Below are 54,722 nucleotides of genomic sequence, written 5' to 3'. Positions count from 1 at the left end.
GCATCGGTCGAGACCTTGATCCCGTCCAGTTCGACCACGCGCCGGTTTAATAGCCTGCGCCAGTGGAGCTTCACGTTGCGGAACGGGTTTCCCAATGCGCTGACCATCTGTGTGCGGGCGGTTCCGCCCGGCCGTTGAAGCTTGCCTGCGAACGCCTTTTCTGCTCAAGGGGTCCGCGATGCGCTCGCGCGGGAGCGCGGACGAGGCCGGCGTCATATAACAGACACGGTAAGCCCCACAAGGCGCGGGTCGACCGCCGAAGCTGACGATGCCAGACAGACTCCCCCTCTCCGCATTCATCATCTGCCAGAACGAGGAGGCTTATCTCGGGCGTTGCATCGAAAGCCTGGACCTGTGCGCGGAGATCGTGATTGTCGATTCGGGCTCCACGGACGGGACGCTGGCGCTGATCGAGACGTTCGTGGAAAGAGGTTCTCCGATCCGGCTCTTCCGCGAATCCTGGCGCGGCTATGCGGGCCAGAAGCAGTTCGCTCTGGAACAGTGCCGCGAGCCGTGGTGCCTCAACATCGATGCCGACGAGCGTCTCGACGACGCCCTGCGAGCCGTCCTCCCGTCTCTGCTCGACGCCTCGGAAACGGTCGTCGGCTGGAAGGTCGCGCGTCGGCCCTACCTGATCGGCTACGGCTTCACGCCCGAAAGGGTGCGCGAGCGCAAGAACCTGAGGCTGATCCGCAACGGCCGGGGGCGCTACGATCTTGCGCAGCGCGTGCACGAGGGAATCGTGCCCGACGGAGAGGTCAGGCCGTCCGAGAAAGGCAGCCTGCTGCACTTCCGGCCCCTGCCGATGGACGAGCAGATCCTCAAGGAAAACAAGTACTCGTCGCTGAAGGCGGATCAGATCGTCGAAGCCGGCGGCGGGCCGCGCCGCCTGAAGATGGTCTTCAACCCGCCGCTCTATTTCCTGCGGCTCTACCTGCGCAACGGCCTGTGGCGCTGCGGGTTTCCCGGCTTCATCGAGGCGATGACCGGCGCGGTCTACTCCTTCCTGACGGAATCGAAGATCTACCAGCGCAACGCGCTGAAGGTCGCGCCGGCCAGCGAGCCTGTCGAAAGCGCGGCGGACACGCGGAGCGACGCACAATGAAAGTGATGCATTTCCACTTCGGCAAGGACGGCGGCGCCGAGCGCTTCTTCGTGCATCTCCTGAACGGCCTCGCCGAACGCGGTGTGGAGCAGCGCATCGTGATAAGGCCCGGGAGGAACTGGAAGCAGAAGATCGACCCATCGGTGGAAGTCATCGAGAGCCATTTCCGCACCGCGTCGCTGGACCGCATCCTGCTGCCGCTCCGGATGGCCGCCATGGCGCGATCGTGGAAACCCGACGCCATTCTCGGCTGGATGCCGAAAGGGGCGAAGCTGGTGCCCAACGTCGAGGGCCCATTGCGGCTGACGCGGCTGGGCGACTATCCGACGACGCTGAAGAAGTTCCGCAACGTCGACGTCGTCGTGTGCAACACACCCGGAATCGCGAAGCACGTGCGGGACATGGGTTGGCAGCGAGACGTGCGGGTCATCTCGAACTTCACCGAGTCCGTGCCGGCGGCCCCCATCGCGCGCGCCGAACTCGACACGCCGGAAGATGCCTTCGTGGTCTCGGCCGCGGGCCGGTTCGTGCCGCGAAAGGGCTTCGACGTGGTGCTGCGCGCGGTGGCGAAAGTTCCCGACGCCTATCTCTGGCTGGTCGGCAATGGCGAGGAAGAAGGCAACCTGCGCGGGCTGGCCGACGAACTCGGCATGGCTCAGCGGGTGCGATTCGCCGGCTGGCAGTCGAACCCCGGCGCGTATGTCGCGGCATCCGACTGCTTTGCCGTCGCCTCCCGCCACGAACCGCTGGGCAACGTCGTCCTGGAAGCCTGGGCGCAGGACGTGCCGGTGGTCTCGACCCGTTCCGAAGGTCCGACCTGGTTCATGCGCGACGGCGAGAACGGGCTGCTGGTCGATCTCGATGACCATGACGCCATGGCCGACGGCATTGCGCGCCTCCGCAACGACGCCGAACTGGCGACGACGGTCGTGGCAGGAGGACGGCGGACCTTGCAAGAGCGCTTCTCGAAGGAAGCCGTAACGCAGGCCTATATCGACCTGTTCGCCCGCCGCGAGGCCGGGGCCTCCGATCCCGCGCCGCTGGCGACGCGGGCGTAGATCCGGGCTAGCATTTCGGCTTCCTTCTCCAGAGGAAAATCTTCGCGCGCGCGGCGCAGGGCTTCCTGTCCAGCCGTCTGCCTCTTCTCGTCGTCCGACATGTAGGCACCGGCGGCGGCGGCCATTGCTTCAGCTTCGCCGGGTGGGATGATCGCCCCGGTGACGCCGTCAACGACCAGTTCGGAGAAGGCGCCGACGTCGGTCGCGACCACCGGCACGCCGCAGGCCATTGCCTCCAGCGGCGTCAGGCCGAAACCTTCCCAGCGCTGCGGCGCGACGAAGAGGTCGAGCGCCTTGTACCATTCGTGGATAGCGGTGTGCTCGCCGACGAAGAGGATGCGATCCTCCAGTCCCGCGGCCGACACCCGCCCCCGCAACTCCTGTTCGAAACCGGCGTGCGAACTCGTCGTCCGGCCGGCGATGACGGCCGACCAGTCGGGATGGCGCGGCAAGGCGGCGATCATCGCATCGACGAAGACGTCGGTCCCCTTCTGGCGCCGGATGCGGCCGAAGCAGCCTACATAGCGGCGCGCGGGATGCAGTCCGACTGCCGCGCGCGCTTCAGCGCGATCCGCCGGCGGGCTGAACCGGTCCGTGTCGATCCCGTGCATGACGACGGTGTTCTCGACCTCGAGATAGTCAGCGGTGCGCCGGCTCGTCGCGATCACGGCGTCCATCCGGCGGATGAGGAATTTGGTCCAGCGCGTGTGCCGGCGCTGCGAGGCGGAGGTGAAGACCAGACGCAGCGGCATGCGCAGCACGTCGCGCAGGATCACGCCCGGCAGCATCTCGACGTTGCGCCGTGCGTGCCACACTCGCACGGCGGCATTGCCCGGCGCGCGCCACAGGCGCGGCAGGTCCCGCATCCGCAGCGTCGGCAGGCTGTCCGGCAGACCCGGCCCGACGACCGCGACGCGGGTACCCATTGCCCGCTGCTTCGGCACGAGCTGGATGATCGTGGAGGTCACGCCGGAGAGCCGCCGCTTGAAGTTCGGCGCGATCACGTCGACGTCTCTCACGTCCACCGGTTCGTCCGGCCGAGTGCGGCCCGCCGTCACGGACGCAGGCTCAGGCCCACTTCACCTTGAGGATCTCGTATCCGCGCGCGCCGCCCGGTGCGTTGACCTCGATCGTGTCGCCGACGCCCTTGCCGATCAGCGCGCGCGCGATCGGCGAGGACACGGAGATGCGTCCGCCCTTCACGTCGGCTTCCTGATCGCCGACGATCTGGTAGGTCTTCTCTTCCTCGGTGTCCTCGTCGACGATCACCACGGTGGCGCCGAACTTGATCTTGTCGCCCGACAGCTTCGTGAGGTCGATGACCTCCGCGCGCGCGATCAGATCTTCGAGTTCGCCGACCCGGCCCTCGTTGAGGCTCTGCGCTTCCTTCGCCGCGTGATACTCCGCGTTTTCGGAGAGATCGCCGTGCGCCCGCGCCTCGGAAATCGCTTCGATGATGCGCGGCCGCTCTTCCTGCTGGCGCCAGCGCAGCTCTTCCTTGAGGTTCTGGAAACCGCCTGCGGTCATCGGGACCTTGTTCATTCGTGCGACCTTTCCTTCGCCGGGATTCCGCCCGCCGTCATGATTGTCTCCCAGGGGGCGGGCAAAAAAAAGAAAACGGTCCGCGAGCGTGGGCAGGCGGAACCGCAACCTGTTAGTCCTACGAGATATAGCAGCGGATCGAACGAGATTCACGCAAAAAAAGAACCGTCGTCTCGTCAGCCGGCGCCCGCGGCGGCCTGTGCGGTGTTTTTGGGCGGAGTTCCGGCGTCCAGCTGACGCTCGGCGACCTCCTCCATGCGGCGGCCGATGACTGCGATCGCCTGAGACGGTCGTGCAAGGTCGGCCACGCAGATGGTGCGCCCCGTCGACAGTTCGAAGACCAGAGAGCCGCTTCCCGTCAGCCGCCCGATCGGTCCGCGGCTCAAGGTCAGCCGTCGGACCAGTGCGTAGGGGATTTCGTAGGGTTCGCTGCGGGGAAACCCCGTGTGGACGAAGACGGCATGGGCCATTACGTCGACCCGGGCCGTGAAGCGGCGCAGCACGGCATGCGCGATGAGGAACGGTCCGACCAGCGCCAGCACGATCAGGCACAGCCTGGCCAGGGCACCGTCGCCGCGGCCGGCCAATGCGAGCCAGGCATAGGTCAATCCGTAGCCGCCGAGGATAACGGCCGCGGGCAGCATGACGGAAACGGTCGACGGGAGGAAGGCTCCCTCCGCACCCACGTCAAGATTGTCGTTCTCACCCCGCATGCGCCCGAATCGCATTTTCCCACCGGACTGAAGAATACACCTCTTTTTGCCACAGTCACCGAACAGAGTTCCGCCGGGTGATGCGGCAGGGCACGCGTCCGGTTTGGACCGGATGCCGACATGCGCGGAGTTGGCCAATGAAGAAACCGACGCTGATTGCCGCCCTCTTCGGGATCGGACTTTCCGCCACCATGCTGATCGGCGAGGGCGTGAATGCGACCCAGCAGCCGCTGATCGCGCCCACGTCCCTCCTCGCCTTCAGCCAGGCGTCGCCCGGAACACACCCCAGCGGTGGCCGGTCTTTCGGCGGGTGGATGCCAGAAGGATCGTCGCCAGCACGACCATGAGCAGTTCCGAGGTCGGACCGGCGAGCCAGATGCCGGTCTCTCCCAGGACGGCCGGGAGGCAGAAGGTCAGCGGGATCGCGAACAGGTAGGTGCGGGTGAGACTCAGCAGCGCCGATCGCCCGGCATCGCCTATCGCCTGGAAGTATCCCGACAGGACGAGGATCGGTCCCGCCACGAAGTACATCATCGTGGCGATCGGCAGGATGCGCCTTATCTCGGCGATGGTGGCAGGATCATCGACGAAGATGGCCCCGAGGCTTCCCCGCAGCGAGAAGAACAGCAGCTGCATGCCGGCGCAGTAGAGCAGCGCCAGCGCCGCTCCTAGCCGTAAAGCCGCGTCGGAGCGGTGCCACAGCGAAGCGCCGAAATTATTGCCGGCGATCGTCTGCATGGACATCGAGAGACCCATCAGCGGCAGGAAGGAGAAGGTGAGGATGCGGGTGATCACCCCATAGGCCGCGACCGTCGCCGCGTAGTGCTCCGCTGCCCAGACCTGCAGGGCATAGATGATCGCCGCCGATCCGAGAGAGATGCCGACGAAGCTCAGGCTCTGCGGCGCGCCGAGCGCCAGGAACCTGTTCCAGCCGCGGTTCCAGCCGGAGAGCGACAGGTCCCGCAGCCGCAGGACGGTCCGCCCCCGGAGGCGAAAGACGACGACGGCGGCGAGCGCGGTGGTCTGCGCGAGGACCGTGCCTACGGCGGAGCCGGCGACACCATGGTCGAACACGACGATCAGCAGGTAGTTGAAGGCGATGTTGGCGAGCGAGGTGGAAAGGCTCACCGCCGCCATCAGGCCCATGCGCCCTTCGCAGCGCAGTGCGTCCGCATTGAGCGAAAGCGCGAAGGCCACCGGCGAGCAGAAGATGAGGATGGAGATGTAGGTGTACCCCATCGAGGCAAGCGGCGCCGAACCGTTTGCCACCCATGCCGTCATGGCGGGGCCGGCGAGATAGAACACCGACACCAGCAGCGCGCAGACCAGCAGCGCGAGGGCATGCGCGCTGACGAAGACCCGCCGTGCGCCGGCATGGTCGCCGGCGCCCAGAAGCCGCGCCAGCACGCTCGCCATGCCGCCGGCGACGATGGTCGAGAGAGCGGCCAGCAGCATGTAGACGGGGAACATGAGGGTGACGGCCGTCAGCGCTTCCGCGCCTACGAACTCGCCAAGGAAATAGGCATCGATGACGGTCAGGAGGCCGTTCATGCCCATGATGAAGATGATGGGCGAAGCGGTCCTGAGAAACAGTTTGGGCAAAGAATGCGTCAGGAACGCATTCTCGCCCGCGTTTGCGAACGCGGTCATTGCGGGTCTCTCCCGTTTTGCATCGGACGGGATGTGGATGGGTGCCCGCATTGCCATTCTTCCGATGCGTCGGTTGAGACGGTCATCGCGGGAGGACTTCACCAGAGCACAGAGCTCGCGGGCGGCCGGCGCCTCCAGCCGCGAGTGCGATTATCCGCAAGCGGCGGGAAAGTCAAAGCGCAAGGCGTGAGGCATTCGCAAAAAAGATGCGCGCCGGAGGGCCGGCGCGCATGGGTAGCAAAAGAATTGGCGGCGGAACGTCAGCCGTTGGCGGCCTCGTAGGCGGCGATCTGCCTGGAGAGTTCGGCGAATTCCGCGCTGTCGCGGCCCGCGCGCTTCTCGATCTCGCCGAGTTCCTGCTTCGCAGAGGCCACGTCGCCCATCTGCAGATGCGCCTCGCCGAGATATTCGCGTGTCAGCACGTGGTCGGGATCGATGCGCAGCGCTTCCTCGTAGTAACCGAGCGCGACCAGCAGCTTGCCCTGCTTGCGGTTGGAGTAGCCGAGCATGTTGAAGATGCGCGGGTCGCCGCGGTCCTCTGCGAGCTTCAGCACCGAGATCGCCTCGTCGTAGCGGCCGGCATAGGCGAGAGCGCGGCCATTCTCGAACAGGGTGTCGGTGTCGAGCGAGCTCGACTTCGGCACGCACTTGTTCTTGGCATCGTCGTACACCTGCCCCGTCGGGCAACCGGCCGTGCCGCCATCGCCGCCACCACCGGAACCTCCGCTTCCACCTCCCCCGGCGGCCAGCGCGGGCGCGGCGAGCACCGAAAGGGCCAGCAGGATCGTCGAAGAACCGCTCAGCAGCAATTTGAACATTGCATTCCTCCGTCAAGGCTTCGTGGAAACGACGAGCGCCATCTGGCGTTCGCGCGCCGGGATCGAAGGAACATTACGCCGAATCGCGCCGAAACGCACTCACATTGACGTTACGGCAAATGCCGACAGCCTGGCGGCCCCGGGGGCGGGATCAAGCCCGGAAGATGACGGCCGCGCCGGCGGCGATCAGGGCAAATCCGATGAGATGGTTCACCGTGAACGCCTCGCGCAGGTAGAGCACCGAGAAGACGGCGAAGACGGAAAGCGTCACCACCTCCTGGATCGTCTTCAGTTCAGCCGCCGAATAGACCGCGTGGCCGTAGCGGTTGGCGGGCACCGCCAGCCAGTATTCGAAGAAGGCGATGCCCCAGCTGGCGACCACCGCCACGTAGAGCGGCGCGGCCTTGAACTTCAGGTGCCCGTACCAGGCAAAGGTCATGAAGACGTTCGAGGCCACGAGCATGAGGATCGGGAGCACCTTGGGAGACAGCAGCGCGGCCATGGGGACCATTCCGGAAGGGTGGAGGGAACGGCATTTCAGCCGGGAAGCGACAGGTGTCAATGGCCCCGCCCCTGGGGCCAGTGCGCGGCCGATTGCAACGCCGGACCGTTGAATCCATTATGCACGAGGTCCGCGGAACGGAAGGAGTGCCCGGGTGCAGAAGCCGGTCGAGAGGGAGTGGGAACTGACGATCGACCCGGACACCGTCCGGTTGTTCATCCTGAAGGCAAAGGCAATCAGCGCCGCCGTGAGCGACGACTACCAGGACGGCAGCGAGCACGAGATCGAACTCGACGACCAGACCCATGACGGCCACCACCATGACGGTCTGGCCGAAGAGGAATCCGAGGACCTGACGAGCGAGGAACTGCGCGAACTGATCGACGACCTCAACGTCGACGAGGCCGCCGAGCTCGTGGCGCTCGTGTGGGTGGGGCGCGGCGACTACGACGCCGCGGAATGGCAGGAAGCGGTGGCCGACGCCCGCCAGCGGTCGAACAAGCGCACCGCGACCTATCTCCTGGGCATGCCGACGCTGGCCGACTGGCTGGAGGAAGGCCTGGAAGCGATCGGCGCCTGAACCCGAGTGCCTCACCTCCAAAGTTGAATCATTGTCTCAGGCAGATGAATCCCAACTGCCGAAGCCGTTGCTACGGCGTTGTTCTCCAACATCTTTCGATGCCGGCCCGAATCCGGCCACAGGCATGAACGTACCCGCTGAGCTTTCCTTTACCCTTCCCTGATAGATTGTGGAGGACTTCGGACGGGAACCAGGGTTCATGCGTATGTCGTTCCTCCGCCGGATGCGCAGCCGTGACAAGGCTCCGCGTTCCACACCAGTTGCTGCGCTTCTCCTTTCCGGGCTGGCCGTGCTCTCCGCCTGCTCGGTATCGGACGTGATGCGCCCCAACGTCGACGTGGGGCAGACCACAGCCGCCGTGCCCGCACGCGGGCTGCAGGCGCTGGTCCCGTCGAACCCCTTCCTCGCGGGATATCCGCGCCTGAACGCGCCGATGTCGCAGCCGAACGTGATGCCGGCCGGGGAGCGCGACTGCCGCCGGCAGTTGAAGCGTCTCGGCGTGAGGTTCCGCGACGTTGCGCCGATCCGCGACAGCGCGTCCTGCGGCATAGACTGGCCGGTGGAAGTGTCCGGCTTCTCCGGAAACGTCGGACTGAAGCCAGCAGCGACGCTCTCCTGCCAGATGGCCCTGGCGTTTGCGAGCTGGACCAAGGAGGAACTCGCGCCGGCCGCGCGCTGGCGCTATTTCTCGGGCGTGAAGACGATCCACCAGGGATCGAGCTATTCATGCCGGTCGATCGCCGGAAGCCGCACGGTTTCCGAGCACGCCAAGGGCAACGCGCTGGACGTAATGCGCATCGAACTGAAGAACGGCAACGACATCGACGTGCGCAAGCCGGGCTGGTTCGCCTTCCGCCAGCGCGGCCTCCTCAACAACGTCCGCTCCGATGCGTGCGGCTATTTTTCCACGGTGCTCGGCCCCGGCTACAACGCCGACCACAAGGACCACTTCCACTTCGACATCAAGGAACGGCGCAACGGCCACCGCGCCTGCAAGTAGCGGAAGTCCCATCCGCCGCACAGGTCGAGGAGACGACGCGCTCGCGTCGTCTCTCGTCTGCCACAGGGCTTCTCAGGCGGCCTTCGCCTGGCCGGCATCCTGCTCGCGGGCGTTCTTCAGCGCCTTTGCCCACCAGGCGAACTGGTCGAGCATGCCCTTGGCATTGTCTTCGAGATGCGGGATGCCGCCGAGCTTCGCCTCGCCCTTCATGAGAGCCACGAAGTCGGGCATCAGGATGTGAACGCCGGCGCGGATCGGCGCCATCTGCAACTCGACGGCATGGAGACGAAGCTGCTCGACCGCCCTCGCCCCGCCGACGCCGCCATAGCCCACGAAGGCCGCCGGCTTGTTGTTCCACTCGTTGTAGGCGTAGTCGAGCGCATTCTTCAGGACGGCCGTCGGCCCGCGATTGTATTCGGCGACGGTGAAGATGTAGCCGTCGAGTGACGCAACCTTCTTCTGCCACAGCTGCGCGGTCTCGTTCTTCGACGGCCCCCAGGCCGGCGACATCTGCTCCTCGAAGAACGGCAGCGGGTAGTCGCGCAGGTCGACGAGTTCGACCTCGAAATCGCCGCGCGCCTTGGCGAGGTCGAAGATCCACTGCGCCGGCTTGTCGCCGAAGCGGTTCTCGCGGGTCGAGCCGATGACGACTCCGATTTTGGGTTTTGACATGGTAGTCTCCTTCGGAAACGAACGATGGTATCGAATTGTTACCGACGCTATATAGGTGACTGTTTTTGCGGCGCACAAGGAGGCACTTTCTTGAAACCGAGGCACATGCACTTGACCAATGACTGCCGGGCGGTGAGCGATGTCCTGCAGCGGGTCGGCGACAAATGGACGGTGCTGGTGGTGAGCAAGCTCGGCGGCGGCCCGCTGCGGTTCAACGAGTTGCGCAACACGATCGGCGGCATTTCGCAGAAGATGCTGACGACGACGCTGCGCGGGCTGGAGCGCGACGGCTTCGTCACCCGCACGGTTTTTCCCACGATCCCGCCGCGGGTCGATTACGAGTTGACCGATCTCGGCCGCGAACTGCTGGTTCCCGTCCAGGCACTGGGCGACTGGGCGCTGAAGAACATCGACCGCGTCGACGCGGCGCGGGCGAGGTTCGATGCCGGGCGAGGCCCATAGGGTCGCATCGCGCTGGCACTTCATATCGCGGACGAGGACTGCTGGACAGCACAACCACGTCGGGAATCAGACTTGCCAGTGAACACACGCATGGACGCTCCGCATCCGCCCACATGCCTTCGGCCTGCCACGCCGTGCGACTTCGACGCCATCGCCGGGATCTGGCACGCCGGCGCCAGCCTGCCGGACGTCGGGCCGCCGGTCATGCCGAGCAGGGAAGAGTTGCGACAGAGGGTCGACGTGGAGATCGCCGCCGGCTGGGACGTGACGGTGGCGGAAGCCGGCGGCGAGTTGATCGGCTTCCTGGCGATCCGGCCGCGCGAAGCGACGCTGAACGAACTTTTCGTCAAACCGGGGTCTCTCGGCGGCGGCGTCGGCAAGTCGCTGTTGGATCATGCCAAGGCATCGATGCCGGGCGGCTTCACGCTCTACACGCGCTCGTCGAACACGCGGGCGCGGCGCTTCTACGAAAAGGCGGGCATGGTGCCCCTCAGGGAGGACGTGCATCCCCGCTCAGGCGATCCCGTCATCCACTACGGCTGGAAGCCGCGCTGACCGCCTATGCCTGCGGGATAGGCTTCGGCTTTCCGGCGGCGTCGAGCGCGACCATGACGAAGTCGGCGTCCGTGACCTTCTCCATCAGGTCCGACAGGTAGCGTTGCGCCCAGGCTTCGACCTTCAGGGTCATCGAGGTGCGGCCGACGCGGGTGACGTGGGTATAGATGCAGAGCGTGTCGCCGATCTTCATCGCCTTGGCGAAGGACATCTCCTTCACGGCGGCGGTGACGACGCGGCCCTTGGCGCGCTCGGCGGCGCGGATGCCGCAGGCGAGATCCATCTGCGCCATGACCCAGCCGCCAAAAATGTCGCCGGCGGCGTTGGCGTCGGCCGGCATGGCGAGCGTGCGCAGAGTGAGTTCGCCGGTGGGTTGGGTTTCCGTCATGGTGGCTATCTCCCGTCTGCCCGCATCGCTACAATCTACCGCGTGCCAAATCCAGTTGCCGCAAGAGGAAGTTATGGCTACGCCAGTGCAGATTTCGCCAATCGTGGAATGGCCTCCCCTACCGGAAGAAAGATTTCGGAGTCTAATCGCCGACACCCCGGAACGGCTTGCCCTAGCAAATTCGATCCTTGAGCGTCGCGCGCGCGGCGAAGCGCTGGACCTGCCATCCGAGTTCTTCGACGCCGGCCTAGACTGGCCCCGCACGATCAAAGCCATTCGCGCGATCCACGCGAACTCGATTGCCGAAGCTCAGGCGATGATCCTCGTCCATCCCGGTTGGCCACGTTGGTGCAAGCTGCGCATAAGATCCGATCGGAGCTGTTGGAAACAGGCCTATCGCGCCGCCCAGAAGAACTCGCATCCGGATAGGTTGAAATTGGTAGACGGACAGCCGGTATTCCTATCCTAGTCCGTCGCTTTTTCCACACAGTGCGGCGCGCCAGCGGCAAGACGGGCACCCCGGCGGAAGGCTAGTCTCCACCCCATACGGGAGGCGGGCGCGCCGGCAATAGATCCATGCAGACATACGACTTCATCATCGTCGGCGCCGGCTCGGCCGGCTCGGTGCTGGCCGAGCGGCTCTCGGCGAGCGGGCGGTATTCCGTGCTGGTGCTGGAGGCCGGCGGGCACGACCGGCGCTTCTTCGTCCACATGCCGCTCGGCTACGGCAAGACCTTCTTCGATCCCGCCGTGAACTGGAACTTCAAGGCCGAGCCCGATCCCGGCCTCGGGGGCAATGCCGACCACTGGCCGCGCGGAAAGCTGCTCGGCGGCTCGAGTTCGATCAACGCGATGGTCTGGGTGCGCGGCGCGCGCGAGGACTATGACGAATGGCGCGACGCCGGCAATCCCGGCTGGGGATATGACGACCTGCTGCCGGTGTTCCGGAAGATCGAGCACAACGAGGCCGGCGAATGCGAGTGGCGCGGGCATGGCGGTCCGCTCCACGTCTCCGACATGCGCCGCAAGGTAGACCCGCTGACGCACCTCTTCCTCAAGGCGGCCGGTGAAGCCGGCCTGCCCGCGAACGATGATTTCAACGGCGCTGTCCAAGAAGGGGCTGGAATCTATCAGATCACCACGCGGAACGGACGGCGCATGTCCGCCGCGCGCGCCTTCCTGCGGCCAGCGATGAAGCGCAGAAACGTCCGGGTCGTGACCGATTCCCATGTCGGCCGCATCCTCTTCGAGGGGACGAGGGCGGTCGGGGTGGAATACGAGAAAAATGGGGTTACAGCGCAGGCCCGCGCGGGCCGCGAAGTGATCGTCTCCTGCGGCTCGGTCTGTTCACCGAAGCTGCTGGAACTCTCCGGCATCGGCGATCCCTCCCTGCTGTCCGGGCTCGGCATTCCCGTGGTGCAGGCAAACCGCAACGTCGGCGAGAATTTGCAGGACCATCTCGGCATCAACTACACCTGGAAGGCGAAGCGCAGGACGCTGAACCAGTTGCTGCGGCCGTGGTGGGGAAAGGCCTGGGTGGGGATGCAGTATCTGCTTCTGCGTTCCGGCCCGCTGTCGATGTCGATGAACCAGGGCGGCGGCTTCTTCCGCACCGACCCGTCGCGCAAGCGGCCGAACATGCAGCTCTATTTCCAGATCTTTTCGACCGTCATCCCGAGAGCGGGCGAGCGGCCGATCCTGACGCCGGACCCGTGGCCGGGTTTTTCCATCGGTCTCTCCAACTGCCGCCCGACCAGTCGCGGTTCCATCCATGTCCGATCGGCCGATCCCGCCGCGCCGCCGAAGATCGTGCCCAACGCGTTTTCGACGGAGGCGGACGTGGCCGAGATGCTCGACGCGGTGAAATATCTCCGCCGCCTCGCCTCGATGCCGTCGCTCGCCGGCATCATCGCCGAGGAGATGCTGCCGGGCGCTTCGGTGCAGTCGGACGAGGACCTGGTGAAGGATTTCCGCAAGCGCTCCGGCACCGTCTACCATCCCGTCTCGACCTGCCGCATGGGACCCGATCCTGCCTCGTCCGTGGTGGATTCCCGTCTGCGGGTTCACGGGATCGACGGCCTGCGCGTCATTGACGCCTCGATCTTCCCCAACAACATCACCGGCAACACCAACGCCGCCGCCATCATGACCGGCTGGAAGGGCGCGGAGATGGTGCTGGAGGACCAGGGGTGAACGGGTGCGATGGCGCCATTCGACCGATCCCTTCGCGCGAGGCAAAGCCCCCTTTTAACTCTCATAGCGCCACATCTGCTCACCGTCTCGCCACGCGAGCCACTGCATCGTGCGTGGTTCGACAGGCTCACCATGAGGGACATCTGTGGAGCCCGCTCCACGAGCGGCATAGCGCCCCGAAAGTTCCTCATTGTGCGCGGTCCATAGATCTCCTTCATGGTGAGCGGTCCACAGATGTCCCTCATGGTGAGCCTGTCGAACCACGCACGATGCACGAAGCGTGACGGTGAGGGGATGCTTCGTTCCACGCATATGCCTAAGACACCAGCGGCCCACCCAGGAGGAGACAAATGAAGATTACCGACGTGAAGACATGGGTGGTGGGCAACCCGCCGCCGGGGATCGGGGGAAAGTATTTCATCTTCGTGCGGCTGACGACCGACGGCAACGTGGTCGGCTATGGCGAGGCCTACAACGCCACTTTCGGGCCGCACGTGACCGCCCGAATGATCGAGGACGTGGCGGAGCGCTACCTTGTCGGCCGCGATCCGCATGACGTCGAGGCCTTCTTCCGGCGCTGCTATTCCTCCGGCTTCACCCAGCGTCCCGACGTCTCGATGATGGGCTGCGTGTCGGCGCTGGAGATCGCCTGCTGGGACATCATCGGCAAGGAAGCGGGCAAGCCGGTCTACAAGCTCATCGGCGGGCAGGTGCACGAGACGCTGCGTACCTACACCTATCTCTATCCGCACAGCGGCAGCGTCCATACCGAGGACGTTCACGGCAGGAACGTCTACAACGATCCCGATCTGGCGGCGGCATGCGCCGCCGAATACGTCGCGCAGGGCTTCAACGCGGTGAAGCTCGATCCGGCCGGACCCTACACCGCCTATGACGGCCACCAGCCGCGGCTGGTCGACATCGACCTGTCGGCGCGGATGGTGAAGGCGATCCGCGAGGCGGTGGGGACGAAATGCGACATCCTCTTCGGCACGCACGGCCAGTTCACCGCCTCCGGCGCGCTGCGCATTGCACGGGCCATCGAGCCCTACGATCCGCTCTGGTTCGAGGAGCCGGTGCCGCCGGACATGCCCGAAGTGATGGCGCAGGTGGCGCGGCAGACGTCGATACCGATCGCGACCGGCGAGCGCCTGACGACCAAGGCCGAGTTCGCACGCGTCATCGAACACCGCGCCGCAAGCATCCTGCAGCCGGACCTGGGGCGCTCCGGCGGGATCCTGGAAACGAAGAAGATCGCGGCGATGGCCGAAGCCTACCACATCCAGGTGGCGCCGCACTGCTATTGCGGCCCGATCGTCGGCGCGGCCAACATCCAGCTCGCCGTCACGCTTCCGAACTTCCTCATCCTGGAATCGCTCAAGACCTGGGACGGCTTCCACGCCAAGCTCCTGAAGAAGAAGATCGAATGGCAGGACGGCGACGTCGTCCCCCCGAAGGAGCCGGGCATCGGCGTCGAGCTCGACGAGGCGGTCTGCGAGGCGCATCCCTATAGCGGCAAGGACCTGCACCTGCAGATGATGCAGACGCCGCTAATGCCCTAGAAGGAGGACGCGGCGGGTTCGGCACGCGGCGGAGCGGCGGCGCAAGTTCGGCGTTTCCAGGGATCGGGAATCGGCTATCATCCGCCCGCCAACAGACCGGGGAATCGCTGCAATGTCGCTCATTCAGAAACTCGGCATCGCCTACGCGGCGATGTTCTTCCTGGTGGTGGCGATCGGCTACGTGCCCGCCTTCAACGACGAGAACGGCTATCTGTTCGGCCTGTTCTCGCTGCAGTGGTACGACGACCTGCTACACGGCTTCTCGGGCGTCTGGGCACTCGCCGCCGCGATGGTCTCGCACCGCGCTTCGGTCATCTATTTCAAGCTCTTCGGCTCGGTCTACTTCTTCGACGGCGTGCTCGGGCTCGTCACCGGGTCCGGCTGCCTCGACGGAGGCATCTTCATCGACGGCTTCCGCTCTCTGAACGACATCGAACTGCCGGTGCGGTTCTTCGCCAACCTGCCGCATCTGGCGATCGGCGGCACGGCGATCCTGATCGGCTTCTGGCTGGCGAGGCGCGCCGGACGGCCGCTCGCCATGGCCTGAGGTTCTTCCTTGCTGCGTATCCTGTGGCGGATCGTCCGCGCGATCCTCATCGTCGTCGCGGTCGTCGTGGCGATCCCGGTGCTGGGTTTCGCCTACGGCTGGTTCACGACGTCGCCGCCTCCGCCGATCGCCGACACCGGCACCCCGGTTGAAGCGCCCCCGGAAACGTCGGCGGAAATCCGACGCAAAATCCCCGGCTACCAGCGGCCCGAGGAATCGACCTTCCTGACCTATCCCGAATGGTCGATCGTCTATGCCGCCCGGGAATATGCCGACTTTGTCTCGGAACGCAGCGAGAGCGATTTTCCCTACTGGAGCACCATCGGGCGCTTCTGGCAGGACTATGCCATGGTCGTGCGGGCGACCGAGGACTATCCGTTCAATTCGCAGAACCACGTGATGCTGGTCGTGATCGGCACCAGCCACACGGTCGAACACGCCATCCAGTCGGTTTGGGAGAACACCGTGGGGCGGCTGACCGAATGGGCGGCCGGCTGGGAAAAGACGCCGCAGGACGTTTACCAAGCCGAGGTGGCCGGGGAATATGCCGCCTTCCTCGACCAGACGCCGTGGTACCGCTTTCCCTATGCCGAGAAGCGCGCAGGCCTCTGGCGCCTCCCAAACGCCGACGGCATCGCGACGCTGCGCTCGCGTGAGCGCAAGCTCGCCTTCGGCCTCGCCTACACGATCAAGCAGGCCTATGCCGACCTGATCACCGCCGGACTAGCGGCCACGACCGATCCGGCATTCCTCGACATTCATGTGTGGGCGCAAGGGCCCGTGGCGGAGGCGATTGGCGGGGAACCCGATACCAAACTGGAAATGGACCTGGGCGACGCAGGCGCCGTCTTCGTGACCAGGCGGTATCAGGTGTTCACCGACATGATCCCCCGCCTGATCGAAAAGGGCATCCGGTTCGTCGAGATCGGCGGCAACGATCTCGTCTTCATCACGGTTCTTTCCAACGACGCAATCGGCATGCCGGAGGGGACGTCCGAACTCTTCGCCTATCAGGTGCCGGCCGATCCGACGCTGCGCCGCACGGGCATCGTCGCCTCGGTTCCGCGCCTGCACAAGGTGCTGCCGGCGATCATGCGCGATGGCGTCCGGCTGGAGCACGTTTACGACTACTGAAGGTTGATCGCGTAGAGGTGGTCTCATGTCGACCCTGTTGCGCAATCTCGTCCTGTTCGTGGTCGTGGCCGCGGTGATCGCCGCGGTCTCCTTCCGCACGCTAGCCGGAATGCGCGAACGGTACGATCCGGCCACGGCGGCCGGCGCGAACGCAACTTTTGCCGAGGTGCGGGGCCTGCGGATCCACTACCGCGAATGGGGGCCGAGGAAAGGCACGCCCATCCTGCTCATTCACGGCACGATGGCATGGTCGGAGACCTGGCGCGACATCGCCGCGCCGCTGGGCGAAGCCGGCTACAGGGTCATTGCCCCCGACCTTCCGCCGTTCGGCCTGTCGGACCGGCCGTCCGCCAGGAACTATTCGCGCGAAGCGCAGGCGTCGATCATCAGCGGCTTCGCCGATGCGCTCGGCCTGAAAGACTTCGTGCTCGCCGGCCACTCCTTCGGCGGAGGCGCCACACTGGAAGCAGCCTTCTCCATGCCCGAGCGCGTGCGGCAACTGGTCCTGCTCGACGTGGCGCTCGGTCTCGGGCGGGAGCCCGCCGCGCCGCCTCTCGCGGCGATGCTTCGCGCGCGCTGGCTTCGCAACCTCGCTGTCGCGAGCACATTCACCAATCCCCTGGCGATAGGACACGGACTGCGCAGCTTCGTTCGCGACAGCGCGATCGTCACCAAGGAGCGGACCACGATCTACGAATGGCCGCTCACGCTCGTCAACACGACGGACGCGGTCGGCGACTGGATGATGACCGGGCTCTACGGAGACGAGCGTGCATCGCGCGCGGCCGACCGGGCGAATTACGGCAACTTCCCGCGCCGCGTGCTCCTCGTCTGGGGGCGCGAGGACACCGTGACGCCACTTTCAGAGGGCCAGGAAATCGCCAGCCTATTCAAGGACGCCCGGCTGGAGGTCCTCGAAGACGTCAACCACCTCCCCCAGATCGAGAAACCGGACGAGGTCGTACGGCTCGTCACCGACTTCCTGGGAGGCGCCCAGCGTCCGAAGCCGGCCAAGACGCAGCCGATCGCCTCGTCGCTGCCGTTGCGCGGGTCCGTCGCAGGTTCGCAATAGGTCAGGCAGTCTGGAAGGCACCTTCCTCCGTCACGATGGCCTGCATCGGGATGTCGTGGCCGAGCGGGTAGATGGTCGGTAGTTTCGAGAAGGCATAGCCGACACCGATCGCGAGCGGCTTCGGACGCAGGCTGGCGAGCGTGCGATCGAAATAGCCGCCGCCGTAGCCCAGACGGTAGAGGCTCGGGTCCCAGCCGACCAGCGGCGCGATTGCGATGTCCGGCACCACCGGTGCTCCGTCCTCCGGATAGGGAATGTTCCAGACGCCCCGCGCCAGCCGATCACCCGGCCGCCACACGCGGAAATCCAGGGGATGCGCCTTCTCGACGACCACCGGCAGTGCGATCCTGCCGCCGCGCTCGATGAACCGTCCGGCCCAGGCGCGAAGATCGGGTTCGCCGCGGAAGGGCCAGTAGAAACTGGCGATCCGGCCTTCCGGTTCGCCGATCACCGCGTCGAGATGCGCCGCGATCCTTTCCGCCATCTCCGCCCGGTCCTCCGCCGGAACTTCCAGCCGCGACGCAATCAGGCGCTGCCTCTCCGCCTTGCGCCATCGCATCACGTCGGCACGAACCTGCAAGTCGCCGCCCGCCGGGCGGAAACCGGGCTGCAATTCGTGCATGAAGCAGGGCGGGGAGGCGTATTGCCCGCTCCCGGCCTCGTCGTCCGATCCGGTCATGCGACCTTCTCCCGCATTCGTGGCCACTCAGGCTAACCGCCCGTCCGATCGCCCGGTTCCCCGGAAGCGACGTTCCGCATCGCATGTCCGCCCTGGAGCGGCCGGCATAGATCGGCGACCGTCGAACGGAGCCTGTCGTTGCCGCCGGGTCGCCAGCCAAGCGCCGTCAGCCGCTCCGTCGCCATCACGTTGAGAGACGTGGCATCCGCCCGCTCGGGCAGCGAAGACGCCACGCCCGTGACGTCGCGGACCATGGAGAGCAGGTCGTGCCGGTCGAGCACGAGGTCCGAGACGTTGAAGAGTTTTCCGCAGACATCTTCCGGTGGCGCCGCCAGGACGAGCCGCACCGCGCCGGCGACGTCCTCGCCATGCACCTCGGTGGCAACGCGTGGCGGTATGGGCGTTCCCGCGGAGAAGTCGCGGAAGAGCGCCGACCATTTGTGCTCGCGACCCGGTCCCGCCGGGCCGTAGACCCCCGTGACGCGCAGGCTCGTGCCGCAGAAGCGATCGGGGTCGGACAGTTCGCGCAGCGCCAGTTCACCCCCAAGCTTCACCTCGCCGTAGAGCGTGTCGGGATGCGGTTCCATGTCTTCGGCCAGAAGGGCACCCGGCGACTGGCGGCCGTAGACGGCGCGGCTCGACAGGAAGACGCAGCGTCGGACACCGGCCTCCCTGGCGGCGGAAAACAGCGCCAACGTGCCGTCGAGATTGCAGCGGCGGAAGCCTTCCGGGTCGTCGCCCTCCCCGCCCCGGAACCGCGCGGCGATGTGGTGGAAGCCGGCATGGACGAAGCCATCCACACCTTCGAAGATGGCGGGGTCCGGCGTCGGGCGGTCGAGCGAGCCCTCGACGAATTCCACCGCGCCGCTGAAGAACCCTGCCGGCGGCGGCGTCCGGCCCATGACGCGCACGCCATGACCCGCGGCCAGCAACGCCTCGACGATGAAACGTCCGACGAAGCCGGTTCCGCCGGAAACGAGTGTGCATGGCGGCATGCCACTCACGCGGGGCTGCCGTCCGGCTTCGCCAGGTTCGACAGCGCAGGGATCGCTTCGCCCCGATAGAAGGCCTGCCACAGTTCGATCAGGGGACGCAGCCTTGCGGCCTTGGCGTTTTCCGCCTCCCAGGGCTTTTCGTACTGGTAGTGGATCACCCGCACCGAACCCCAGTCCCAAAGTTCCGGCAGGTTGAACCACACGTACTGGAGCATGTTGTCGAAGACCGGCAGGCCGTGCCAGTCGGGGAAGTAGTCTTGGAGAAACGTCTGGTCCGTGCGCCGCCAGAAGGCGTCCGGCACATCCAGCCGCGCCAGCATGTCCGCAAAGGTCGCGCGCGAGGGCCTCGCGACGAAGACGCCGGAGTTCAGCCTGTGGAAATCCGACAGGCTCTCGTAGACGTTCGGTGCCGCCGAGAATTCGGGATAGGCGAAGAGACGATCGATGTTGCGCAGCACGATCGCGTCGGCGTCGATGAACACGACCTTCTCGTATTCCTCCATCTCCCACAGCCGCAGCTTGACGAAATTGTCGAGCGGCGTGTGGAAATCCGGCTTATTTCCTCTGGTGAACGGCGCGTCGGCATGCAGCCGCGCACGCTGGTGCCGGTGGTTGAAGGCGTCTGAGGTGGGAAGGAGGTCGGCGGGAACGAGCCGCGCGCCGAGGCCTGCCAGCGGCGCCAGCGATTCGGGGACCACGCCGCCCGTGTGCATGACGATGATGTCGGCCGGCGTTCCGCTCAACCTCAGCGACCGCACGAGCGCGAGCGCGCCCATGGCGTAGTTGGCATTGGTGACGAGCGTCGCGAAGGCATGGCGGCTGTCGGGCATTCCGAATTCTCCAAGAACCTCAATGTTAGCAGCGGTCGACGGCGACGACGATGACGACGGGGGCAGTATGCGACGCTTGGCCACAATTCCTCCCGCCTTCGAACCAATTCCGGTCGCCATCGAAGAGTAGCACTTCTTCGATCGAACGATTCGGAGATGTGTCGTGCTGAAGTCGGCTCTGATTGCGATGACGGTGATGGGGTGCGATTGCGATGCGCAGATATGCATCCCGCTCGACGGTGCCTCCGGCCAGTTCGCCTCGGTGGAAGAATGCGAATCTGCGCTCGTGGCTCTCGTGCAATCCGGTAACGAGGCGTATCCGCTGCTCAAGGCGGAGTGCAAGGCATCGGGACCGGCATCCGGGCAACTCGTAGCGGATACCGCCGACGCGCCCGAACCCCTCGAAAATCCTGCTGAAGCCGGCCGCTCCTCCACGAGCGGCACGCTGGTCGGGCAAGGGATCGAGTATGCCGGACAGGCGGGAAGCTATCTCCTCTATAGGACGAGCGACGGCTTCGTTGCCGTCCGTACCGGGCTCGGCCGGGCATACGGTGTGGCATCCCGGTCGGCGAGCGGCGCGGCATCGTGGATCGTCGGCAGCCTGCCGATCACGTTGCCGTTCTGACGCACTCCGTCCGCAGACGCCGTGGATCATCGGAAACGCATTGCATGCGGCGCACGCCGATTGCATATGATGGCATTCCGACGGCGGCTTCTGCCGCGCATCGCGGCAGACAGGCTCGGCGGGATTGGCATCCGGGCATCGGACGAGGGAGATTTCCGCAGGTGCGGCAACCGGAATTCCTCCGGCATACGCTTGCAGCGCCAAGAACGCTGCAATTTCACCTGATCGCTTTCGCGGCGATCCTGGTGCTGCCGCTTTTCGTCATCGCGGTGACCGGCCTGTTGTGGTTTTCCCGCTCGGAACTCGCGTCCAACGAGGCGCGGCTCCAGAGGATGGCCTTCGACGTCTCCGCCTCGATCGACCGGGACGTCACCAGCTGGCTGACCGTACTGGAGACGCTGGAAACCTCCGAATTGCTGCAAGAGGATCGCCTGCAGGCGTTCCACGCCCGTGCAAGAGCTGCGCTCCGCAACCGCGACGTCCATGTCATCCTGCTGGACACGGACTTCAACCAGTTGCTCAACACGCGCGTTCCCTTCGGGACGCCGCTTCCGAAGACGGCGGACACTCGCAGCGCCGAGATCGTCGCCAAATCCCGAAAATCCTACGTATCCGACGCGTTCGTCGGAACCGTGTCGGGCGAAAGGGTCGTGAACGTCGAGATCCCCGTCATACGAGACGGCGAATTTCGCAACATCCTCCTGATCACTTTCAGCGTCGACCGGATCGGCGAAATCATCTCGCAGCAGCAGCTGGGGACGGACTGGAACGTGATCGTGTCCGACCGCAAAGGCGAGGTCATCGCGCAGGACCCGCCGGCGGCACTGTCGGCCGAGCCGCCCGCCCTCGACGAAAATGGCGGACAGGGCAGCGGCGTGGTCAGTCAGACCGGCGAGGCCGACGAATGGGTGGAGGGCTATCGCTGGTCGCCGGTGACCGGATGGCGAACCTCCGTGCGCGTTCCCCGCGCCACGCTCGACGCGCCTTTCTGGAACAGTCTGTATGGTCTGGCCGTACTGGCGCTGCTGGCCAGTCTGGTGACGGCCGGCCTCGCCACCTTCCTCACGCGGCGGATGTCGCGTTCCATGTCCAAGTTGCGGCTCGCCGCCGGGGATCTCGCCGCCGGGCGCGCGATCGAGGCGGCACGCCAGCCGATCGCCGAAGTGAACGTAGTCCTCGACGCGGTCCGCAAGGCCGCCAGCGTCATCAGCGAGCGGACCGAAGCCTTGCAGGCGAGCGAGGAACAGTCGCGCGAGCAGGTCGAGCAGATCAAGATGCTCATGGGCGAACTCGCCCACCGCAACAAGAACATCATGGCCGTTCTGCAGGCCATCGCGCGCCAGATCAGCCGCCGAAGCAACTCGCTGGAAGAATTCCAGACGAGCTTCGACAGCCGCATCGGCGCTCTCGTGCGCTCCAATGACCTCCTGTTCGGATCGGCGGGCGCGAAGGGGCAGTTGCGGGAACTGGTTCGGCGGCAACTGGCGCCTTTCATCGAAGGCGAGCCGGATCGCATCGAAATGCTCGGCCCGGACCTCGCGCTGAAGTCCGAAGCCGTCCAGAGCCTGGGCCTGGCCTTCCATGAACTGGCGACGAACGCCACCAAGTACGGCGCGTTGAGCAACGCCACCGGAAAGGTTGTCGTCTCCTGGCAGAGGTCGGGTGCGGACGGCATCGACCTCACCTGGCGCGAGCAAGGCGGTCCTCCGGTCACCGAACCCACCGGCTCGGGTTTCGGCAAGGTCGTGATCGAGCGCCTCACCGGCCAGAACCTGAATGGCGAGGTGGAATATCTGTTCCACCCGGCAGGCGTGGTCTGGCGGCTGACCGCATCCGGCGTGGTCGCGTCCGTGGCGGAGGAAATCGCGGCGAGAAGGCCGGCGGCCGCAGTCGGCGCCTGAGCCTGAAGCGCGTCGCGATCTTTCAGACTAGCTCCCTGCGCTTCAGGTGTCTTTCTCTGCGCATCTCCTTTGCCCGAAACTGGTTCCCACTTTTTTGGCAGACAAGCTTCAGGCGGGCCCCGGAAGCGGCGCATCGCCCGCCATCGATTTCAGCACGCGGTAGAACGTCGAGGTAAAGAACTCGCCCGGGTCGTATTGCCGCTTGGTGTTCAGGAAAAGCGGAACTTCGGGGTAGCTTTCGAGAAGCTGCTGCGCCGTGTAGTGCGGCTGATACGGCAGGAAGAACCGGCCCCGGTGCAGCAGCGTGAGGTCGATCAGGTCGCGGGTCAGCTTCCGCATGCTCGCGTTCCCCGCCTCGTCGGTGCCCTGATTGATGTAGAGCACCAGCGAGAACGCCGGCTCGACGGCGTAGGGCAGCGCGATGTCCTCGGCGTCCACGACGCGGATGGAGGCGTTGAGCACCGGTAGATCCTGGTTGCGCAGGATCTCGCGGGCGGCGCCGATGAAGGAGAGATATTCGCTGCGCGGCACGAAATACTCGTGCAGGATGTCCGTCTCGCCGCCGAGATCGTTGAAGAGGTACGGCACGGAATCGTGCATGGGATCGTTGCGCGAGACCAGGCAGGCCTCGCCCTCCCCCATCGCCTGCGTGCGGGGAACCGTGCAGGATTCGAATTCCGGCTCGAGGTTCTTCTCGGCGAACCATTTCAGCCGCTGGAAGAGGCCGCCCTGCTTTGCGAGGTTCATAATCAGGCGCTTAACCGCGACGGCGCCCGGCTCCGCGAGTGGCGGCATGTCGGCCGGGACCGCGTCCGTCGTCTTGTCGTAGCGGTAGACGATCATGTCCTCGAGGAAGTTGCCCGGCGCGGTGGAGAGGTGCCCGTAGAACAGGGACGGTCCGTCGTGGGCGCCGATCTCATTCGCGAACACTTGCGGGAATTCCTCGGATCGGATGATGGACCGGGACGTGCGGTAAACCGCGTTCGGCACGATCTCGAGCGTCGCAGCGAGGATGACGCCGAACAGGCCGTAGCCGCCCACCAAATGCCTGAAGAGGTCAGCGTTTTCAGTCGGCGAGACGTTCACGACGCTGCCGTCGGCAAGCATCACCCGCATGGAACGGATGCTTCCCGCGATCGATCCGGCGCGGTGGTCCATGCCGTGCGCGTTCACCGAAATCGATCCGCCGACGGAAAAGATATCCGTCGACTGCATGGCCTTCACCGCGAAGCGCGGATGGATGAGATTCTGGATCTCGTGCCAGGTGGCGCCGGGCTGAACCGTGACGGTGCGTGCCTTCTCGTCGAGTTCGATGCGATCGAAGCCCATCATGTCGAGGACGAGCGCGTGGTCGTCGAAGGCGTGGCCGCCCATGGAATGGCGTACCGCCGCCATCGAGACCTTCAGGCCGTTGTCGCGCGCGAAGGCGAGCGCCCGCGCGACGTGTCCTTCCTCCGTCACGCCCACCACGCCGTAGACGGGGGTGCGCGACAGGGCGCTGGCGTCGTTCAGCTCGCCGCCCTTGGCAAGCCATGGCAGTTCGGGATCGTGCGGCGGCAGGCCCTTGGACGGCGGGCTGGCGAGGCTCATCCCGTCGGCATCCGCGATGCGGCCGGCGTCCTTGGGTCCCGACGGATCACGCGCCAGGCGCGCCAGCGTAGATCCAGCCCAGGTGAGCCCGCCGGCGGCGATCGCGCCGCCAAGCAGCAACCGCCGCGAGATTCGGAAGCGTTTCCCGTCGTGCGCCATCGTCCCTCCGGCCTTCCAGTCTGGCGAATCCTTCTGGGGACGGACTGTATCCGGCGCGTGGCGGCATGAAAACGGAATGAAACGGAGCCAGATCGAAAGAACGGACGATCGCACGGCGACGAGGGGCAAAAAGCGTCCGCCGGTGCCGCGAAGGGGCACCGGCGCGGCCAGCGACCATAGGGGTGGGGTTGAGCGCTGGCCGCGCACCACACGACTGGAAGCTTTCGCTCGTCAGGCCACGTGGATACCGGGAACCGATACGCCGGTGGGGGCGATTTACTCGATCCGCACCCAAAAATGGCGGATTTCGACAGGCGGCGCGATTACGTGATTACGGAATGCCGTGGCGTCATTTTGCGATTGCCACCTCCGACCGGAAACGCAGGGCTTCTCCCCGAAAAATTTCCGCCGCAGAATGGGCCGATGAGGGAACTTCTCCTGCTGCGCCACGCCAAATCCGCCTGGGGCGACCCCGGGCTTGCCGATTTCGACCGTCCGCTGGCCAATCGCGGAAAGAAGGCGGCGCCGATGGTGGGAAGACTGCTGGCCGAGCGCGGCTGGGTTCCCGACCTCGCCATCGTCTCGCCGGCGAAGCGGACGCGACAGACCTGGGAATACGTCGCGGGTGAACTGGCCGCGATTCCTCCCGTGCGATTCGCGGAGGAACTCTACGAGGCGACCGCCGAGACGATCCTATCGGTCGTGAGGCGAGCCCCCGCGAAGACTGGCCGCCTCCTTGTCGTCGCACACAATCCGGGGCTGGAAGACCTGGCCGCGTTGCTTGCGGGCCCGGGCAACGATCCCGACGCGCTGGCGCGGATGCGCGAGAAGTTTCCGACGGGGGCGCTGGCGCGGTTCGCTTTCGAGGGCGACTGGCCTGAACTTTCCGCCGGCGGTGCCATCCTGGCCGGCTTTCTCACGCCGAAGGAACTTGCGGGCCGAGTCGGCGGGCCCTCCTCCTGACACCCTCCTGTCAGCAGGTGGCGCGGCATTCCCGCTCGCGGCGAACGCGCCCTTTCCATTCCCGCCGACACTCTCCATATTCGGGCGATGGCCCGATCCCCTGAGAAGAAGAGTCTGCCCCGCGCGGACAACGACCAGCGTGACCGCGCCGCGCCGAAGCGGCGCAGCCCACTCACCGACTTCATGGACGCCTCCGAGCCGCTTCACCCGGGCGGCTTCGAGGAGGCGCCGCAGCCGGAGCTGACCGGGGCGCCCTTCTCCGGCTCGGTGTCGGACTGGGCGCGCGAGATGGAGCGTGCGGCGGAAGCGGAGACACGCGCCGCGGAGACGCGGGAGATCCGCTCCAAGGCCGGCAAGCACCGGGTGCAGGTCGCCATCGACGCGGAAAAGGAAGCCGCCCGCAAGCCGGCGAAGAAGATCCCCGAACGCTCCTCCGCCCCGACCAAGACGGCGCGCGGCACCTCGATGGGCGGCGCGGCGACGGCGAAGGAGCGCGCGGCCGCCGGCCTGAACCCCGTGGCCGGCATGGACATCTCTCTGGAGGATGCGGGCTCGCTGTCCAACGACGGCGTGACCGCCACGGTCGCGGCCCTGTCCGCGCTGATCGAGAGCGGCAATCCGCTGCACAAGAACGGCCAGCTCTGGACGCCGCACCGGCCGGCGCGGCCGGACAAATCCGAGGGCGGCATCGCGATCCAGATGAAGTCCGACTACGAACCGGCCGGCGACCAGCCGACGGCGATCAAGGATCTGGTCGAGGGAGTCGACGCTGCGGATCGCACGCAGGTGCTGCTCGGCGTCACCGGCTCGGGCAAGACCTTCACCATGGCCAAGGTGATCGAGGCGACGCAGCGCCCTGCCCTGATCCTGGCGCCGAACAAGACGCTGGCGGCCCAGCTCTACGGCGAGTTCAGGCAGTTCTTCCCCGACAACGCGGTGGAGTATTTCGTCTCCTACTACGACTACTACCAGCCGGAGGCGTACGTTCCGCGCACCGACACCTTCATCGAGAAGGAATCCTCCATCAACGAGCAGATCGACCGCATGCGCCACTCGGCGACCCGCTCGCTTTTGGAACGCGACGACGTCATCATCGTGGCGTCGGTGTCGTGCATCTACGGTATCGGCTCGGTCGAGACCTATACGGCCATGACCTTCCAGATGCAGGTCGGCGACCGGCTCGACCAGCGCCAGTTGCTCGCCGACCTCGTGGCGCAACAGTACAAGCGCCAGGACATCAACTTCGTGCGCGGCTCGTTCCGCGTGCGCGGCGACACGATCGAGATCTTTCCGGCCCACCTGGAGGATCGCGCCTGGCGCATCGTCCTGTTCGGCGACGAGATCGAGCAGATCACCGAGTTCGATCCGCTGACGGGCCACAAGACCAGCGAGCTGAAGAGCGTCAAGATCTACGCCAACTCGCACTACGTGACGCCCCGGCCCACGTTGAATCAGGCCATCAAGTCGATCAAGGAAGAGCTGCAGCACCGCCTGCAAGAGCTTGAAAAGGCTGGCCGCCTGCTGGAGGCGCAGCGGCTGGAGCAGCGCACCCGCTTCGACCTGGAGATGCTGGAGGCGACCGGCTCCTGCGCCGGAATCGAGAACTATTCGCGCTATCTCACCGGCCGCCGGCCGGGCGAGCCGCCGCCGACGCTGTTCGAATACATCCCCGACAATGCGCTGGTGTTCATCGACGAGAGCCACGTCACCGTGCCGCAGATCGGCGGCATGTATCGCGGCGACTTCCGGCGCAAGGCGACGCTGGCGGAATACGGCTTCCGCCTTCCGTCCTGCATGGACAACCGGCCGCTGCGCTTCGAGGAGTGGGACGCGATGCGCCCGCTCACCGTCGCGGTTTCGGCGACACCCGGCGGCTGGGAGATGGAGCAGGCCGGCGGTGTCTTCGCCGAGCAGGTCATCCGCCCGACCGGGCTGATCGACCCGCCGGTCGAGGTGCGGCCCGCCAAGAGCCAGGTCGACGACGTTCTGGGCGAGATCCGAGAGACAACGGCCAAGGGCTACCGCACGCTCTGCACCGTGCTGACCAAGCGCATGGCCGAGGACCTGACCGAATACCTGCATGAGCAGGGCATCCGCGTGCGCTACATGCACTCCGACATCGACACGCTGGAGCGCATCGAGATTCTCCGCGACCTGCGGCTGGGCGCCTTCGACTGCCTCATCGGCATCAACCTGCTGCGCGAGGGGCTCGACATCCCCGAATGCGGCTTCGTGGCGATCCTCGACGCCGACAAGGAGGGGTTCCTGCGCTCGGAGACCTCGCTCATCCAGACCATCGGACGAGCGGCGCGCAACGTCGACGGCAAGGTGATCCTCTATGCCGACCACGTTACCGGCTCGATGGAACGCGCCATGGCCGAGACCCAGCGCCGCCGCGAGAAGCAGCTCGAATACAACACCGCCCACGGCATCACGCCCGAGAGCGTCAAGTCGCGCATCTCCGACATTCTCGATTCGGTCTACGAGAGGGACCATGTCCGCGCCGACATTTCCGGCTTCACCAAGGGCGGCAAGGACAACCTCGTCGGCAACAATCTCAAGGCGCATCTCGATCATCTCGAGAAGGCCATGCGCGACGCCGCCACCGACCTCGACTTCGAGAAGGCGGCGCGCCTGCGCGACGAGATCAAGCGCCTGCGCGAGACCGAACTCGCCATCATGGACGACCCGATGGCGCGGGACGCGGGTGTGGAGAACACGCAGAAGAGCCGCAAGGACAAGGCGAAGGGCAAGCCGGCCGGCAAGGGCGGCAGCCTCTTCGCCAAGCCCGACCTCGACCAGATGGGCACCTCGGGCGACCACGCCACGCCGGCCGGGGCCGTGGACCGCTCGCTGTTCAAGAAGCAGTCGGCGCGCGAGGCGCACGGCTCCGAATTCGTGCCGGGTGACGGCGGCACGTCGCTGTTCCGCAAGAACACGCTGGACGAGATGACGGTGCGGCGGACGGAGAAACCGGTGGAGGGCATCAGGCCGGCAAAGCCGGCGGACGAGGCGAAACCGGTCGTGCGCGGCAAGGTCGGCGCGGGGTCGTACGAGGATGCCGCGGACGAGAAGCGGCAGAAGAAGCGGCCGGGGAAGACGGGACGGCCGGGGCGCTGATCGAAAAAGACGAAATAGTTGAGAGGATCGACGCCGAGTACCCTCTTGGCGGACATCAACTAGGTTGGCGCTTACTCTACTCGCCGTGGCGAACAGTGGATTCAGCAGAGGTTGCGTTCATTGGACTTAATCCAGGCGGCGGCAGCGAAATCGAGGCCCAAAGCGGCCCGAGTTGCGAGCTTGGAAGCGCTTATGTTCGGGAGGCGTGGCCGCGCCCCGGTGGGAAAGGTGATTACTCGCCGGGTCAAGCTCCTCTCCAACGCCAAGTAACCGCGCTTTTCGAAATCCTGAAGGTCGATCCGGATAATGTTCTAGCCGGAAATCTGGTGCCTTTCCGTTCGCGCGATTGGAATAGTCTGGAGAATGTCGATGCGGCATTGGCCTTTGGAACCGCGCTTTGGAACGATTTACTTGCCGCGGCGAGCCCAAAGCTCGTGGTCGCCATGGGCAGTGTACCTTTCGCTCGGGTAAGCCGGACATACTCGAATTTGGGCATCCGTCGCATCGATTGTGCCTGGAAACCTCAGTTCCTATCCGTTGTCGAAACGACAAACTTTCGACTTGTAGGCATACCTCACTTGTCCCGCTTCGGAATCGCAACTCGACCAGCGAGCCGACCGGCTTTGCTGGATGCATTCGCCGATTGGCGCGGGTAGACTTGGCCCGCATTCCAAATCCAATCTCCTGATGCTATCGTGGGTGTCATGACGAAGCTGCAACAGATTGAAAAATCCGTCGAAAGCCTCTCCGATGAGGAAATGAAGGCATTCGCCGCGTGGTTCGAGGAATTGCGCTGGCAGCGCTGGGACCGTCAGATCGAGGAAGACTCCAAGAACGGCAAACTGGACCGGTTCGCGGATGAGGCGCTGGCCGACTTCCGGGCCGGTCGCACACGGCCTCTTTGAAACATCACGCCAACGCGAGGTTCTGGGCGGCCTACGACGCCCTCCCTCGCAAGGTGCAGATGTCGGCGGACAAGAGTTTCGACCTGCTCAAGTCTAACCCGCATCATCCGTCGCTGAATCTCAAGCGCGTCAATCGCTACTGGTCCGCCCGCATAGGACTGGCACATCGCGCCTTGGCGGTTCGCGACGGCGACGACCTGATCTGGTTCTGGATCGGGGAACACGGCGAATACGAAAGCCTGATCCGCTAGAATACGACCTTGAAGAGTTCTTAAAGGCTGCGCTTTATCCGCGATCTCGCTGTCCTATTCATTCCAACGGCACCAAGCCGCACGCATCCTCTACATTGAAACATTCGACGGGACGGCCGGGACGATGATTTCGGGCAACCACTCGCATCTACATCGCATCCACGGGAGTGCGCCAGCGGCGTGCGCACAGTCTGTCAATGCCGCGCGAATGGCATTCCCGCCGCGTCGCACGTAAGTATGCGGCTGAGTCCACTTCCAGGCATCTCCCATGAAGAAAATCGGCTTCCTCTCGTTCGGCCACTGGTCGCCCTCCCCTCAGTCGGGCACCCGCTCCGCCGCCGACGCGCTGCTCCAGACGATCGACCTGGCCGTGGCTGCCGAAGAACTCGGCGCCGACGGCGCCTATGTCCGCGTCCATCATTTCGCGCGCCAGCTCGCCTCGCCCTTCCCGCTGCTCGCCGCAATGGGCGCCCGCACGAAGCGTATCGAACTCGGCACGGCCGTCATCGACATGCGCTACGAGAACCCGCTCTACATGGTCGAGGACGCCGGCTCGGCCGACCTCATCTCGGGCGGTCGCTTGCAGCTCGGCATCAGCCGCGGCTCGCCCGAGCAGGTGATCGATGGCTGGCGCTACTTCGGCTACCAGCCGGCCGAGGGCGAAAGCGACGCCGACATGGCGCGCCGTCATACCGAGGTCTTCCTCGACATGCTCCTCGGCAAGGGCTTCGCCCAGCCGAACCCCCGGCCGATGTTCCACAACCCGCCTGGTCTGCTGCGGCTCGAACCGCTCTCGGAGAGCCTGCGCGACCGCATCTGGTGGGGCGCGGCCAGCGACGCCACCGCGCGATGGGCCGGCACGCTCGGCATGAACCTGCAGTCCTCGACGCTGAAGTTCGACGAGAGCGGCAAGCCGTTCCACGTCCAGCAGGCCGAACAGATCCGCGCCTATCGCGCCGCCTGGAAGGAGGCGGGCCATACACGCACGCCTCGCGTCTCCGTCAGCCGTTCGATCTTCGCGCTGGTGAACGACATGGACCGCGCCTATTTCGGCAACAACGATTCCAACGACCAGTTCGGCTACATCGAGCCGCAGAAGCGGGCGGTGTTCGGTCGCGGCTATGCCGCCGAGCCGGACGTCCTGATCGATGAACTGAAGGCTGACGAAGCGATAGCCGAGGCCGACACGCTGCTCCTCACCGTTCCGAACCAGCTCGGCGTCGACTATAACGCCCATGTCATCGAGGCTATCCTCAAAGACGTCGCCCCTGGCCTCGGATGGCGCTGACCTTCCGCCGGGGATGGCGAATCGAGGGCGCCGCGGACGAGGAGGGCCTTATCCCGCCTCTTCGACGTTGATCCGCCGGTACGCCGCCTCCAGGAACGAATATGCGGCGAAGGCGATGAGCCCCAGCCCCGTGGCTGCCAGCAGCCAGGCGCCACCGGGGAGGCTCTGGATGTATTGCAGGGCTTCCTGCGAGCCGGGCGTCTCGTTGTCGCTGTTGCCGCGCCACGCCGACAGGCCGAGCATGAAACCGGCGACGCCGAAGACCGTGCCGCGGGCGATCAGGCCGGTCTTGGCGATCGGGTGGATGATGCGCATCCTGTCCGGGCCCGCGGCGAAATGGGGGGCGTAGCGCTCCTTCACGGCCTTATAGAAATGGGCGAATGCGACGCCGATCAGCACGGTACCGATGATGGTAGCGGCCCAGCGCGAGCCGACGAAGCCGGCGAGCGTCTGGGCGAAATCGCCTCCACCGCCCCCCGACGAGCCTGCGCCGCGCGCTGCCGAGAAAGTATAGAGGGCAAGCGCGCCGTAGGTGAAGGCAGCCGCCACGAGACCGCCGCGCACGGCGAGGCCCTTTGCCCCGGTGCCGTGGTCGTCGGTGTCGAAGATGCCCTGGATCAGCCGCCACAGTGCGTAGGAAACGAGGCCGAGGGTGAGCACCCAAGTGAGCACGCTTCCGGCTGTGGTGCCCATCAGGGTCTGGAGCGCGCCTTCCGATCCCATGGTCCGGCCGGAGCCGACAGCAGCGAGCGCGGCGAAGAAGCCGATGACGAGGTAGATCAGCCCGCGGGCGGCATAGCCGAGGCGGGCGAGCGGACGGAACCAGTCCTTCGCTGTGGAAACGGCGGAAGCGGACGTTGCGCTGGACGTGACTGGCATAGCGGATCCCCTGATCCGGAACAATGCGCCGGCGAAGGAGCGGTTCCACTCGGTGGGCGCGCGTGCGCCGCGCCTGCTTCCGCCGGCCGGTCCATGCCGCTATGGTCCCCTCGTCCCTTTCCGGAGTTTGCCCGTGCCGCACGCCCTTGCCGCTCTTGCCCTGCCGCTGCTCCTCCTCCTGGCCTTCGGCGTCTCGCTGGCCGCGGCTGCCGAGTGGCAGGCGGTGGAGCAGGAGAAGACCTATGCGATTTCCGGCACGACCGGGCCGGCGCTCTATGCCTCGATCGGCGAGCGGGGACCCGTCGTCGGCGGCGGCCGGCGCACCATCGCCTACACCACCTTCGACCTGAAATGGTCGCGCGACTACCGGCCGCAGCCGGACGGCTCCTGCACGCTGGTTTCGGCCAAGCCCTGGCTGACGATCATCTACAACCTGCCGAAACCTTCGCAGAAACTGCCGGAGCCGGTGGCAACGAACTGGAAGACCTTCATCGACGGCATGCGCCGGCACGAAAAGGTGCACGGCGAGCACATGAAGGAGATGGTGGACCGGATCATCGCCACGACGGTCGGCGTGAACGTCGCCGACGATCCGAAGTGCCAGAAGGTCAGGCAGGCGATCCAGAAGCCGCTGTCGGAGGCCTCGCAGGAACAGCGCGCCAGGAGCAGCGAGTTCGATCGCGCCGAGATGAGCCAGGGCGCCAACGTGCATGGGCTGATCCTCGGGCTGGTGAACGGCGGCTGACCGCCGCCCCGCACGTTCCGTGCGGAACCTGCCCGCCGCTACGCCGTTCGCCCGCAGGGTGTGAGCGAGTGGAACCATGGCCTATCAGTTCAAGCAAGGCGACAAGACGGTGCAGCAAGGCGTGCGGCGCATCGCTCGCAGGGAACTCGAAAAGGCGGTGGAGGCCATCGACGATGCACCGGACGTGTCCAGGATCATCCACCTGCTGCACAAGCGCTGCAAGAAGCTGCGCGGCCTGATCCGGCTCGTTCGGCCGGGCTTCTCCGGCTATGCCGAGGAGAACGCCGCCTTCCGCGAAGCCGCCCGGACGCTGTCGGACATCCGCGATGCCGATGTGATGACGAAGGCCTACGATACGCTGATGGAGGCGAACAGGGGCGAGGTAGACCGCTCTGCGATGGCGCCGGTCCGCCGAGCCCTGACCATCCGCCTCAAGGATGCGCGGGATGCGGACGCGCTGGCCGGTCGTCTCGATCTCTTCCGCCAGAACATGATTGCCGCGCAACAGCGGGCGCGGGACTGGTTGATCGAGGACAAGGAGTTCGAGGCGCTGGGACCTGGGCTGGCGAAGACCTTCGGCCGGGCACGAAACGCGATGGTAGAGGCGCGGGAAGACCGCACACCGGAAAAGATGCACGAATGGCGCAAGCGGGTAAAGTATCACGGTTACCATGCCCGCCTGCTGGAGCCGGCCTTTCGCGAGGCGATGGCGGCGCACGGGAAGGCGACCAGGCGCCTGGGGAGCCTGCTTGGAGATCACCACGATCTCGCGGTGTTCGTCGATACACTGGAGACCTTTGAGGTCGGCGACGGCGAGAGGCGCAAGGTCCTCCTGCGCCTCGCACGGCAGCGCCAGTCGATCATCGAAACGGAAGCGTTTCCTCTGGGCGAACGCTTGTTCGCGGAGGGCGCCGACGAACTTGCCGCGCGCTGGGCGCGCTGGTGGAGCATCTGGCGCGGTGAAGAACGATTTGCCGTTGCGGCGTGAGCGATTCCGGAAGGCCGGAAGCCTGTTGCGTATAACGCGCAACGCTATCCTCTGCTTCGAAGCTGCATCCGAAGCAGTTGGCTCAGTCGAGAAAGACCTCCGTCCGACCGGTCAGGTCTCCAGGCCGGCGCTCACCAGGTTGAGCGGGTGGCGCGTGCCGCGGCGCCAGGCGGACATGATGCGCCGTTCGACGGCATCGCGGCGGCTGCCTTCCTGCGCGGCAATGCCCAGTTCGTCGCAAACGGCGTCGACGAACGGACGAATGGCCTCCTTGTGCTTGCGCGGAGCGCTTCTCGTCGGCGGGCTTGTGCCTTCATAAGTAATCATCATCCTCGGGCCTCCTCACGTGGCGGTTGACGTGCCGTTCCGGCATCTGAACCCCGCCATCCATTAAATGTGCGCTTCCGTCGCGGAAAGTACACCACTCTCTCTATCACGGTTGAAAGCGCCGCGTAATAGAGCGCGATTCCGGGATCCGGACACGGGCACGGGCGGCCGCTGCTCTCGCGGAACGACAGGCCGGCGCGACCGTTCCGGGCCTCGCAAACGTCCCCTTCCGCCGCAATGCAGCATCGCAGTGTCGCCTACCATGACTACCCTTACGGCAGCAGCGATAAGACACTGTAATCTCAAAGAACTTTTTGAGACGCAATTCGATTTGCGGCAACAGCGTCTTGCCATCGGCCGGTTTTCGTGCAAGCTTCCTCTCGTTCGGGTTCGGCAGACCCGGAGACTGGAACGTTAGAGGACGACCCTTTCCCCGAAAGTTTGAACGCTCGATCCAACCGCTGACCCGGAACAGGTTCCGTGGCCAAGCCTCGGTTCCGTTCCAATACACATGAACGGGAAAAGGAGTTTCCCAATGGCCCAGACGGGCACTGTCAAGTTCTTCAACAACGAAAAGGGCTTCGGCTTCATCAAGCCAGACGGCGGAGCCAAGGACGTTTTCGTGCACATTTCAGCCGTCCAGGCCTCGGGAATGGCGGAACTCTCGGAAGGCCAGAAGGTCATCTTCGATACCGAACCGGATCGCATGGGCAAGGGTCCCAAGGCTGTGAACCTTCGTCCGGGCTGACCGGCCGCATTCCGCGCTGCGGCGCGGACTCTCCCCTGTTGCGGGCCTGAAGGCGCAGGTTCTCCTGCCCGCGTCTTCGGCTATGAGTAGTGCATGCGCCTGTCACGCCGCTTCGCGGGTGACCGTCATGCTGCGCTTGCGAAAAAACTTCTTGCCCCTGCTCAAGAAATAAATCAAAAATTAACCGTTCGGGCATTTGCCGGCCCGGAGACTGGAATGGCATGCCCCGGCATCGTTCCGCGTTTGGCCGGGTGGATCGCGAAGGAGAGGGCTTGCGGCAAGGCCCCGGCGCGCGTCCGACTGTTTCTTCTCCCCCAGTGAACGGCTTATGACCGTATGGTGCTTGTCGCACCACGAGCAACCTGACGGGAGAAGGAGCTCCTCATGGGTCAGATGACTGGAACTGTCAAATTCTTCAACCACTCGAAGGGCTTCGGCTTCATCACGCCGGACGGCGGGGCAAGCGACGTCTTCGTCCATATCTCGGCGGTGCAAGCCTCCGGACTGCCGGGCCTCGAGGACGGACAGAAAGTGTCGTTCGACACCGAGCCGGACAAGCGCGGCAAGGGACCGAAGGCCGTCAACATCACCGTCGGCTGAACTCCCCCTCTCCCGCGCTCCGATCCTTCCGGCGAAACGGCCGGATGGAGCGTTCACGGCTGTGCGGTCTCGCCCGGTCGGCGCGTCCCGCGTTCAGGCTGCATTCAGCCGCGCGCGGCTAATCCTTCGCGTACAGCCGGCCCGATACACGGCCGGATCAGCCGAAGGAAGCAGTCGATGAACCGCATCATCAAATCAGCAGTGCTGTCGGTCGCCGTGGGCGCGGCGTCGCTCGTGCCGACCCTGGACGCAAGCGCCGGCGAGCGCTGGCGCGAGCACCGCCCGAAGTATCATTCCTCCCACAACCGTCACGACCAGCGAGGCGACATGCTCGCGGCCGGCATTCTCGGCCTTGCCGTGGGTGCGATCGCCGCAGGCGCCATCGCCAACCAGGGGAACGCGTTTCCCGACAATGCTTCCAGCGGCTACTTCCCGCCCGCTCCCGACGACTATGGCGATGAGCGCTATTCCTACTCGGCCGGCCTCGAACCGTGGTCGCCCGAATGGTACCGCTACTGCTCGCAGCGGTACCGGTCGTTCGACGCAGAGACCGGCACGTTCAGGGGATATGACGGACAGGACCATTTCTGCGTCGCGAACTGACGCCTGAGGAGCCTCGTCCCCGCGGTCGCGCCGTCCGGCGCGACTGCCGACCGTGCCGGAGTTCTTTGGCCCGCAGACGGTCAGCGCAGGAACGGGTTGGTGCGCCGCTCGTCGCCGATGCGGCCGCCGGGTCCGTGCCCGCAGATGAAGCCCACCTCGTCGCCGAGCGGGAAGAGCTTCTCCTTTATGGAGCGAATGAGCTGGTCGTGGTTACCGCCCGGCAGGTCGGTGCGGCCGATCGAACCGTTGAAGAGCACGTCCCCGACATGGGCGAAGTTCGCTTCGCGGTCGAAGAAGACGACGTGTCCCGGCGCATGGCCCGGGCAGTGCAGCACCTCAAAGGTGTGATCGCCCACGGAAACCGCCTCCCCCTCCTTCAGGAACCTGTCGGGCGTGCAGTTGCGGACGACCCCGGGCATTCCGAACATGCGCGCCTGGTTCTCGAGATTGAGCAGCATCTGCCGGTCGTCCTCGTGCGGGCCGACGATGTCGACGCCCAGCGCCTCCTTTAGGTCCATGGCTCCACCGGCATGGTCGAGATGGCCGTGGGTGAGCCAGATCTCCTTGACCTTCAGCCCGTTCTGCTCGATCGCGGCGAGGATGCGGTCGACATCGCCGCCGGGATCGACCACGACGGCTTCCTTCGTCTCCTCGTCCAGGAGGATGGTGCAGTTCTGCTGGAACGGTGTGACCGGGATGACGCCGGCGTTCAGTTTTCCCATTGGCTTTCCTCGATTTCTGCAGGCCAGACATAGGGACCATGGCCGGGTGCGTCCACCTCACTTTCGGCCAGACGAAAAGGGCGGCCCGAAGGCCGCCCAGATGTCTACCGTTCCCGGAGAAGTCCCGGCTGGGTCCTACTCCGCGGCCATCGCATGGCGCGGCTGGACCTCGGCGGAATAGTCTTCCATCAGGTTCTTGGCGATCTCGCCGACGGTGAAGCGATACGGCCCGACCTCGGAGACCGGCGTCACCTCTGCCGCGGTTCCCGTCAGGAAGCATTGCTCGAAGCCTTCCATCTCCTCCGGCATGATCACGCGCTCCACGACCTCGTAGCCGCGGCGCTTGGCGAGGTCGATGACCGTGCGACGGGTGATCCCGTCGAGGAAGCAATCGGGTTTCGGCGTATGGATCACGCCGTCCTTGACGAAGAACACGTTGGCGCCGGTTGCTTCGGCCACCTGCCCGCGCCAGTCGAGCATCAGCGCGTCGGCATAACCCTTGGATTCGGCCGCATGCTTGGACAGCGTGCAGATCATGTAGAGGCCGGCGGCCTTGGATTTCGAGGGCGCGGTGCGCGGATCGGGGCGGCGGTACTCGGCCATGTCGAGCCGGATGCCCTTCAGCTTCTGCGCGGGGTCGAAGTAGCTCGGCCACTGCCAGATGGCGATGGCGCAGTTGATGCGGTTGTTCTGGGCCGAAACGCCCATCATCTCGGATCCCCGCCAGGCGATCGGCCGGACATAGGCGTCGGCAAGGCCCTGCTTCTTCAGAAGCGTCCGGCAGGCATCGTCGATCTCGGCGACGGAAAAGGGTATCTTGAAGCCGAGGATCCGCGCGGATTCATGCAGGCGCTCGGTATGTTCGGTCAGCTTGAAGATCTCGCCACCATAGGCGCGCTCGCCCTCGAAGACGGCGCTGGCATAGTGAAGCCCGTGGGTCAGTACGTGAATCTTCGCATCCGCCCATTTAACGAATTCGCCGTTCATCCATATGAAGCCGTCAAGCTGATCGAAAGGAACGGATGCCATGCTGTCCTCCCGCGGAAATCGCGTTCCGCATATCGTTGGATTTGATTTTTCGTTCCGCTGCCCCAAGGCGGCCGGAGCGCATTCTGGGCCCATCATCAGCAAAAAGCAAAGGAAGGATACGACCCGAAAGACGCTCCGGACTTGCCTTTTCGGTCTCGATCTGACGAAAAGCTTGAGGAAAATTACCAGCCGGACCGAGATATGTCAACAAGGCTGACCCATTTTGCGGAGAGCGTCGCGCGATGAACAGGCACGAAGCGGCCGGCGAGCAGCCGATCCGGACGGCATTCGCTGTCGGGGACGACCTGGAGCTGGATCTGATCGAACTGCTCTTCTTCGCCTATCGCGACTTCACCTCCGACCCGGACCAGATCCTCTCGGTCGACGGATTCGGGCGCGCGCATCACCGCGTCCTGCACTTCGTCAACCGCATGCCCGGCCTAACGGTTGCCGAACTGCTGGATGTGCTGAAGATCACGAAACAGAGCCTCGCACGGGTCCTGAAGCAGTTAATCGACACAGGACACATCGTACAGGTACAGGGGCCGAAGGACAGGCGGCAGAGGGAACTCTATCCCACGGCAAAAGGCCGCGAACTCGCCTTCGCCCTTGCATTGCCACAGTCCCGTCGCATCCGTGCAGCGTTGCGAGAGACCGGAGAGGACCGGCGGGAAGTGATCGGACGCTTTCTCAAGGCGATGGTCGATCCGGAACTGCGGGCGCAGATCGACCGCCTGCCGGATTCGCGCTCGTCCGAACGCGATGGAGAACCGAGCGATGACTGACGAACCGACGGTCCCCGGAGACGACGCGCCCCATCTGCTCGTCGTCGACGACGACACCCGCATACGCACGCTCCTCAAGCAGTTCCTCACCACCAACGGCTTTCGCGTCACCGTCGCCTCAACTGCGGCCGAAGCGCGGCGGCAGCTCGCGGGACTGGATTTCGATCTGATCGTGCTCGACGTGATGATGCCCGGCGAGACCGGCGTCGAGCTGACCAAGTCGCTGCGCCCGGAAAAGAACGTGCCGATCCTGATGCTCACCGCGCTGTCAGAGACGGACAACCGCATCGACGGGCTGGAGGCAGGCGCGGACGACTATCTGCCGAAGCCCTTCGACCCGCGCGAACTGATCCTGCGCATCAACAACATCCTGCGACGCGGCGGGCCGCCGCAGACGCCGAAGGTCGAACAGCTGGTCTTCGGCCCCTACACCTTCCAGATCGCGCGCCGCGAACTGAAGAACGGCGGCGAACCGATCAGGCTCACCGACCGCGAGCAGGAGATCCTCGCCATATTCGCGGAAAGACCCGGCGAGACGATCCCGCGACATGAACTCGTCAGCGGCGACGCGGAGGTCGGCGAACGCACGATCGACGTCCAGATCAACCGACTGCGGCGCAAGATCGAGCGCGATCCGGGCAACCCGGTGTGGCTGCAGACCGTACGTGGTGTTGGATACAGGCTGAGCGTGGAATAGACTGTCCGCCGACAGACCCCCGCCGCGAGTGCGACGGCAGGCGGGCTGCGGCGGAACGGGCGGATGGCAAGCACCGAAACCACAACAATCGAGAGGCGGGCGGAAGGATGGCTGCCGCGCGCGCTAGGACCGGCGCGCTTCGTGTGGCGGCGGTTCTGGCATCGCGTCTCCCGCCACATGCCGAAGCGGCTCTATGCGCGCTCGCTGATCATCGTCATCGCGCCGATGATCCTCCTGCAGTCGGTGGTCGCATTCGTGTTCATGGAACGGCACTGGCAGACGGTCACGCAGCGGCTCTCCATGGCGGTGACCCGCGATATCGCCGCCATCATCGACATGATCGAGACCTACCCCGAGGCGGAGGACGGCTATCCGGACGTGCTGCGGATCGCGCAGGAGAGGCTGGGGCTGAAGGTCGACATCATGCCGCCGGACCCGCTGCCGGCGCCCGGCCCGAAGCCGTTCTTCTCGATCCTGGACGAGGTGCTCAGCGAAGAGATCACGCGCCAGATCAACCGGCCGTTCTGGCTCGACACGGTCGGAAACTCCAACATCGTCGAAATCCGCATCCAGCTCGAGGATGCGGTGCTGCGCGTCTTTGCCCGGCGCAGCCAGGCCTATGCGTCGAACACGCACATCTTTCTGCTCTGGATGGTGGGCACCTCGCTCGTGCTGATCACGATCGCCGTGCTCTTCCTGCGCAACCAGATCCGGCCGATCCAGCAGCTCGCGGCCGCCGCCGAGAGTTTCGGCAAGGGCCGTCCGCCGCCGCCCGATTTTCGCCCGCGCGGCGCCGAGGAAGTCCGGCGCGCCGGCGCGGCTTTCATCCTGATGCGCGAACGCATCGAGCGCCAGATCGAGCAGCGCACGGCGATGCTGACCGGCGTGAGCCACGACCTGCGGACGATCCTCACACGCTTCAAGCTGCAGCTGGCGATCGCGGGGCCGCGACCGGAGACCGAGGCGCTCAACAAGGACATCGAGGACATGCAGTCGATGCTGGAGGGTTATCTGGCCTTCGCCCGCGGCGAGGCGGCGGAGGACACCGGCCAGCTCAACATCGGCACGCTTTTCGAGAGCCTCACGCATGAAGCGAGGTTGCGCAAGCGCAACCTGACGACCGAGATATCCGGTCCGCCGGAACTTCTGGTGCGGCCCGCCGCCTTCTCGCGCCTGATGGCCAACCTCGTCGGCAACGCCTTCCGCTACGCCAGGAACGTACGGGTCTCGGCCATCCATACCCGCGGCTCCTTCACGGTCGTCGTGGACGACGACGGCCCCGGGATCCCCCCGGAGAAGCGCGAGCACGTCTTCAAGCCCTTCGTGCGGCTCGACAACGCCCGCAACCAGGATGCAAGCGGCACCGGCCTCGGCCTCTCAATCGCCCGCGACATCGCGCGCAGCCATGGCGGCGACATCATGCTCGACGACAGCCCCATGGGCGGCCTGCGCGCGACGGTGAAACTGCCGGCCTAGGCCGGCCCGCCTTCATTTTCGCCAAATGACGCCCCTCACCGTCTCGCTTCGCGAACCGTTGCATCGTGCGTGGTTCGACAGGCTCACCATGAGGGAGATCTGTGGGCCGCTCATTATGACGGAGATCTGTGGACCGCTCATTATGACGGAGATCTGTGGACCGCTCACCATGAGGGAGGTCTATGGACCGCGCACAATGAGGAGCTTTTGGGGCGCGATGCTGCTCGTGGAGCGGGTTCCACAGACCTCCCTCATGGTGAGCCTGTCGAACCACGCACGATGAAGGGTATGCGAAGCGAGACGATGAGGAAGGTGCTTGGCCGCAACATCGAGGTACAGGAAGAGATGCGTGGATGCGATAGCCTGACCGCCATCGCCGAACCGGCGACCGTGCCGCTGATATCGACGGCCTACTTCAAGCCGCCGGTGTTGCGCGGGCTCGTAGACACGGACGAGGAAATTTGCGCCCTCCTCACTCTCCGTCGTGCGAGGCGGAGGGCTGCTTGGTGAAACCCTTCATGGTGGAGATCTCCTCCAGGTCGCGCTTGATCTCGACCGGGCTCGTCACATAGGCGGTGACGAGTTCCGCGATCGACTTCAGCGCGTGGATGTGGATGCGCTCGTAGCCGTGCGAGGCATCGACGCCGAAGGCGACCAGCGCCGTGCGCACGTCGTGGCCGGCCTCCACCGCCGAGGCGGAATCGGAGCGGTAAAAGCGGAAGATGTCGCGCTGCATCGGGATTTCGTTGTCCCGGCAGAGATCGATCAGTTTCTTCGTCAGGTGGTAGTCGAACGGGCCGGTCTGGTCGGCCATGGCGATCGTGACCCCGAACTCCGACGAATTCTGGCCCGGCGCGGAGGTGCCATTGTCGATCGCCACCATCGACGCCACTTCGGGCGAGACGATCGCGGTCGCGCCGACGCCGACTTCCTCAGCGATGGAGAACAGCCAGTGGATGTCCACGGGGGTCCTGACCTTTTCCCGCTCCATGGCCTCCAGCGCAGCCAGCGACGCGGCGACGCCGGCCTTGTCGTCGAGATGGCGCGAGACGATGAAGCCGTTGTCCATGAATTCCGTCTCGGGATCGATGGCGACGATGTCACCGATGTCGATGCCGAGCGCCAGCGTCTCCTCCTTCGAACCGGTACGGGCATCGATGCGCAGTTCGACCTGCCGCCAGTCGACCGGCTGCTCGTCGACGCCTTCGTTGAACGTGTGACCCGACGCTTTCAGCGGCAGGATGGAGCCGCGGTGCGTGGCGTCGTAGGAATAGATGTTGGCTCGCGCGCCTTCGGCGAAGCGGGACGACCAGTGGCCGATCGGCACGAGTTCGAGCCGGCCGTTGTCCTTGACCATCTTCACCTGTGCGCCGAGCGTGTCGAGATGGGTGATGATGGCGCGCGCGCCCGAGCGCCGGCTGCCCTGACGCACCGCGCGGATGGCACCGCGACGGGTCAATTCCACGCTCATGCCGAGCCGCTCAAGTTCGCGCGTGCAGTGGCGCACGATGGTGTCGGTGAAGCCCGTCGGACTGTCGATCGCCAGCAGCGCCTTCAATTGCGCGGCGAGATAGTCGGTATCGATCTCCAGTTTCGTCACGCCCGCGCCCCTTGCCGCCCGGAGGGCGAGCTGTGCGCGTGGATCGGCTTCGAGTGCGGAAAGAGCAGGTCCACGAAACGCTCGGCCGTCGGCTGCGGCTCGTGGTTGGCGAGTCCCGGCCGCTCGTTCGCCTCGATGAAGACGTAATCCGGCTCGGTGGGTTTCTTGACCATGAAGTCGATGCCGACGACCGGGATCTTGATGGCGCGCGCGGCGGCGCATGCCGCGTCCACCAGCCGCGGATGCACGATGCCGGTGACGTCGTGGATCGACCCGCCGGTGTGCAGGTTGGCGGTCTTGCGCACGACAATCTCGCGTCCGGCTTCCAGGACGGTTTCGAGCGTGCAGTCCTGCCCGGCGAGGCAGCGGATCGCATCCTCGTCCACCGGGATCGTGCTCTCGCCCCCAGTCGCCGCGGACCGCCGGCGCGACTGGCGCTCGATTAGACTGCGGATGTCGCTATCCCCGTCGCCCACCACGGAGGGCGGCCGACGCACGGCGGCAGCGACGAGGCGGTAGTCGATTACCACCAGGCGCAGGTCCTCGCCGTCGAAGCAGGCTTCCAGCAGGACGCGGTTCGAGACCTCGCGCGCGGCCGCAATGGCCTTGCGCGTATCCTCCAGCGTCTCAAGCCCCACCGAGACCCCCCGACCCTGCTCTCCCCGCGCAGGCTTGACGACGACCGTGCCATGGTCCTTCAGGAAACTCTCGACGGCCGGATCGTCGGCGGACTCCACCGAAATCTGGTCCGGCACCTTCAACCCCGCATGTTCGACCACGCGACGCGTGACCGCCTTGTCGTCGCAGATCGAGACGGCGACGCCGGAGGTCATTTCCGACAGGCTCTCGCGGCAGTGGACGGAGCGGCCGCCATAAGCGAGCCGGAAGAACCCGCCCTCGGCATCCGTGACCTCCACCTGCACGCCGCGCCGCCGCGCCTCGTCGACGATGATGCGGGCATAGGGGTTGAGCCGGTCGTAGCCTTCGATCGGCCCTGCGAAGAGACGCTCGTTGATCGGATTCTTGCGTTTCACCGCGAAGATCGGCACGCGGCGGAAGCCGAGCTTGTCGTAGAGCGCGATCGCCTGGTCGTTGTCGTGCATGACCGAAAGATCCATGAAGGCCGCCCCCCGCGCCTGGAAATGCTCGGCCAGACGCCGCACGAGCATTTCGCCGACGCCGGGATGGCGGCACTGCGGATCGACCGCAAGGCACCAGAGCGAGGAGCCGTGCTCGGGGTCGCCGAAGAGCCGCTGGTGATCGACGCCCGTAACGGTGCCGATCACGTCGCCGCTGGACTCGTCCTCGGCCACGAAATAGGTGATCGAACGGTTGTCGCGGTTGGCCCAGAAGAATTCAGGGCTGACCGTCACCATGTTGCGTGCCGAATAGATAACATTGACCGCCTCCGCGTCAGCCTCGGACGTCAGCCGCCGGATGAAGAAACTCTGCGGCTTGCGCCGGCTCGGCCGGTAGGTCGAGAGGTCGAGGCGATAGGTGTGCGAGGGGTCGAGAAACGTCTCCTGCGGGGCGAGCGCCAGAAGTACGTGCGGATCGCGCACGTAGAAGGCGATGTCGCGGCGCTTGTCGCCTTCGTCCGCCAGTGCCTCCACGATGCTCGGGTTGTCGGCATAGGTCTGCGAGAAGATCAGCCGTCCCCAGCCGCAGTCGAGCGCGACCGAACTTCGCGTCGGGCCCGGTTCGCCGGAGGGATGGCCGATCGGCGGCTTCTGCGATTCGTTGCGCAGGCGCTTCAGCCGGTGCCCCAGAGCACGCTCGGCGTTCCCGTTTTGGCGCCGGGCTTCCGCCATCTGTTTCTTCGCCATGACTAGACCCCGTGAGTCTGCAGCCAGAGTTCCAGTAGCCCGGCCTGCCAGAGCTCCGAGCCCTGGAGCGGCGTGATGTGCTCGGACGGAGCGGCGAACAGCTCGTCCAGCCATTCCTCGCGAAACAGGCCCCTCTCCCGCGCGGCCTGCGAGGTCAGCGCGTCGCGCACCATGTCGAGATACGGCCCGTCGACGTATTTGAGCTGCGGAACGGGAAAATAGCCCTTCTTGCGGTCGATCACCTCGGACGGGACGATCCGGCGCGCCACGTCCTTCAGCACCCCCTTGCCGCCGTCGCGGATCTTCTCCTCGGGCGGGATGCGGGCGGCGAGTTCGACCAGTTCGTGATCGAGGAAGGGCACGCGCGCCTCCAGCCCCCAGGCCATGGTCATGTTGTCGACGCGCTTCACGGGATCGTCGACCAGCATGACGGTCGAGTCGAGCCGCAGTGCCCGGTCGACCGGCGTGTCGGCGCCCGGACGCATCAACCGTTCGGCAACGAGATCGCGGCTGTAGTCCCCGCCGTTGATCCAGTCGGCGCTGAGCTGCCGCTTCAGCGTCGCATGGTCGCGGTCGAAGAAGACGCGTGAATAGTCGCCGACAACGTCGTTGGAATTCATCAGCGGCGGATACCAGTGATAGCCGGCGAAGATCTCGTCGGCCCCCTGCCCCGACTGCACGACCTTTATGTGCTTCGAGACCTCCTTGGAGAGCAGGTAGAAGCCGACATTGTCGTAGGAGACCATCGGCTCGGACATGGCCGCGAAAGTGCCGGGCAACGCATCCATCAACTGGTCGGAGGGCACGAAGATCTTGTGGTGGTCGGTGCCGAACCGCTCGGCGATCAGATCCGAATAGACGAACTCGTCGCCCTTCTCGCCATTGGCTTCCTCGAAGCCGACCGAGAAGCTCATCAGCCCGTGCTGCCCCGCTTCGGCGAGCAAACCGACGATCAGGGAGGAATCAACGCCGCCGGACAGGAGCACGCCCACCGGCACGTCGGCCACCATGCGCCGCTTCACCGCGACGCGAAGGGCATCGAGCACGCGGTCGGTCCACTCCTCGCGCGACACGCCATTGTCGGCCGGATCGCGCTGGTGCGGCGGATCCCAGTAGACACGCTCGCGCGTCGAGCCGTCGGGCTCGATGACGCGGATCGTGGCCGGCGGCAGCTTGCGGATGCCGTTGAGGATCGTACGCGGCGGCGGCACAACCGCGTGGAAGGTCATGTAATGGTGGAGCGCGGCGCGGTCGATCGAGGTGTCGACGTCCCCCGCCGCCAGGATCGCCGGCAGCGAGGAGGAGAAGCGGATGCGGCCCGGCGTCTCCGACAGATAGAGCGGCTTGATGCCGAAGCGGTCGCGCGCCATGACGATGCGGCCGGAATCGCGCTCCTGCAGGACGAAGGCGAACATACCGTGGAAGCGCTCCACGCACTCCTCGCCCCATTCGCGCCAGGCCTTGAGAATGACTTCCGTGTCGCCGGTGGAAAAGAAGGAATAGCCTTTGCCTTCAAGCTCCTGGCGCAGTTCGGGGTAGTTGTAGATGCAGCCGTTGAAGGCGATCGTCAGACCGAGGCCCGAATCGACCATCGGCTGCCGGGCGCGCTCGGAAAGGTCGATGATCTTGAGGCGCCGATGGCCGAAGCCGGCGTTGCCGTGCACGACCAGCCCGGCGCCGTCCGGCCCCCGCGGCGCCATGCTCTCGGTCATCCTGGAAATCGCAATCGGCGACGGCGCCTGGCCGTCGAGTCTTATCTCGCCACAAATTCCGCACATCGGCGCGCGCCAAGCCTCCGGTGTCAATGTCTCTTGTCTTCGTCGCGCAGTTCATTATAACTCTAATCATTAGAAGTCAAATTGATTGGCGACATTTCGATGGGTGATGCTTCGGCCAACGCGGCAGGCGCGAACGAGTTCCAGGAAGAGGTTCCCGCGGCCGACCTGCGGGTGATGATGAAGGCAGTGCGGCGGATCGTTCGCGCGAACGATCTGCAATCGAAGGCGCTGGCGCGTGCCAGCGGCCTGACCGCGCCGCAACTGGTCGTGCTGACGGGGGTAGCCGAACTCGGCGAGGTGACGACCAACGCGCTGTCCGACTATGCCGATCTCAGCCCGGCGACGGTAGTGATGATCCTCGAAAACCTCGAAGGCCGCGCCATCGTCGAACGCTACCGATCCAGCACGGACCGCAGGGTGGTCTATACCCGCCTGACGCCGAAAGGCCGCGAGATGGTGGCGGCCACGCCGGGTCTGTTCGGGCCGGAATTCTCCAGCCGTTTCGCCGCCCTGCCGCCGGAAAGGCGTCGCGCAGTCATGGAAGGGCTGACCGAGGCCGCCCGACTGATGGGGCGCGACTGAAAGTCGGCGCCTACCCACCCACGCAACACGCTCACCGGAACATGAGGACGGGGACCTTGCAGCGGCGCACGAGCTCGGCGGTGGTCGAGCCGATGACGTAGCTGCGGATGCGCGAATGCCCGTAGGCGCCCATGACGAGGAGACCGGCCTTGCCGCTTTCCACGCAGGCGCCGATCACCTCCTCCGGCTCGCCGTTCTCAAGCCGCGCCTCCACCTCGAAGCCACCCTCCCGGAGTCGCCCGAACGGCGCATCCAGCCGGGACCGATTTTCGGGGGTGTCGGCGCCGACCAACAGCAGCGTACAGGAAAGACCCTTCAGGAGCGGGCTCGCCGCGACGTAGTCGACCGCGCGGTTGGCGCTCGTGCCGCCGTCGTACGCGATCACGAAACGGTCGAACGGCTCGCGGCTGCGCGAGGCGACCAGCACGGGCTTCTTCGAGCTTCTCACCACCCGTTCCAGATTTGACCCGAGATGCAACCTGGCGAAATCCGCCGCCTCGCCACGCTTTCCGATGACCACCATCTCGGCATCGGCTTCGAGATCGCCGAGCGCTTCGAGCAGGTCGCCATTGCGCAGCTTGGTCGACACCTCCACGCCACCGACGGCCTCGACCTCGCTTCGCGCGCCGTCGAGGATGGCGCGGCCCTTCTGTTGCGCCAGCTTTCCGTGCTGTTCGTCGAGATCGGCCATCTGCCGCAAGAGGTTCGTCCGCGCATTGGCGTCCAGATTGCCGCTGAGGTCGAAGTTCGTCGCGATCCGCCGGCCGAGCACGTGCGCGATCTCGACCGGCAGGCCGAGCCGGAACGCTGCCCAGCCCGCGTGCCCGGCGACGCTGCGGCCGTAGACCGATCCGTCGACCAGCGCCAGAATGTTTGCCATTCTCCCCTCCCTCAATGGCCCATCAGGCGCTCGAACGCGCCGGGCTTGTCGTGCACAGCGAGCCTGTCGACGATGGTGGCGCTGGCCTCGTTGAGGCCAGCGAGTTCGACCTCAGTGCCTTCGCGGCGAAACTTCAGGACGACGGTATCGATGGCGCCGACGCCTGTCAGGTCCCAGATGTGCGCTCGGCTGACGTCGATGGTCACGCGTTCCACCGCTTCCTTGAAGTCGAAGGCGGCGAGGAAGGCTTCGGAGGATGCGAAGAAGACCTGGCCTTCGACGACGTAGGCGCGCTCCTTATCGTCCGCCGACACGCTCGACGTGACGCGGAAGATCTGCGCCACCTTCGAGGCGAAGAAGAGGCCGGACAGGAGAACGCCCACGAGTACGCCGATCGCCAGGTTGTGGGTGGCGACGACCGTGATCACGGTTGCCAGCATGACGGTGGAGGACCGGCGCGGATGGTCCTTCAGATTGCGGATGGAGGTCCAGGAGAACGTGCCGATCGAGACCATGATCATGATCGCCACCAGCGCGGCCATAGGGATGATCGAAACCCAGTCGCCGAGGACGACGATGAGGAACAGCAGGAAGACGCCGGCGGCGAAGCAGGAGAGCCGCCCGCGGCCGCCCGACTTCACGTTGATGACCGACTGGCCGATCATGGCGCAGCCTGCCATGCCGCCGAGAAAGCCGGTGGCGACGTTGGCGAGCCCCTGACCGACGCACTCGCGATTCTTGTCGCTGCCGGTATCGGTCAATTCGTCGATGATCGACGCCGTCATCAGCGATTCGAGCAGCCCCACGACGGCGACCGCGGCCGAATAGGGCAGCACGATCATGAAGGTCTCGAGATTGAGCGGCACGTCCGGCAGCAGGAAGACGGGCAGCGTCGATGGCAGTTCGCCCATGTCCCCGACGGTACGAAGCTCGTCCATGCCGAACCATAGCGAGACGGCGGTGAGCACCAGGATGCAGATCAGCGGCGACGGCACGGCCCTGGTGAAGCGCGGGAACAGGTAGATGATCGCGAGGCCTGCGGCCACCATGACGTAGGTGACCCACGGCACGCCGATGAGTTCGGGCAGTTGCGCCATGAAGATCAGGATCGCCAGCGCGTTGACGAAACCCGTGATTACCGAGCGCGAGACGAAGCGCATGAGATCGCCGAGCCGCAGCAGGCCGGCCCCGACCTGCAGCACGCCGGCGAGGATGGTGGCGACCAGGAGGTATTGCAGCCCGTGCTCCTTCACCAGCGTCACCATGAGGACGGCGGTCGCGGCGGTCGCCGCAGAGATCATACCGGGACGTCCGCCGGCGAAAGCTATGACCACGGCGATCGAGAACGAGGCATAGAGGCCGATCTTGGGATCGACGCCCGCGATGATGGAAAAGGCGATGGCTTCGGGGATCAGCGCGAGGGCCACGACCAGCCCGGCGAGCAGGTCGCCGCGGACATTGCCGAACCATTCGGCACGATAGGCGGAAAGGGAGTTCATTCAAATCCGGGGAAAACGGGACCGCGGCGGCCGGTAAAGGCCTTCCAGGTGGCTATGATGCGGTCGGGTTGTCCGGCGGGTCGGCGGCCGGAATAGCCACCCGGATTTTCACCGGGTCCGATGTTTCCCCGTTCATAGGAGGGGAGTTGCTGCACTGCAACAGGAAATAGAGGGGTGGCAGGCTACATCGGCCAGAGCATCCCGGCTCCCATCAGAACAGCCGGCCGCCGTCCGGCACCTTGCGTTCGATGGCGGCGAGCACCACGGCGCCTTCCTCGTCGGAGAAGCCGAGCGTCAGCACCTCGGACATGAACTTGCCGATCTGGCGCGGCGGAAAGTTGACGACCGCCATCACCTGACGCCCGACGAGTTCCTCCGGCGCGTAGTACTTGGTGATCTGCGCCGACGACTTCTTCACGCCGATTACGGGTCCGAAGTCGATGCGCAGCTTGATTGCGGGCTTGCGCGCCTCGGGAAACGGCTCCGCCTCGACGATCGTGCCGGCGCGGATGTCGACCTTCTCGAAATCGGCCCAGGTGATCTCGGCCGGTCTGTCAGCCGTGGTCGCCATGGCGTCAAGCGCTGCCGTGCGTTTCGAACAGCACGCTCTGCAGGGCATCGCGGGCCGAGACGCCCGACCAGACGACGAACTGGAACGCCTGGAAATAGCATTCGCAGGCTTCGAGCGCGGTCGACAGCAGCACCTCGACCTGCTGGCCCGTCGGCTCCACGCCGCCGTTCAAGAGCAGCGCCTGGCGGAACATGATCGCACCCTCCTGCTCCCACAGGTCGAAATGGCCGAACAGCATCTGTTCGTTGATCAACGCCAGCAGGCGCATGACCTCGGTCACGCGGGTCTCGGTCACCTTGATGTCGAACGCGCAGGCGAGATGCAGCGCCTCGAAATCCTCCATCCAGGAGAAGGAGATATGATAGTCCGTCCAGTTGCCGGCGACCGAGATGGCGATCTCGTCGTCGCCCGCGCGCTCGAAAGCCCACTCGTTGGCGTGCGCGACCTGCTCGATGACATCCACCGGATGCGCCTCGCGTGTCAGGTCGATTTCCAGAAGGCTCATGAATTGCTTCCTGTTGTTGTGGGAACGCGGTCCGCGCGCTCCGTCCGGGACGCAACACGCGACGCGACTTGCAAACTCGTGGGGGAACGCGCGAGGTCTCTCAATGACCCCGGCCGGGGAACCCCAGTCCCGGCGCATGAACGAATCATGCAGTAAATTCAGTGTATTGATGACGAGTCGCAGTTCCAGCGGTTTTTTGGTTCCGGCGGTTTCGCGTGTGGATAGCCTGTGCGCCGGCTATCAACCATGCCTGCGTAAGGGATTCTGCACGAACGCCTTTTTCGCCTGCCGTCCTGTGGAAACGCGGAGGATTATTTTTTTGTCCGCGCCTTCGCCGGAGCGCTCGCGGAGGCGTTTTCGGCCGTATTGCCGCTCAGTGCGGCGAGCCTGGCTTCCATTTCGTCGAGCCGCGCGGCGAGCTTCTTGTTCTCGGCGCGCGCCTTGACGGCCATATCCCGCATGGCTTCGAACTCCTCGCGCTGAACGATGTCCATCGAGTTCAACATGCGCTCTGCCTGGGCGCGGAAGGCGCCTTCCATCTCGCGCCGCACGCCCTGCGCGGCGCCCGCGGCGTCCGTCATCAGCTTGGCGATATCATCCAGGATGCGGTTGGGTCCGTTCGTCATGACGCTGGCCTCGCTCTCAACGGATCGGCTCCGCAAGACGGGCGGAGTGTCCTTTCGAGAGAACTAGGCGGGGGTGGGCCTCTTTGCAAGCATCCGACCGGCGGCGCTTGCTGGCATCTTGACCTTTGGCGCCGCCATCGACCATGGTCCGCGCGCTTTTGACAGCCGGGAACCCGACCTTGGAAACGCTCCTCCTGCCGCTCGCGGCGCTGCCCTTCCCCGAGATCGACCCGGTCCTTCTCCGGCTCGGCCCGCTGGCCATCCACTGGTACGGCATCGGCTATGTCGTGGGTATCCTCTTTGCCTGGTGGTACGCCAAGCGGCTCCTGTCGAAGCCGCAGCTGTGGGCAGACGGCGTTCCCCCGATGAAGCCGGAGGATCTCGATGATTTCGTCGTCTGGGCCGCGGCCGGCATCGTCCTGGGCGGGCGCATCGGATACGTCCTGTTCTACGATCTCGCGCGCTACATCGAGGAGCCGCTGGCGGCGCTGGCGCTCTGGGAAGGCGGCATGTCCTTCCACGGCGGCCTGCTCGGCACGATCCTGGCCATGATCCTGTTTTCGCGTTCGCGCGGCATTCGCGTCTGGAGCATGTTCGATATCGTCGCCGCTGGCGTGCCGGTCGGGCTCGGCCTCGTGCGATGCGCCAATTTCATAAACTCCGAACTGTGGGGCCGGACCACGGACGTGCCCTGGGCCTTCGTCTTCCCGAACGGCGGCCCCGAACCGCGTCATCCGAGCCAGCTATATGAGGCAGCACTGGAAGGCCTCGTGCTGTTCGTCGTGCTGAGGATCCTCACCCACCGTTTCCTGAAGCTGAAGGCCCCCGGTTTCGTGGCGGGAGCCTTCGTGGCGGGCTACGGGCTCTCGCGCATCGTCGTCGAGTTCTTCCGGGTGCCCGATCCGCAGCTCGGCTATCTGCTCGGCGGATGGCTGACCATGGGCATGATTCTGTCGCTGCCGATGGTTCTTGCCGGCGCTTGGGCCATGGCGACCGCGCGGCCGGCGACTTCCCCTGCAAGATGAATGGCTTGAAAGAGAGAATAGCCGCGTTGATCGAGCAGGAAGGGCCGCTGACGATCGCCGACTACATGACTGTCTGCCTGTTCGATCCCGCGCATGGCTACTATACCACGCGCGAGCCCTTCGGCGTTGAAGGCGACTTCACCACCGCGCCGGAGATCAGCCAGATGTTCGGCGAGCTTGTCGCGATCTGGCTCTATTCGGTGTGGCAGGCAGCGGGCTCTCCCCGGCCCGTCTGCATCGCGGAGATCGGGCCGGGGCGCGGCACCCTGACGAAAGACGTGATCCGCACGCTTTCGCAGATCGACGCCGGCCTGGCGCGGGACGTCCGCTTTGCGCTGGTCGAGGCAAGCCCACGATTGACCCAGGTGCAGAAGAAGACCCTCGCCGGTTCGCCGGCGACGCTGGAGTGGTACCGTCAGGTCGGCGATCTCCCGCAGCTTCCGGTCCTGTTCGTCGGCAACGAGATCTTCGACGCGATCCCGATGCGCCAGTTCGTGCGCCGCGATGGCAGATGGCGCGAGCGCTGCGTCGGACTGTCCGGCGACGGAGAGCTGGCTTTCGTGCAGGGACCGGGCGAGCCCGACCCGAGCCTTCTGCCGGCGGACGCCGGATCGGCCGAGGAGGGATCGCTGATCGAGCTGGCACCTGCCCGCAGTGCGCTGATGGACGCTGTCGCCGAACGCATCGCCAGCGACGGGGGCGCGGGGATCTTCTTCGACTACGGGCACCTGGCACCGGGATACGGCGATACGCTGCAGGCGGTCCGCCGCCATGCCTTCGACGACGTGCTTGCCCGGCCTGGCGAAGCCGACCTGACGTCGCATGTCGATTTCGCCGCGCTTTCCGCCGCGGCAGACCAGCACGGCCTTGCCGCGCACGTCGCGACCCAGGGGGATTTCCTGATCGCCATGGGCTTGCGGGAGCGCGCGGGTCTGCTCGGACGTTCGGCCGACGCCACGACCAGGGAGCGGATCGTCGGCGAAGCCCGCCGCCTCGCCGCGCCGGACGAGATGGGCGACCTTTTCAAGGTGCTGGCGGTTACGCCACACGACCTGGTCCCGCCGGGGTTCGCGGGCCGTGATTGACTTGGCCACCCCCCTGCCCCACGATCCGCGCCGCCCAGGGAAGAAACTGCAAGGCCAACGATGCTGAATGACCAGAGACCGGAGCCGCTCCGGTCGCCAGAGCTTGCCGGACTGTCGGCCGGCGGGATCCGCCACGGCTTCTTCACGCGCGTCGGCGGCGTGTCGTCGGGCCTGTACCGGGGGCTCAACGTCGGGCTCGGCTCCAACGACGACCGCGAATCGGTGCTGGAGAACCGCGCGCGTGTCGCCACATGGCTCGGCGTGCCGGCCAGCAATCTCTGTACCCCGCACCAGATCCATTCCGCGCGGGCGGTGGTCGCGACCGAGCCCTGGCCGGAGCGCCCGCAGGCGGACGCGGTGGTGACCGACCGGCCAGGCCTCGCGCTCGGGGTGCTGGCGGCCGATTGCGGACCGATCCTGTTCGCCGACCCCGAGGCACGCGTCATCGGAGCCGCGCATGCCGGATGGAAAGGCGCGCTGGACGGCGTGCTGGAGAGCACAATCGAGGCGATGGAGCGGCTTGGCGCGCGTCCGGCGCGCATCGTCGCCGTGCTCGGCCCCTCGATCAGCCAGGAGAACTACGAGGTCGGCCCCGAATTCGTCGAGCGCTTCACGACGGCCGACCCGGACAACCAGCGATATTTTCTGCCTTCCACGAAACACGGCCACGAGAAATTCGATCTCAACGGCTACACGGTCGACCGGCTGCGCCGGGCAGGGATCGGCGCCTCGCATCTCGGCATCTGCACCTATGCCGACGAGGAGCGGTTCTTTTCCTATCGGCGGACAACGCATAGGGGAGAGCCGGACTACGGCCGGCAGATATCGGCGATCGTCCTGGAGGAAATCTGATGGCGCTTCACTTCGAACGCACCGAATTCGACGCCCGGCGCGACCGCCTGGTCATCGAGATGGCCGACCGGAAGCTCGATGCCATGCTGCTCTTCGCACAGGAGAGCATGTTCTGGCTGACCGGCTACGACACGTTCGGGTACTGCTTCTTCCAGTGCCTCGTCGTGAAGGCGGACGGATCGATGGTGCTGCTCACCCGCTCGGCCGACCTGCGCCAGGCGCGCCATACGTCGACCATCGAGACGATCAATCTGTGGACGGACCGGCAGGGCGCGAATCCCACCGTAGACCTGCGGAATCTGCTGAACGAGATGGACCTGCTAGGCTGTCAGATCGGGGTCGAGTACGACACGCACGGGCTGACCGCGTTCAACGGGCGGCGGCTCGATGAACAGTTGCAGACCTTCGGCAAGATCATCGACGCGTCGGGGATCATCCCAAGGCTGCGCCTGTTCAAGAGCCCGGCCGAGATCGCCAAGACGACCCGCGCCGCCGCGCTTGCCGACGATGCGCTCGATGCCGCGCTGCCGCTGATCAAGCAGGGCGGGGACGAGGGCAAGATCCTCGCCGCCATGCAGGGCGCCATCTTCGAAGGCGGCGGCGACTATCCCGCCAACGAGTTCATCATCGGATCGGGCGCGGATGCGCTGCTGTGCCGCTACAAGGCCGGCCGGCGCAAGTTGAACAAGAACGACCAGCTTACCCTGGAATGGGCCGGGGCGTTCCATCACTACCATGCCGCCATGATGCAGACGATCGTGATGGGAAAGGTGTCGCGACGCCACCAGGAACTCTACGAGGCCGCGCGCGACGCGCTCATGGCCGTCGAGACGGCGATGGTCCCGGGAAAGACCTTCGGCGACGTCTTCGATGCCCACTCGCGCGTGATGGAGAGCCATGGTCTGACGCGCCATCGGCTGAACGCGTGCGGCTATTCGCTGGGCGCACGCTATTCGCCGTCCTGGATGGACACGCCGATGTTTTATGCGGGAAACGCCGAGCCGATCGCTCCGGACATGACGCTGTTTGCCCACATGATCATCATGGATTCCGACACCGAGACGGCGATGACGCTCGGGCGGACCTATCTCACCACCGACGCCGAGGCGAAGCGGCTTTCGCGTCATGATCTGGACTTGATAGTGCGTTGAAAGGATAAGTCGGTTAAGCTTGTTACCGGGGTTTTCGGAGGAGCAGGGAGATGCGCATGAGGACGCTCGCCGCGGCTTCTCTCCTGGCATCGCTCGCTCTTTCGGCCTGCAAGACCTCCGAGGCGCTCGATCCGGCAGCAATCCAGGCGAAGAACGAATCGGCCGTGCAGGAAGATGTCCCAGGCACGACCGCGGACGCGCTCCTGCCTACCCCGGCGGCACTTCCGCCCGCCGGTCCCGTGCGCGAAGGCGTGCGCCTGCAGTTCGCCCCGGTGGTCGGTGCG

Annotated in this window: 57 protein-coding genes and 1 other annotated feature (2 of these 58 only partly in view); of the genes, 32 read left to right on the top strand and 25 right to left on the bottom strand. The window is 65.5% G+C overall.

The genetic code is table 11. The annotated features are described in order from the left end of the window. Positions 1–107, bottom strand: the start of a protein-coding gene (locus ABGN05_RS03820) for an FkbM family methyltransferase (protein WP_367952655.1). Its footprint begins 625 nt before the window's first position; the window shows 107 of its 732 coding nt (coding positions 1–107); it begins with the start codon at positions 105–107; its stop codon lies off the left edge, out of view. 161 nt (positions 108–268) lie between these two features. On the opposite strand from ABGN05_RS03820, the gene ABGN05_RS03815 reads away from it, so the two are divergent. Both ABGN05_RS03815 and ABGN05_RS03810 read left to right on the top strand, forming a co-directional pair. Further along, the gene (locus ABGN05_RS03815) at positions 269–1,105 is read left to right on the top strand and encodes a glycosyltransferase family 2 protein (RefSeq protein ID WP_367952654.1); all 837 of its coding nucleotides are present in this window, start codon (positions 269–271) and stop codon (positions 1,103–1,105) included. Then, positions 1,102–2,163 (top strand): glycosyltransferase, encoded by a 1,062-nt coding sequence (locus ABGN05_RS03810; RefSeq protein ID WP_367952653.1) that lies wholly within the window; start codon positions 1,102–1,104, stop codon positions 2,161–2,163. The genes ABGN05_RS03815 and ABGN05_RS03810 overlap by 4 nt, the downstream gene beginning before the upstream one ends. Here the strand turns inward: ABGN05_RS03810 and ABGN05_RS03805 are convergent. The 6 genes from ABGN05_RS03805 to ABGN05_RS03780 form a co-directional block, all read right to left on the bottom strand. Continuing rightward, the gene (locus ABGN05_RS03805; RefSeq protein ID WP_367952652.1) at positions 2,094–3,188 is read right to left on the bottom strand and encodes a glycosyltransferase family 4 protein; all 1,095 of its coding nucleotides are present in this window, start codon (positions 3,186–3,188) and stop codon (positions 2,094–2,096) included. The two genes, ABGN05_RS03810 and ABGN05_RS03805, sit on opposite strands and share 70 nt — an antisense overlap. 43 nt (positions 3,189–3,231) lie before the next feature. Next, on the bottom strand, positions 3,232–3,705 hold the full coding sequence (greA, locus tag ABGN05_RS03800; protein ID WP_367952651.1) for a transcription elongation factor GreA: 474 nt from the start codon (positions 3,703–3,705) through the stop codon (positions 3,232–3,234). A 176-nt stretch (positions 3,706–3,881) separates the two neighbouring features. Next, complete coding sequence (locus tag ABGN05_RS03795; protein WP_367952650.1) at positions 3,882–4,418, bottom strand: PH domain-containing protein; 537 nt, start codon at positions 4,416–4,418, stop codon at positions 3,882–3,884. A 258-nt stretch (positions 4,419–4,676) separates the two neighbouring features. After that, positions 4,677–6,068, bottom strand: coding sequence for an MATE family efflux transporter (locus tag ABGN05_RS03790; RefSeq protein ID WP_367952649.1), 1,392 nt, complete (start codon positions 6,066–6,068; stop codon positions 4,677–4,679). A gap of 260 nt (positions 6,069–6,328) precedes the next feature. Next, positions 6,329–6,886: a tetratricopeptide repeat protein gene (locus ABGN05_RS03785; protein ID WP_367952648.1), complete on the bottom strand. Its 558-nt coding sequence runs from the start codon at positions 6,884–6,886 to the stop codon at positions 6,329–6,331. A 151-nt stretch (positions 6,887–7,037) separates the two neighbouring features. Then, positions 7,038–7,388, bottom strand: coding sequence for a DMT family protein (locus ABGN05_RS03780; protein ID WP_367952647.1), 351 nt, complete (start codon positions 7,386–7,388; stop codon positions 7,038–7,040). Positions 7,389–7,542: 154 nt separating this feature from the next. On the opposite strand from ABGN05_RS03780, the gene ABGN05_RS03775 reads away from it, so the two are divergent. Together ABGN05_RS03775 and ABGN05_RS03770 are read left to right on the top strand one after the other, a co-directional pair. Next, complete coding sequence (locus ABGN05_RS03775; RefSeq protein WP_367952646.1) at positions 7,543–7,968, top strand: DUF3775 domain-containing protein; 426 nt, start codon at positions 7,543–7,545, stop codon at positions 7,966–7,968. A gap of 205 nt (positions 7,969–8,173) precedes the next feature. Next, positions 8,174–8,968: an extensin-like domain-containing protein gene (locus tag ABGN05_RS03770; RefSeq protein WP_367953142.1), complete on the top strand. Its 795-nt coding sequence runs from the start codon at positions 8,174–8,176 to the stop codon at positions 8,966–8,968. A gap of 72 nt (positions 8,969–9,040) precedes the next feature. Here ABGN05_RS03770 and ABGN05_RS03765 read toward each other — a convergent pair whose 3' ends face one another. Further along, a complete protein-coding gene (locus ABGN05_RS03765) occupies positions 9,041–9,640 on the bottom strand; it encodes an NADPH-dependent FMN reductase (RefSeq protein ID WP_367952645.1) in 600 nt (199 codons plus the stop codon). A 105-nt stretch (positions 9,641–9,745) separates the two neighbouring features. Between ABGN05_RS03765 and ABGN05_RS03760 the strand changes: the two genes are divergently transcribed. Both ABGN05_RS03760 and ABGN05_RS03755 read left to right on the top strand, forming a co-directional pair. After that, positions 9,746–10,102 (top strand): winged helix-turn-helix transcriptional regulator, encoded by a 357-nt coding sequence (locus tag ABGN05_RS03760; protein WP_373695894.1) that lies wholly within the window; start codon positions 9,746–9,748, stop codon positions 10,100–10,102. 78 nt (positions 10,103–10,180) lie between these two features. Then, a complete protein-coding gene (locus ABGN05_RS03755) occupies positions 10,181–10,657 on the top strand; it encodes a GNAT family N-acetyltransferase (protein ID WP_367953141.1) in 477 nt (158 codons plus the stop codon). A gap of 4 nt (positions 10,658–10,661) precedes the next feature. Here ABGN05_RS03755 and ABGN05_RS03750 read toward each other — a convergent pair whose 3' ends face one another. Further along, positions 10,662–11,045, bottom strand: coding sequence for an acyl-CoA thioesterase (locus tag ABGN05_RS03750; RefSeq protein WP_367952643.1), 384 nt, complete (start codon positions 11,043–11,045; stop codon positions 10,662–10,664). Between the two features lie 576 nt (positions 11,046–11,621). Here ABGN05_RS03750 and ABGN05_RS03745 point away from each other — a divergent pair. The 5 genes from ABGN05_RS03745 to ABGN05_RS03725 all read left to right on the top strand — a co-directional run bounded on the left by ABGN05_RS03745 (position 11,622) and on the right by ABGN05_RS03725 (position 17,553). Further along, positions 11,622–13,238: a GMC family oxidoreductase gene (locus tag ABGN05_RS03745; RefSeq protein WP_367952642.1), complete on the top strand. Its 1,617-nt coding sequence runs from the start codon at positions 11,622–11,624 to the stop codon at positions 13,236–13,238. 350 nt (positions 13,239–13,588) lie between these two features. Continuing rightward, positions 13,589–14,800, top strand: a complete 1,212-nt coding sequence (locus ABGN05_RS03740; RefSeq protein WP_367952641.1) for a mandelate racemase/muconate lactonizing enzyme family protein — start codon at positions 13,589–13,591, stop codon at positions 14,798–14,800. A gap of 112 nt (positions 14,801–14,912) precedes the next feature. Then, positions 14,913–15,347: a hypothetical protein gene (locus tag ABGN05_RS03735; RefSeq protein ID WP_367952640.1), complete on the top strand. Its 435-nt coding sequence runs from the start codon at positions 14,913–14,915 to the stop codon at positions 15,345–15,347. 9 nt (positions 15,348–15,356) lie between these two features. After that, entirely contained in the window at positions 15,357–16,481 is a 1,125-nt protein-coding gene (locus ABGN05_RS03730) for a hypothetical protein (protein WP_367952639.1), read from the top strand. A 25-nt stretch (positions 16,482–16,506) separates the two neighbouring features. After that, complete coding sequence (locus ABGN05_RS03725; RefSeq protein WP_367952638.1) at positions 16,507–17,553, top strand: alpha/beta fold hydrolase; 1,047 nt, start codon at positions 16,507–16,509, stop codon at positions 17,551–17,553. Between the two features lies 1 nt (position 17,554). Here ABGN05_RS03725 and ABGN05_RS03720 read toward each other — a convergent pair whose 3' ends face one another. From ABGN05_RS03720 to ABGN05_RS03710, 3 genes are read right to left on the bottom strand one after another with little or no spacing between them, the layout of a single operon-like run. Next, entirely contained in the window at positions 17,555–18,232 is a 678-nt protein-coding gene (locus ABGN05_RS03720) for a 5-formyltetrahydrofolate cyclo-ligase (RefSeq protein WP_367952637.1), read from the bottom strand. A 32-nt stretch (positions 18,233–18,264) separates the two neighbouring features. Then, positions 18,265–19,227 carry an NAD-dependent epimerase/dehydratase family protein gene (locus ABGN05_RS03715; protein WP_367952636.1) on the bottom strand — a complete coding sequence of 321 codons (963 nt, stop codon included), beginning with the start codon at positions 19,225–19,227 and terminating at the stop codon, positions 18,265–18,267. 5 nt (positions 19,228–19,232) lie between these two features. Further along, on the bottom strand, positions 19,233–20,057 hold the full coding sequence (locus tag ABGN05_RS03710; RefSeq protein ID WP_367952635.1) for a glycosyltransferase: 825 nt from the start codon (positions 20,055–20,057) through the stop codon (positions 19,233–19,235). A gap of 163 nt (positions 20,058–20,220) precedes the next feature. On the opposite strand from ABGN05_RS03710, the gene ABGN05_RS03705 reads away from it, so the two are divergent. Then, positions 20,221–20,682: a hypothetical protein gene (locus ABGN05_RS03705; protein ID WP_367952634.1), complete on the top strand. Its 462-nt coding sequence runs from the start codon at positions 20,221–20,223 to the stop codon at positions 20,680–20,682. Positions 20,683–20,843: 161 nt separating this feature from the next. Continuing rightward, positions 20,844–22,583, top strand: a complete 1,740-nt coding sequence (locus ABGN05_RS03700) for a sensor histidine kinase (RefSeq protein WP_367952633.1) — start codon at positions 20,844–20,846, stop codon at positions 22,581–22,583. A gap of 108 nt (positions 22,584–22,691) precedes the next feature. On the opposite strand, the gene ABGN05_RS03695 is transcribed toward ABGN05_RS03700, so the two are convergent. Next, positions 22,692–24,332: an FAD-binding oxidoreductase gene (locus ABGN05_RS03695; RefSeq protein ID WP_367952632.1), complete on the bottom strand. Its 1,641-nt coding sequence runs from the start codon at positions 24,330–24,332 to the stop codon at positions 22,692–22,694. 423 nt (positions 24,333–24,755) lie between these two features. Here ABGN05_RS03695 and ABGN05_RS03690 point away from each other — a divergent pair, with 423 nt between their 5' ends. From ABGN05_RS03690 to ABGN05_RS03670, 5 genes are all read left to right on the top strand, one after another. Further along, complete coding sequence (locus ABGN05_RS03690; RefSeq protein ID WP_367952631.1) at positions 24,756–25,295, top strand: SixA phosphatase family protein; 540 nt, start codon at positions 24,756–24,758, stop codon at positions 25,293–25,295. A gap of 87 nt (positions 25,296–25,382) precedes the next feature. Next, positions 25,383–28,415, top strand: coding sequence for an excinuclease ABC subunit UvrB (uvrB, locus tag ABGN05_RS03685; RefSeq protein ID WP_367952630.1), 3,033 nt, complete (start codon positions 25,383–25,385; stop codon positions 28,413–28,415). Between the two features lie 704 nt (positions 28,416–29,119). After that, on the top strand, positions 29,120–29,320 hold the full coding sequence (locus tag ABGN05_RS03680; RefSeq protein WP_367953140.1) for a hypothetical protein: 201 nt from the start codon (positions 29,120–29,122) through the stop codon (positions 29,318–29,320). Further along, positions 29,317–29,571, top strand: coding sequence for a type II toxin-antitoxin system RelE family toxin (locus ABGN05_RS03675; protein WP_367952629.1), 255 nt, complete (start codon positions 29,317–29,319; stop codon positions 29,569–29,571). Before ABGN05_RS03680 ends, ABGN05_RS03675 begins: the two co-directional genes overlap by 4 nt. Before the next feature lie 268 nt (positions 29,572–29,839). Next, entirely contained in the window at positions 29,840–30,859 is a 1,020-nt protein-coding gene (locus ABGN05_RS03670; protein WP_367952628.1) for an LLM class flavin-dependent oxidoreductase, read from the top strand. A gap of 48 nt (positions 30,860–30,907) precedes the next feature. On the opposite strand, the gene ABGN05_RS03665 is transcribed toward ABGN05_RS03670, so the two are convergent. Further along, a complete protein-coding gene (locus ABGN05_RS03665) occupies positions 30,908–31,738 on the bottom strand; it encodes a DUF1206 domain-containing protein (protein ID WP_367952627.1) in 831 nt (276 codons plus the stop codon). A gap of 133 nt (positions 31,739–31,871) precedes the next feature. Here ABGN05_RS03665 and ABGN05_RS03660 point away from each other — a divergent pair, with 133 nt between their 5' ends. Beyond that, positions 31,872–32,483 carry a DUF922 domain-containing Zn-dependent protease gene (locus ABGN05_RS03660; RefSeq protein WP_367952626.1) on the top strand — a complete coding sequence of 204 codons (612 nt, stop codon included), beginning with the start codon at positions 31,872–31,874 and terminating at the stop codon, positions 32,481–32,483. Between the two features lie 76 nt (positions 32,484–32,559). Further along, positions 32,560–33,471, top strand: a complete 912-nt coding sequence (locus ABGN05_RS03655; RefSeq protein WP_367952625.1) for a CHAD domain-containing protein — start codon at positions 32,560–32,562, stop codon at positions 33,469–33,471. 111 nt (positions 33,472–33,582) lie between these two features. Here the strand turns inward: ABGN05_RS03655 and ABGN05_RS03650 are convergent, their stop codons facing one another. Then, positions 33,583–33,801 (bottom strand): hypothetical protein, encoded by a 219-nt coding sequence (locus ABGN05_RS03650; protein WP_367952624.1) that lies wholly within the window; start codon positions 33,799–33,801, stop codon positions 33,583–33,585. A gap of 532 nt (positions 33,802–34,333) precedes the next feature. On the opposite strand from ABGN05_RS03650, the gene ABGN05_RS03645 reads away from it, so the two are divergent. From ABGN05_RS03645 to ABGN05_RS03635, 3 genes are all read left to right on the top strand, one after another. Then, entirely contained in the window at positions 34,334–34,546 is a 213-nt protein-coding gene (locus ABGN05_RS03645) for a cold-shock protein (protein WP_367952623.1), read from the top strand. 384 nt (positions 34,547–34,930) lie between these two features. After that, positions 34,931–35,146 (top strand): cold-shock protein, encoded by a 216-nt coding sequence (locus ABGN05_RS03640; RefSeq protein ID WP_367952622.1) that lies wholly within the window; start codon positions 34,931–34,933, stop codon positions 35,144–35,146. Between the two features lie 177 nt (positions 35,147–35,323). Further along, positions 35,324–35,749 carry a BA14K family protein gene (locus ABGN05_RS03635; protein ID WP_367952621.1) on the top strand — a complete coding sequence of 142 codons (426 nt, stop codon included), beginning with the start codon at positions 35,324–35,326 and terminating at the stop codon, positions 35,747–35,749. A gap of 80 nt (positions 35,750–35,829) precedes the next feature. Here ABGN05_RS03635 and ABGN05_RS03630 read toward each other — a convergent pair whose 3' ends face one another. Together ABGN05_RS03630 and ABGN05_RS03625 are read right to left on the bottom strand one after the other, a co-directional pair. Next, positions 35,830–36,471 carry an MBL fold metallo-hydrolase gene (locus tag ABGN05_RS03630; RefSeq protein WP_367952620.1) on the bottom strand — a complete coding sequence of 214 codons (642 nt, stop codon included), beginning with the start codon at positions 36,469–36,471 and terminating at the stop codon, positions 35,830–35,832. Between the two features lie 135 nt (positions 36,472–36,606). Next, positions 36,607–37,500 (bottom strand): branched-chain amino acid aminotransferase, encoded by an 894-nt coding sequence (locus ABGN05_RS03625; RefSeq protein ID WP_367952619.1) that lies wholly within the window; start codon positions 37,498–37,500, stop codon positions 36,607–36,609. Between the two features lie 242 nt (positions 37,501–37,742). Between ABGN05_RS03625 and ABGN05_RS03620 the strand changes: the two genes are divergently transcribed. From ABGN05_RS03620 to ABGN05_RS03610, 3 genes are all read left to right on the top strand, one after another. Next, positions 37,743–38,285 (top strand): MarR family winged helix-turn-helix transcriptional regulator, encoded by a 543-nt coding sequence (locus tag ABGN05_RS03620; protein ID WP_367952618.1) that lies wholly within the window; start codon positions 37,743–37,745, stop codon positions 38,283–38,285. Beyond that, complete coding sequence (locus ABGN05_RS03615; RefSeq protein ID WP_367952617.1) at positions 38,278–38,982, top strand: response regulator; 705 nt, start codon at positions 38,278–38,280, stop codon at positions 38,980–38,982. The genes ABGN05_RS03620 and ABGN05_RS03615 overlap by 8 nt, the downstream gene beginning before the upstream one ends. A 177-nt stretch (positions 38,983–39,159) precedes the next feature. After that, positions 39,160–40,458 (top strand): ATP-binding protein, encoded by a 1,299-nt coding sequence (locus ABGN05_RS03610; RefSeq protein WP_367953139.1) that lies wholly within the window; start codon positions 39,160–39,162, stop codon positions 40,456–40,458. Positions 40,459–40,930: 472 nt separating this feature from the next. On the opposite strand, the gene ABGN05_RS03605 is transcribed toward ABGN05_RS03610, so the two are convergent. From ABGN05_RS03605 to ABGN05_RS03595, 3 genes are read right to left on the bottom strand one after another with little or no spacing between them, the layout of a single operon-like run. Further along, a complete protein-coding gene (locus tag ABGN05_RS03605; protein WP_367952616.1) occupies positions 40,931–42,058 on the bottom strand; it encodes an osmoprotectant NAGGN system M42 family peptidase in 1,128 nt (375 codons plus the stop codon). Continuing rightward, positions 42,055–43,884 carry an N-acetylglutaminylglutamine synthetase gene (ngg, locus tag ABGN05_RS03600; protein ID WP_367952615.1) on the bottom strand — a complete coding sequence of 610 codons (1,830 nt, stop codon included), beginning with the start codon at positions 43,882–43,884 and terminating at the stop codon, positions 42,055–42,057. The genes ABGN05_RS03605 and ngg overlap by 4 nt, the downstream gene beginning before the upstream one ends. 2 nt (positions 43,885–43,886) lie before the next feature. Then, entirely contained in the window at positions 43,887–45,662 is a 1,776-nt protein-coding gene (locus ABGN05_RS03595) for an N-acetylglutaminylglutamine amidotransferase (RefSeq protein WP_367953138.1), read from the bottom strand. A 99-nt stretch (positions 45,663–45,761) separates the two neighbouring features. Between ABGN05_RS03595 and ABGN05_RS03590 the strand changes: the two genes are divergently transcribed. Then, positions 45,762–46,244, top strand: coding sequence for a MarR family winged helix-turn-helix transcriptional regulator (locus ABGN05_RS03590; RefSeq protein ID WP_367952614.1), 483 nt, complete (start codon positions 45,762–45,764; stop codon positions 46,242–46,244). A gap of 31 nt (positions 46,245–46,275) precedes the next feature. On the opposite strand, the gene ABGN05_RS03585 is transcribed toward ABGN05_RS03590, so the two are convergent. The 5 genes from ABGN05_RS03585 to ABGN05_RS03565 all read right to left on the bottom strand — a co-directional run bounded on the left by ABGN05_RS03585 (position 46,276) and on the right by ABGN05_RS03565 (position 50,325). Next, on the bottom strand, positions 46,276–47,124 hold the full coding sequence (locus tag ABGN05_RS03585) for a universal stress protein (protein WP_367952613.1): 849 nt from the start codon (positions 47,122–47,124) through the stop codon (positions 46,276–46,278). An 11-nt stretch (positions 47,125–47,135) separates the two neighbouring features. Further along, positions 47,136–48,623, bottom strand: a complete 1,488-nt coding sequence (locus tag ABGN05_RS03580; protein ID WP_367952612.1) for a SulP family inorganic anion transporter — start codon at positions 48,621–48,623, stop codon at positions 47,136–47,138. A gap of 66 nt (positions 48,624–48,689) precedes the next feature. Beyond that, positions 48,690–48,745: a sequence feature (sul1 is cis-regulatory element that is thought to sense ions involved in sulfur or methionine metabolism; They are found in Alphaproteobacteria), on the bottom strand. Between the two features lie 89 nt (positions 48,746–48,834). Then, on the bottom strand, positions 48,835–49,194 hold the full coding sequence (locus ABGN05_RS03575) for a tRNA-binding protein (RefSeq protein WP_367952611.1): 360 nt from the start codon (positions 49,192–49,194) through the stop codon (positions 48,835–48,837). Positions 49,195–49,198: 4 nt separating this feature from the next. Next, a complete protein-coding gene (locus ABGN05_RS03570) occupies positions 49,199–49,699 on the bottom strand; it encodes a type III secretion system chaperone family protein (protein ID WP_367952610.1) in 501 nt (166 codons plus the stop codon). 311 nt (positions 49,700–50,010) lie between these two features. Then, on the bottom strand, positions 50,011–50,325 hold the full coding sequence (locus ABGN05_RS03565) for an accessory factor UbiK family protein (protein ID WP_367952609.1): 315 nt from the start codon (positions 50,323–50,325) through the stop codon (positions 50,011–50,013). Between the two features lie 179 nt (positions 50,326–50,504). On the opposite strand from ABGN05_RS03565, the gene lgt reads away from it, so the two are divergent. The 5 genes in view from lgt to ABGN05_RS03540 are tightly spaced (at most 60 nt apart) and all read left to right on the top strand, a layout consistent with a single transcriptional unit that may run on beyond the window. Then, positions 50,505–51,350: a prolipoprotein diacylglyceryl transferase gene (gene lgt / locus ABGN05_RS03560; RefSeq protein WP_507237405.1), complete on the top strand. Its 846-nt coding sequence runs from the start codon at positions 50,505–50,507 to the stop codon at positions 51,348–51,350. Further along, positions 51,347–52,435: a class I SAM-dependent methyltransferase gene (locus ABGN05_RS03555; RefSeq protein WP_367952607.1), complete on the top strand. Its 1,089-nt coding sequence runs from the start codon at positions 51,347–51,349 to the stop codon at positions 52,433–52,435. Before lgt ends, ABGN05_RS03555 begins: the two co-directional genes overlap by 4 nt. 60 nt (positions 52,436–52,495) lie before the next feature. Further along, positions 52,496–53,287, top strand: a complete 792-nt coding sequence (gene pgeF / locus ABGN05_RS03550; RefSeq protein WP_367952606.1) for a peptidoglycan editing factor PgeF — start codon at positions 52,496–52,498, stop codon at positions 53,285–53,287. Next, the gene (locus tag ABGN05_RS03545) at positions 53,287–54,438 is read left to right on the top strand and encodes a M24 family metallopeptidase (protein ID WP_367952605.1); all 1,152 of its coding nucleotides are present in this window, start codon (positions 53,287–53,289) and stop codon (positions 54,436–54,438) included. Before pgeF ends, ABGN05_RS03545 begins: the two co-directional genes overlap by 1 nt. Positions 54,439–54,494: 56 nt before the next feature. Continuing rightward, a protein-coding gene (locus ABGN05_RS03540; RefSeq protein WP_367952604.1) for a hypothetical protein crosses the window boundary here: on the top strand, positions 54,495–54,722 show its 5' end (the start). It continues 330 nt past the right edge of the window; the window shows 228 of its 558 coding nt (coding positions 1–228); the start codon lies at positions 54,495–54,497; the stop codon falls past the right edge of the window.

Origin of the sequence: Aquibium pacificum (assembly GCF_040839445.1) — a bacterium.
Taxonomy (GTDB): domain Bacteria; phylum Pseudomonadota; class Alphaproteobacteria; order Rhizobiales; family Rhizobiaceae; genus Aquibium; species Aquibium pacificus.
This window is presented reverse-complemented; position numbering and strand designations above follow the sequence as displayed.

What these genes read in the sequence shown, in the direction of transcription:
- ABGN05_RS03585 (WP_367952613.1), bottom strand. Translation starts at nt 47,124, where the DNA reads ATGGCAAACATTCTGGCGCTGGTCGACGGATCGGTCTACGGCCGCAGC.
- ABGN05_RS03715 (WP_367952636.1), bottom strand. Translation starts at nt 19,227, where the DNA reads ATGCCGCCATGCACACTCGTTTCCGGCGGAACCGGCTTCGTCGGACGT.
- ABGN05_RS03765 (WP_367952645.1), bottom strand. Translation starts at nt 9,640, where the DNA reads ATGTCAAAACCCAAAATCGGAGTCGTCATCGGCTCGACCCGCGAGAAC.
- ABGN05_RS03745 (WP_367952642.1), top strand. Translation starts at nt 11,622, where the DNA reads ATGCAGACATACGACTTCATCATCGTCGGCGCCGGCTCGGCCGGCTCG.
- ABGN05_RS03710 (WP_367952635.1), bottom strand. Translation starts at nt 20,057, where the DNA reads ATGCCCGACAGCCGCCATGCCTTCGCGACGCTCGTCACCAATGCCAAC.
- ABGN05_RS03590 (WP_367952614.1), top strand. Translation starts at nt 45,762, where the DNA reads ATGGGTGATGCTTCGGCCAACGCGGCAGGCGCGAACGAGTTCCAGGAA.
- ABGN05_RS03695 (WP_367952632.1), bottom strand. Translation starts at nt 24,332, where the DNA reads ATGGCGCACGACGGGAAACGCTTCCGAATCTCGCGGCGGTTGCTGCTT.
- ABGN05_RS03795 (WP_367952650.1), bottom strand. Translation starts at nt 4,418, where the DNA reads ATGCGGGGTGAGAACGACAATCTTGACGTGGGTGCGGAGGGAGCCTTC.
- ABGN05_RS03640 (WP_367952622.1), top strand. Translation starts at nt 34,931, where the DNA reads ATGGGTCAGATGACTGGAACTGTCAAATTCTTCAACCACTCGAAGGGC.
- ABGN05_RS03580 (WP_367952612.1), bottom strand. Translation starts at nt 48,623, where the DNA reads ATGAACTCCCTTTCCGCCTATCGTGCCGAATGGTTCGGCAATGTCCGC.
- ABGN05_RS03545 (WP_367952605.1), top strand. Translation starts at nt 53,287, where the DNA reads ATGGCGCTTCACTTCGAACGCACCGAATTCGACGCCCGGCGCGACCGC.
- pgeF (WP_367952606.1), top strand. Translation starts at nt 52,496, where the DNA reads ATGCTGAATGACCAGAGACCGGAGCCGCTCCGGTCGCCAGAGCTTGCC.
- ABGN05_RS03815 (WP_367952654.1), top strand. Translation starts at nt 269, where the DNA reads ATGCCAGACAGACTCCCCCTCTCCGCATTCATCATCTGCCAGAACGAG.
- ABGN05_RS03565 (WP_367952609.1), bottom strand. Translation starts at nt 50,325, where the DNA reads ATGACGAACGGACCCAACCGCATCCTGGATGATATCGCCAAGCTGATG.
- ABGN05_RS03680 (WP_367953140.1), top strand. Translation starts at nt 29,120, where the DNA reads ATGACGAAGCTGCAACAGATTGAAAAATCCGTCGAAAGCCTCTCCGAT.
- ABGN05_RS03760 (WP_373695894.1), top strand. Translation starts at nt 9,746, where the DNA reads ATGCACTTGACCAATGACTGCCGGGCGGTGAGCGATGTCCTGCAGCGG.
- ABGN05_RS03735 (WP_367952640.1), top strand. Translation starts at nt 14,913, where the DNA reads ATGTCGCTCATTCAGAAACTCGGCATCGCCTACGCGGCGATGTTCTTC.
- ABGN05_RS03655 (WP_367952625.1), top strand. Translation starts at nt 32,560, where the DNA reads ATGGCCTATCAGTTCAAGCAAGGCGACAAGACGGTGCAGCAAGGCGTG.
- ABGN05_RS03635 (WP_367952621.1), top strand. Translation starts at nt 35,324, where the DNA reads ATGAACCGCATCATCAAATCAGCAGTGCTGTCGGTCGCCGTGGGCGCG.
- ABGN05_RS03650 (WP_367952624.1), bottom strand. Translation starts at nt 33,801, where the DNA reads ATGATGATTACTTATGAAGGCACAAGCCCGCCGACGAGAAGCGCTCCG.
- ABGN05_RS03665 (WP_367952627.1), bottom strand. Translation starts at nt 31,738, where the DNA reads ATGCCAGTCACGTCCAGCGCAACGTCCGCTTCCGCCGTTTCCACAGCG.
- ABGN05_RS03645 (WP_367952623.1), top strand. Translation starts at nt 34,334, where the DNA reads ATGGCCCAGACGGGCACTGTCAAGTTCTTCAACAACGAAAAGGGCTTC.
- ABGN05_RS03750 (WP_367952643.1), bottom strand. Translation starts at nt 11,045, where the DNA reads ATGACGGAAACCCAACCCACCGGCGAACTCACTCTGCGCACGCTCGCC.
- ABGN05_RS03595 (WP_367953138.1), bottom strand. Translation starts at nt 45,662, where the DNA reads ATGTGCGGAATTTGTGGCGAGATAAGACTCGACGGCCAGGCGCCGTCG.
- ngg (WP_367952615.1), bottom strand. Translation starts at nt 43,884, where the DNA reads ATGGCGAAGAAACAGATGGCGGAAGCCCGGCGCCAAAACGGGAACGCC.
- ABGN05_RS03570 (WP_367952610.1), bottom strand. Translation starts at nt 49,699, where the DNA reads ATGAGCCTTCTGGAAATCGACCTGACACGCGAGGCGCATCCGGTGGAT.
- ABGN05_RS03670 (WP_367952628.1), top strand. Translation starts at nt 29,840, where the DNA reads ATGAAGAAAATCGGCTTCCTCTCGTTCGGCCACTGGTCGCCCTCCCCT.
- ABGN05_RS03690 (WP_367952631.1), top strand. Translation starts at nt 24,756, where the DNA reads ATGAGGGAACTTCTCCTGCTGCGCCACGCCAAATCCGCCTGGGGCGAC.
- ABGN05_RS03740 (WP_367952641.1), top strand. Translation starts at nt 13,589, where the DNA reads ATGAAGATTACCGACGTGAAGACATGGGTGGTGGGCAACCCGCCGCCG.
- ABGN05_RS03575 (WP_367952611.1), bottom strand. Translation starts at nt 49,194, where the DNA reads ATGGCGACCACGGCTGACAGACCGGCCGAGATCACCTGGGCCGATTTC.
- ABGN05_RS03610 (WP_367953139.1), top strand. Translation starts at nt 39,160, where the DNA reads ATGCCGAAGCGGCTCTATGCGCGCTCGCTGATCATCGTCATCGCGCCG.
- ABGN05_RS03625 (WP_367952619.1), bottom strand. Translation starts at nt 37,500, where the DNA reads ATGGCATCCGTTCCTTTCGATCAGCTTGACGGCTTCATATGGATGAAC.
- ABGN05_RS03785 (WP_367952648.1), bottom strand. Translation starts at nt 6,886, where the DNA reads ATGTTCAAATTGCTGCTGAGCGGTTCTTCGACGATCCTGCTGGCCCTT.
- greA (WP_367952651.1), bottom strand. Translation starts at nt 3,705, where the DNA reads ATGAACAAGGTCCCGATGACCGCAGGCGGTTTCCAGAACCTCAAGGAA.
- ABGN05_RS03615 (WP_367952617.1), top strand. Translation starts at nt 38,278, where the DNA reads ATGACTGACGAACCGACGGTCCCCGGAGACGACGCGCCCCATCTGCTC.
- ABGN05_RS03790 (WP_367952649.1), bottom strand. Translation starts at nt 6,068, where the DNA reads ATGACCGCGTTCGCAAACGCGGGCGAGAATGCGTTCCTGACGCATTCT.
- ABGN05_RS03620 (WP_367952618.1), top strand. Translation starts at nt 37,743, where the DNA reads ATGAACAGGCACGAAGCGGCCGGCGAGCAGCCGATCCGGACGGCATTC.
- ABGN05_RS03780 (WP_367952647.1), bottom strand. Translation starts at nt 7,388, where the DNA reads ATGGCCGCGCTGCTGTCTCCCAAGGTGCTCCCGATCCTCATGCTCGTG.
- ABGN05_RS03770 (WP_367953142.1), top strand. Translation starts at nt 8,174, where the DNA reads ATGTCGTTCCTCCGCCGGATGCGCAGCCGTGACAAGGCTCCGCGTTCC.
- ABGN05_RS03630 (WP_367952620.1), bottom strand. Translation starts at nt 36,471, where the DNA reads ATGGGAAAACTGAACGCCGGCGTCATCCCGGTCACACCGTTCCAGCAG.
- ABGN05_RS03810 (WP_367952653.1), top strand. Translation starts at nt 1,102, where the DNA reads ATGAAAGTGATGCATTTCCACTTCGGCAAGGACGGCGGCGCCGAGCGC.
- ABGN05_RS03725 (WP_367952638.1), top strand. Translation starts at nt 16,507, where the DNA reads ATGTCGACCCTGTTGCGCAATCTCGTCCTGTTCGTGGTCGTGGCCGCG.
- ABGN05_RS03555 (WP_367952607.1), top strand. Translation starts at nt 51,347, where the DNA reads ATGAATGGCTTGAAAGAGAGAATAGCCGCGTTGATCGAGCAGGAAGGG.
- ABGN05_RS03720 (WP_367952637.1), bottom strand. Translation starts at nt 18,232, where the DNA reads ATGACCGGATCGGACGACGAGGCCGGGAGCGGGCAATACGCCTCCCCG.
- uvrB (WP_367952630.1), top strand. Translation starts at nt 25,383, where the DNA reads ATGGCCCGATCCCCTGAGAAGAAGAGTCTGCCCCGCGCGGACAACGAC.